This window comes from Streptomyces sp. NPDC055189 (genome assembly GCF_053606765.1).
On sequence record NZ_JBSGSG010000004.1, the window covers coordinates 1 to 54,650 of the forward strand.

A 54,650-nucleotide genomic window follows, 5' to 3' on the forward strand; every position below is an offset into this window, starting at 1 on the left:
CGAAGCCATGGAGGGCAGCCAGCATGAAAACCATCCCTGCCCCACCCGCGCAGACCCAGAGTCGCGAACTCACGGGACGCACTCAAGAAGGTAGGGCCGCAGGAGAGCCTGGCGTCGAGCGGCTGCGGCGTCGGTCGTGGAGAGGATTGCAGGAAAGTCGCACGCGACGAGGTGCTGAGGCGGGGAGCGGCGGGACTTTTCTGCGATCGGCGAGGAGGGCCAGGGGTGGGGCACCTACTCTGGCGAAGTTGCGTTCTGGCAGGCGGGGAGCGCGCGGGGTGTGCGGTGCGCCGTCTGGGAATCAGGTGTTGCCCCCGGCGCCGGTCGGCGTGGCCGGTGGCCCGGTCTCCTCGACCGGCTGCCGGACGAAGCGTCGGGGGACGGCCGCCGGGGGCAAGGCGCGCGGTTCCGTCGGCGATCGGCGATGGGGGCTGGTTTCGTCAAGCGGGTGCGGACTGGTTCGTCGGGGGTGGCCGGGGTGAATCGGCACTGGAACGGGTGCTGTGCCGGACCGGCGATGGTGTTGTTGCCGGGGCCGTCCGGTGGTCGCGAGTTTGGCGGTTGCGGGCCGGGAGTAAAGGGCGCTCCGCTGCGCTGCGCGTCGGCTGCGCCGATGGCCCTTCGGGCCACCCTTGACACCCGCCCCTCCACCGCGCGAGGGAAAGCGACCGGACGGCCCGGGGGCGGGACTCTCGACCAGGGCCGTGGGGTCGGTCGGTCGTCGTGTCGGGTGCGGACTGGTTCGTCGGGGGTGATCGGCGGAGGGTGAGGTGCGCGACTGGCTCGGGGGTCGGTGCCGGTCTCGTCAAGCGGCTGCCGACTCGCTCGTCGGGGGTGGCCGCCAGGGATGGGAGGGCGCGGTCGCTCCGGGGACGGGCGGTGGTCTCGGGCGGTTGTCTGCCGGGGTCTTCCGGGGGGAGTCCCCAGGTCGAGGCCTCGGTGGGGGCCTCGGTGGGACCCTGTTTCCTCGGGGTTGGCGTTGCGGCGGGTGGTGCGGTGGCGAGGTGGGTGGCTGTGCTGCGGGAGGGGCGGCGTGGGTGGTGGCGGGTGATGGCCCCGCACCCCCGCCACGCCGAAAGCGGGCATATCGGGCTGCGAGGGAGTGGATTGCAGGAAAGTCTCACGCGGGCCCCGCCTGGCCCGGCGTGTCGTGGGACTTTCTTGCAATCCGCCTCCGATGGTCGGGTCCGCTGCCGCCTTGGGGCCCGCAGGGCGGCAACGCCCCGGCCCTCACGCCGCGTTAGCCCCACACGCCACACGCCACACGTCAGCCCGCCCGCGCGACCCCTGCGCTGGCAAGCGGCCGACGGGCCGCCTCCCCGCGCCGCACGCGCCCGCTCCTCGCCCGCCGGTCACCCCAGACGATCCGGTCGGCAGTCGCTTGACGAGACCGGCACCCATTGCCGAAGCGATCGCGCACCTCACCCGCTCACGGCCGCCCCAAACGAACCAGTCCGCACCCGACATGACGACCCCGCGACCGGCCGGTCCTGGTCGAGAGTCCCGCCCCCCGGGCCGTCCGGTCGCTTTCCCTCGCGCGGTGGAGGGGCGGGGGTCAAGGGTGGAGCGCAGCGGAATCGGCGCAGCCGACGCGACGTAGGAGCGCCCTTGACGCCCGGTCCGGAACCGCCAATCTCGGGAGAACCGGACGGCACCGGCGCCCACACCATCGCCGGTCCAGCACAGCCCCGCCTTCGGCCCGTGGACCCCGGTCCGTCAGTTGGCCGTGCGGACGTTCGTGACAAATGCGGACCAGGCTTCGGCGCTGAGCAGCAGGGCGGGGCCCTCGGGGTTCTTGCTGTCCCTTACCGGGACGATGCCGGGGACTTCGTCGGCCACCTCGACGCAGTTGCCGCCCTCGCCGTTGCTGTAGCTGCTCTTGCGCCAGCTTGCGTTGCTCAGGTCGTACTCGTGCATCGTCTGTAGTCCTTAGCCGCCGATTCGACCAGGGCGAGGGACGCCTCCGGCGACAGCGCGGCGACCCTGAGTAGATCGTATGCGCGTCGTGCCCTTGCCACCACTGCTGGTTCATCGATGAGAGTTCCCGAAAAGGACGTCTCTGTATAGGCGGTTGGGGGTGCGTCCTCGAACTCCATGAGCCTCAGATCCCCGGCCATGGAGGCGTGCGCTCCCGCGTCGTAGGGGAGCACTGCCATCACCACCTGTCGCTCGCGCATCAACGAGGCGACATGGTCGAGCTGTTGTGCCATGACAGACGGCCCGCCCACCGGGATGTACAGCACGTTCTCGTGCAGCAGCGTCCAATACTCGGGCCTTGTAGCGTCGTTGAGGATGCGAGCCCGCTCTAGCCGGGCAGTCACCTTCTCCTCTACGTACGCGTCGGTCACGAAGGGATTGGCTGCGATTGTGACCGCGTGTGCGTACGCGGCGGTCTGCAGAAGTCCCGGAATCACCGTAGGCGCGAACTCGCAGATTCGTGTCGCCAGGGACTCAAGCTGTACGACCGACGCGAAGTAATCCGCGTACCGCCTGTCGTCGATCAGCTTTCGCCACATCCGCTCGAAAAAGCCCCCGGTTTGCAGGACCTCGTCCAGCCTCTGTGCAACATCCAGCTGCGGCTTACGAATAGCCTGTTCGAATTGGCCGATGTAGCCGCCGGAAACAAATACCTGTACCCCCAGTGCCGACTGGGTGAAACCGGCATCCTCCCGGCGGCGCTTCAGCTCTGCGCCGAAGAACTCCCACGCCGCCTGCCGTGAACCATTGGCCATGGCCAACCACCCTCCGCTGCGCCGCAGTTGTAGGGCGCAGACTCCTGCCGAGTGTAGGACGGACCCGTCACCATCGAGACACGAAGCGTGAAATCCGATGGGAAAGGGGAGCCACGTCATGACTGAAAGCAGGAGGCACTCGGCGCTATGCGTCGAAGAAGCGGAGGACACCGTGAAGGAATTGCGTTCCGCACTCGCGAGGGCCGGAATTATTCTTCCGTCATTGCGGATCGACCCCACATCCAGGGCCCGTGAAGCCCCTTGTCCGCGCATCGAATTGGGCGGATGTTCCGTTGATACGGCCGCACGCCTCGCCCTCGCCCTGCCACGTGGCGCCGGCGTCGAAGGCGAGGATCCGAAGTGGACCTGAACCGGGACCCGGGCCCGCCGGACCTGCCCGTCGGCGCCTACGCCGTGGACACCCGTACCGGACAGGTCGGCAGGGTCATGGGCTGCGAAGGGCCCTACGTCCAGCTCCGCCCCTTCGGCGGCGGGCGGGAGTGGGACTGTGCGCCGGACGCGCTCAGAACCGCCACCGATTCGGAGCGGCTCAGCGCCGCCACCGCCTACGTGAACGCACGGAGCCGGGGTGAAGTCCCGTGACGTGACTCGGGTGAAGTCCCCGTGACAGGGGTGAAGGTCCCGTGACGTAGGGTGCGGGCGCATGGCCATATGGAAGTGGAGCAAGCCGAAGGTCGAGTCGAAGTACCCGGCGCCGCTCACCATGCACCAGCTCTGGATGGTGTCGCTGAGCGCGCCGGTCAGCCGGGACAAGGACGCGTCCCGGACGACCCTGTATCCGTTCACGCGTATCGATGACCGCAAGGCCGGGAAGTGGCTGGCCGAGCAGTGGGAGATCACCGCGCCCGAGCAGCTGCTCGGGCGCCTGAGCGGGCTCGCGAGTACCGGCTATCGCGCCATGGCCCAGCGGAGGCTCGGTGTCGCACCGCTCGCCTGGGACATCGCGCTCTACGTGGACATCTCACGGCGCGGCTTCGCCTGCGGGATGCTGAGCGAGGCCGACACCTGGGCCCGGCTCAAGAACGTCGTGCCGACGGTCGCGGGGACGTACGCCTCCTGGCAGGAGTACGCCGACCACTACCTCCTGGGCAGGCAGGTCTGGCGGGAGAGCCTCAGCGGCACGGAGGAGCGGGATTTCCCCGCGCCCCGGGCCGTCTCCGACGCCCACCTCCGCGCCCTCCTCGACCCGGCGAACCGGACGAGCCCGTGGGCCCTGGCCCCCTGGGAAGCGATCAGCCGCCCCGACCAGGCCCGCCCCGCCCGCCGGCGTTAGTGCGTTAGTGCTGCTGCGGCTTCTGCGGAGTCGCCTCGCTCGGGCGCACGATGACGTACCCCTCGCCCCGCAGCATCAACTGCACCGCCTCCCCGGAACCGCCCCTGATCATCGAGCCGATGGACTGCGAGCGGTGCAGGGAGGTGTCCAGGTTCGCGGTCCAGCCGACGACCGCGTCCGTGTCGACGTACACCGGCTGCTGGGCCGAGACGGGGATCACCAGCGGGTTGCCGTCGCAGACCAGGCCGAGCCGGCCCGCACCTGTGAAGACGCTGTTGAAGAGGCCGCCGCCGGTGACGCCCGCGCCCTTCACCGTCTTTATCTCGTACGAGAGGGTCGCGTCGAAGCACAGGACGTTGCGGCCGTTGACGGTGAGGACGTCGCCCGGCTCGATGTCGACGATGAAGCAGTTCTGCGCCTCGTTCGCGAACCACGCCTCGCCTTGGCCGCGCACGGCCATGAGCGGCAGCCCCTCGCCGGTCATGGCGCGCTTGAGCATGCCGCCCACGCCCTGGCCCTTGCGCTCGAACTGCAGGTCGCCGCGGTAGGCGATCATCGCGCCCTGCCGTGCGTGCATCTCGCCGTTGACCGCGTACTTGATGGACTTGGCGTTTTGCAGGGTCATCCCGGGGGCGACGGCCTGCTGCGCCATGTGCTCCGTGGAGAACAGCTCACTCTTCATGCGCGCATTTTGTCAGGTCTGAGTCATGTGGCCAGAGGTTCGGGCCACTCCGGCGTGGCTGTCGGACCCTGGCCACGGCTGTCGGACCCGTACGCGAGAATGGGCCTCATGAGTCTGTTCCGTGATGACGGCATCGTGCTGCGCACCCAGAAGCTGGGTGAGGCGGACCGCATCATCACGCTGCTCACCCGCAGTCACGGACGGGTCCGCGCCGTCGCCCGTGGCGTGCGGCGCACGAAGTCCAAGTTCGGGGCGCGGCTCGAACCCTTCTCCCATGTCGACGTGCAGTTCTTCGCGCGCGGCAGCGAACTCATCGGCCGGGGGCTGCCGTTGTGTACGCAGAGTGAGACCATCGCTCCGTACGGTGGCGGGATCGTCACCGACTACGCGCGCTACACCGCGGGCACCGCCATGCTGGAGACGGCCGAGCGGTTCACCGATCATGAGGGTGAGCCCGCCGTGCAGCAGTATCTGCTGCTCGTGGGCGGCCTTCGGACCCTCGCCAACGGTGAGCACGAGCCGCATCTCATCCTGGACGCGTTTCTGCTCCGCTCCCTCGCCGTGAACGGGTACGCGCCCAGCTTCAGCTCCTGCGCAAAGTGCGGAATGCCGGGACCGAACCGGTTCTTCTCCGTGGCCGCGGGCGGCTCCGTCTGCGTCGACTGCCGGGTGCCCGGCAGCGTCGTACCCTCGTTGGAAGCCCTCGGCCTGCTCGGCGCGCTGCTCACCGGAGACTGGGAGACGGCGGACGCGTGCGAGGCGCGGCACGTCAGAGAGGGCAGTGGGCTTGTTTCGGCCTATCTGCACTGGCACTTGGAGCGCGGGCTCCGCTCATTGCGGTACGTAGAGAAAACCACGTAAGCACGTCACGTACACACGCCACGTACAAACGTACAGAGAACAGCTAGGTAGGAGAGAGCCCCCCATGGCACGACGCGGAATCCTCGGACGGTCCCGCCGTGAGTACAAGGTCCCCGAGCCGCACCCCTCGGGCGCCAGGCCGCCGAAGATCCCCGGCGAGCTGGTGCCGCAGCATGTGGCGTGCGTCATGGACGGCAACGGCCGCTGGGCCAAGGAGCGGGGGCTGCCGCGCACCGAGGGGCACAAGGTGGGCGAGGGCGTCGTCCTCGACGTGCTCAAGGGCTGCCTGGAGATGGGCGTCAAGAACCTCTCCCTGTACGCCTTCTCCACCGAGAACTGGAAGCGCTCGCCCGACGAGGTCCGCTTCCTGATGAACTTCAACCGCGACGTCATCCGGCGCCGGCGGGACGAAATGAACGAGCTGGGCATTCGCATCCGCTGGGTGGGACGCATGCCCAAGATGTGGAAGTCCGTCGTCCAGGAGCTCCAGATCGCCCAGGAGCAGACCGTCGACAACGACGCGATGACCCTGTACTTCTGCGTCAATTACGGGGGCCGTGCCGAGATCGCGGATGCCGCGCAGGCCATCGCGCGCGATGTCGCGGCGGGGCGGCTCGACCCGTCGAAGGTGAACGAGAAGACCTTCGCCAAGTACATGTACTACCCGGACATGCCGGACGTGGACCTGTTCCTGCGCCCCAGCGGCGAGCAGCGCACCTCCAACTACCTGATCTGGCAGTCCAGTTACGCCGAGATGGTCTTCCAGGACGTCCTGTGGCCCGACTTCGACCGGCGTGACCTCTGGCGCGCCTGCCTGGAGTACGCCGGGCGCGACCGCCGGTTCGGCGGGGCGATCCCGAACGAGGAAGAGATCGCCAACAGCTGAGGCAGAAGCACCTCAGACGCACCTCAGACGCAGTGAGGGCCCGCACCGAAGCCGGTGCGGGCCCTCACTGCGTTCAGGCTACTTCTGCGCACACTCCGCGCACGTGCCGAAGATCTCGACCGTGTGCGCCACGTTCACGTACCCGTGCTCGGAGGCGATCGCCTCGGCCCACTTCTCGACCGCCGGGCCCTCGACCTCGACCGCCTTGCCGCACACCCGGCAGACCAGGTGATGGTGGTGGTCGCCGGTGGAGCAGCGGCGGTAGACCGACTCGCCCTCGTCGGTGCGGAGCACATCGACCTCGCCTGCGTCGGCGAGGGACTGGAGCGTGCGGTAGACCGTGGTCAGGCCCACCGAATCGCCTTTGTGCTTGAGCATGTCGTGCAGGTCCTGCGCACTGCGGAACTCGTCCACCTCGCCCAGGGCCGCCGCCACCGCGGCGCGCTGCCGGGTGGATCGGCCTCGTACCGGGGGTCCCGCAGCTGTTGTCACAGGTGCCTCCTCAACTGATAACTCGCACGATCGCCCGCACATCTGTCATATCCCGTGGGGCCATTGTGCCAGCTCGCTCTCAGACGGTGACCTCGTCCGCCGGGCGCCGCGCGCCGGGAACGTCCGCGGCAACGTCCGCCGTGCAGGTCGCCTCCGCGGCGGTCACCGCCCGTGCCCTGCGCCTGGCCAGGGGAGTCGCGAGTGCCGTCAGGACGACGAAGACGCCGATCGCCATCAGGACGATGGTCGCTCCGGGCGGCACGTCCTGGTAGTACGAGGTGACCGTGCCGGAGAGGGTCACGGCGGTGCCGATGACCACCGACAGGACGAACGTCACCTTGAACGAGCGGGTGATCTGCTGGGCCGCCGCGACCGGCACCACCATGAGCGCGCTCACCAGGAGCAGCCCCACGACGCGCATCGCGACGGTCACCGTCACCGCCGCCGTGACCGCGATGAGCAGGTTGAGCGCGCGCACGGGAAGGCCCGTCACCCGTGCGAACTCCTCGTCCTGGCTCACCGCGAACAGCTGCTTGCGCAGGCCGATGGTGACCAGGACCACAAAGGCCGCGAGCAGGCAGATCGCAGTGACGTCGGAGTCCGAGACCGTCGAGAGCGAGCCGAAGAGGTACGAGGAGAGGTTCGCGTTCGAGCCGGTGTCCGAGAGGTTGATCAGCAGGACACCGCCCGCCATACCGCCGTAGAAGAGCATCGCGAGGGCGATGTCGCCGCGGGTCTTGCCGTACGCCCTGATCAGCTCCATGGTCACGGCGCCGACGATCGAGATCAGCGTCGCCATCCAGACGGGGCTGGAGTTCAGCAGGAAGCCGAGGCCGACGCCCGTCATGGCGATGTGGCCGATGCCGTCGCCCATCAGGGCCTGACGGCGCTGGACGAGGTAGATGCCGATGGCGGGGGCCGTGATGCCGACGAGGACGGCGGCGATCAGCGCCCGCTGCATGAATTCGGTCTGGAAGATTTCCATCATCATCAGGTCAGCAGTCCCGTGCGGATCGGCTCGTGTTCGTCGGCCGAGTGCGGATGTACGTGGTCGTGGCCGGGCAGCGCGTGCTGCCCCGTGGCCTTGGGCGGCGGGCCGTCATGGGTCACGCAGCCGTCGCGCAGGACGACCGCGCGGTCGATCAGCGGCTCGAGGGCGCCGAGCTCGTGCAGGACGAGCAGGACCGTCGTACCGGCCGCGACCTGCTCGCGCAGGGTCTGGGCGAGGATCTCCTGGCTCGCCAGGTCGACGCCCGCCATCGGCTCGTCCATGATCAGCAGCTCGGGCTCGGAGGCGAGCGCGCGGGCGATCAGCACGCGCTGGTGCTGGCCGCCGGACAGGGCGCTCACGGAGTCCTTGGCGCGGTCCGCGAGGCCGACGAGCCCGATGGCCCGGTCGACCGCCGCGCGGTCCGCCTTCGTCGTCCAGCCCAGCCTCGACAGCTTCGTACGCGAGAGGCGGCCCGACGAGACGACCTCGCGGATCGTCGCGGGGACGCCGCTCGCGGCCGTGGTGCGCTGCGGTACGTAGCCGATGCGGGCCCACTGGCGGAAGCGCTTCAGGGGGGTGCCGAAGAGGTTTATCTCGCCGCCGGTGAGCGGGACTTGGCCGATCACGGAGCGGACGGCGGTGGACTTGCCCGAGCCGTTCGCGCCGAGCAGGGCGACGACCTCACCGGGCTTGACGGTGAGGTCGATGCCGCGCAGCACGGGGCGCGCGCCGAGGGTGGCCGTGGCCGCCCGCACGGATATGACGGGCGGGGCGGTCCCCGCTTGGTCCGTTGCTTCCGTGGCTTCCATGGCGTGCGCCTCCGATGCTGCTTGCCGTACGTTCACTTCGCGCCGAGAGCCTTCTGCAGCGCGGCGAGGTTGGACTCCATGACCCCGATGTAGTCATCGCCCTTGGACTTGTCCGTAATTCCCTCCAGGGGATCGAGGACGTCCGTCTTGAGGCCCGCGTCGTTCGCGAGGGTCTTGGCGGTCTTGTCGCTGGCCAGGGTCTCGAAGAACACCGTGGAGACCTTGTCCTCCTTGGCGATGTCCTGGAGCTCCTTGATGCGGGCGGGGCTCGGGTCCGACTCGGGGTCGACGCCGGCGATGCTCTCCTGCTCAAGGCCGTAGCGCTCGGCGAGGTAGCCGAAGGCGGAGTGCGTGGTGATGAAGGTCTTGGACTTGGTGTCCTTCAGGCCGTTCTCGAACTTCGTGTTCAGGCCATCCAGCTTCTTGACCAGGGCCTTCGTGTTCTTCTTGTACGCCGCCGCGTGGTCGGGGTCGGCCTTCTCAAGGGCCTTGCCGACGCCCTCGGCGACCTCGGCGTACTTCACCGGGTCGAGCCAGATGTGCGGGTCGGCACCGGCTTCGCTCTCGTGGTCGTGCTCTTCCTCTTCGGCGTGCTCGTCCTCGGAGTGCTCCTCGCCGCCGTGGTCGTGGCCGACCCCGGAGCCGTGCTTCTCCAGCTTGGTGAGGGTCGCGGCATCCACGGTGTTCTTCACGCCGGACTGGCCGATGGCGTCGTCGACGGCGGGCTGGATGCCCTTGAGGTAGAGGATGAAGTCCGATTCGCCGAGGTAGGCGGTCTGCTTCGGGCTGAGCTCCAGGTCGTGCGGCTCGACGCCCGGCTTGGTCAGGGTGTCCACGGAGACGTGGTCGCCGCCGATCTCCTGCGCCAGGTACTGCATGGGGTAGAACGACGCCGTCACGTTCAGCTTGCCGTCGCCGTTCTTGTCCGCGGCGCTGGAGGAGGAGCAGGCGGACAGGGCCGTGAGGCCGAGAACCGTGGCGGAGGCGACGGCGGCGGTGGGTATGAGGCGACGTACGTTCATGACACTCATTTTCAACAAATCTGGAAACGATTGTCAACTACGCGTCCTGGCGACCGCTGACCCGGAACCGATTTGATTACGGGGGTAAGGCCGCCGGTAACCTGAGTCATTCGCTTCGCCCACCGTCGTAATGAAGAGAGCACCGTGGCCGCCGACAAGATCGACAGCATCGTCAGCCTGAGCAAGCGCCGTGGCTTTGTTTACCCGTGCAGTGAGATCTATGGCGGCCAGCGTGCCGCCTGGGATTACGGGCCGCTCGGCGTCGAGCTCAAGGAGAACCTCAAGCGCCAGTGGTGGCGTTACATGGTCACTTCGCGTGAGGACGTCGTCGGTATCGACTCGTCGGTGATCCTGGCCACGGAGGTCTGGCAGGCCTCGGGTCACGTCGCCACGTTCTCCGACCCGTTGACCGAGTGCCTCTCCTGTCACAAGCGCCACCGCGCCGACCACCTGGAAGAGGCGTACGAGGCCAAGCACGGCCGTCCGCCGGAGAGCCTCGCCGACGTCAACTGCCCGAACTGCGGCACCAAGGGCCAGTTCACCGAGCCCAAGCAGTTCTCCGGCATGCTCTCCACGCACCTCGGCCCGACGCAGGACAGCGGCTCCGTCGCCTACCTGCGCCCCGAGACCGCGCAGGGCATCTTCACCAACTTCGGCCAGGTCCAGCAGACTTCGCGCAAGAAGCCGCCCTTCGGCATCGCGCAGATGGGCAAGTCCTTCCGCAACGAGATCACGCCCGGCAACTTCATCTTCCGGACCCGCGAGTTCGAGCAGATGGAGATGGAGTTCTTCGTCAAGCCGGGCGAGGACGAGAAGTGGCAGGAGTACTGGATGGAGCAGCGCTGGAACTGGTACACCGGCCTGGGCCTGCGCGAGGAGAACATGCGCTGGTTCGAGCACCCGAAGGAGAAGCTCTCCCACTACTCGAAGCGCACCGCTGACATCGAGTACCGCTTCCGCTTCGGCGGCAGCGAGTGGGGCGAGCTGGAGGGCGTCGCCAACCGCACGGACTACGACCTCTCCGCGCACTCCAAGGCTTCCGGCCAGGACCTCTCCTACTTCGACCAGGAGGCCCAGGAGCGCTGGACTCCGTACGTCATCGAGCCCGCGGCGGGCGTCGGCCGCACCATGCTGGCCTTCCTCCTCGACTCCTACATCGAGGACGAGGCGCCCAACGCCAAGGGCAAGCTGGAGAAGCGCACGGTCATGCGCTTCGACCACCGCATCGCCCCGGTGAAGGTCGCGGTCCTGCCGCTCTCCCGCAACCCGGAGCTGTCCCCGAAGGCCAAGGGCCTGGCGACCGCCCTGCGCCAGAACTGGAACATCGACTTCGACGACGCGGGCGCCATCGGCCGCCGCTACCGCCGCCAGGACGAGATCGGCACGCCGTACTGCGTGACGGTCGACTTCGACACCCTGGACGACAACGCGGTCACGGTGCGCGAGCGTGACTCGATGAAGCAGGAGCGCGTCTCCCTCGACCAGATCGAGGGCTACCTCGCCTCGCGTCTGGTGGGTTGCTGACGCCGACCCCCGCAGGGGCACTCACTGAGTGAAGGTTGAAAGAAGCCCCCGGATCCGCCTACGGATCCGGGGGCTTCTGCTGCACACTGTTCGCCATGCCTTCGATGACCACGAGCAAGGTCAGCAGATGGGACCAGCACGGGCGCGAGCATGTCGTGCACGTGCAGAAGTCGGGCGTCCAGCGGCAGTTGCGCTGCGACACCTGCGGCTGGGCGAAACGGGCCCAGTTCCTGCCGTGGCTCAAGGCGGAGGAACATCTCGCCGAGGAGCATCAGGCGACGGTGGATCCTTCGGTGCCGTGACCTCGCGGACGCGGGGCGGCGGCCACCCCCGGTGTCAGCCGAACCGCTTCACGAACTTCCGCTGCCACGGGGTCTCCACCGCCCGCGGCGCGTAGTGCTCCCGCACGTACGTGACCGCCTCGGGGCCCGGCACCCCGTCCAGGATCGCGATGCACGCGAGGGCCGTCCCCGTACGTCCCTGGCCGCCGCCGCACGCGACCTCGACCCGCTCCGTCTCCGACCGCTCCCATGCCTCGCGCAGGGCGGCGGCCGTCGCCGTGCGGTCGGCGGGCAGGCGGAAGTCGGGCCAGCGCAGCCAGCGGGACTCCCAGGCGACGGAGGGCGGCTCCTTGCCGAGGAGGTAGAGGGCGAAGTCTGGTTGTGCGCCCTCCGGGAGCGGGTGGCGCAGACCCCGGCCGCGGACGAGCCGGCCCGAGGGGAGTCGTAGTACGCCTGTTGCCGTGGGGTCCCAAGTCGCGGTCATGGGACGAGAGTAGTGTCCGCCGGCGGGCAGGGCTCGCCCGTGCACCAGGACGTGGCGGTCGTCGTGAGGATGTCGTCCAGCCTGTCCCTCGTGCCCGTCAGACTCCGGATCTGCGCGTCGATGCGGCTCCGCTCGGCCGCGAGGCGGTGCAGCAGCTCCGTGGTCACCTCGCCCGTCTCCACGCAGGGGAGCAGCTCCACGATCGTCCGGCTGGGCAGGCCCGCGGCGTACAGCTGCTGGATGAGCTGTACGCGGTCCACCGCGCTCGACGCGTAGTGCCGTTGCCCGCTCGCGCTGCGTTCCGACGCGAGCAGGTGCTGTTCCTCGTAGTAGCGCAGCGCCCGCACGCTCACGCCCGCCTTGGTGGCGAGTTCCCCGATGCGCATGAGCCCTCCCGGCTGCCGGTATTTGTCTCCGACGTCACTTGCCTCTGACGTCGACGTCAGGTTTTAGCGTAGCTCGCGAGCGGCCATCACCGGCCCTCGTACGTACCTGCCGTACCTGCCAGGAGGCACCCCATGAAGATTTCCGGCTCCACCGCTCTCGTCACCGGCGCCAACCGCGGCATGGGCCGCCACTTCGCCACGCAGCTTCTGGAGAGGGGCGCGGCCAAGGTCTACGCGACCGCGCGCACCCCCGAGAGCGTGGACATCCCGGGCGTGGAGGTGCTGCGGCTCGACATCACCGACCCGGAGTCCGTCGCCGCCGCGGCCCGGGTGGCACAGGACGTCACGCTCCTCATCAACAACGCCGGGACCCTGACCGGGCAGAACCTCGTGGCCGGGGATCTCGATCTGATCCGCCTGGAGATGGAGACGAACTTCTTCGGCCCGCTGAACATGGTCCGCGCGTTCGCCCCCGTCCTGGCCGGAAATGGCGGCGGGGCCGTCCTCAACGTCCTCTCGGCGCTCTCCTGGACCTCGTACGACGGCAGCAACGCCTACGCCACCGCCAAGGCGGCGGCCTGGAGCCTCACCAACTGCGTCCGGCTCGAACTCATCGGCCGGGGAACCTCGGTGACGGGCCTGGTGGTCGGGAGCACCGACACCGACATGATGGCCGGGTGGGACATCGAGAAGAACGATCCCGCCGATGTCGTACGGGCCGGACTCGACGGGGTCGAGGCCCGCGCGTTCGAGGTCCTCGCCGACGAGGCGAGCGTGCAGCTCAAGGCCGCGCTGAGCGCTGATCCGAGTGTGCTGTATCCGCAGGCGGTCCTTGCGGGCTAGTTTCCAGGCGCTCGGCCGTCCGCCGTGCCGTCTCCCTCGCCCAGCTGCCGCTGGTCAGCGCGCCGAGGAGCAGGACCGCGAGGCCGCACCCCGCGATGATCCACCAGGCGGGGCGGCTCGCTCCGGTGAAGGTGGCCGCGTACGACGAGGAGCCCACCCCGGAGGCCAGGACCGCGCCGATGACCGCGACGCCGAGGGTCTGGCCGATCTGGCGGCTGGTGGAGGCGACGGCGGCGGCGACGCCCGCCTGGGAGCGGGGCATGCCGGAGACGGCGGTGTTGGTGATGGGGGCGTTCACGAAGCCGAAGCCGAGGCCGAAGAGGACGTAGCCGAGGAAGAGCGTCGCGTTCTCGGTCTCCGCGTCGAAGGCGGCGAACAGGACCCCCGAGACCGTCATCGAGACCCCCGCGATCAGGAGCGGGAGTCGCGGGCCGCGGCTGCCGACCAGGCGGCCCGAGAGCGGGGCGCAGATCAGCGTCATCGCGGCCATCGGCAGCATCCACACGCCCGCGTGCAGGGCGTTGAGGCCGCGCACGTTCTGCAGGTAGAGCGTGGAGAGGAACAGAAAACCACCGAGCGCGGCGAAGGCGCAGACCGCGATCACCGTGGCGCCGCTGAACGGTGCCGAGCGGAAGAAGCGCAGGTCGATGAGGGGGTCGCGGCGGCGCGGCTCGTAGACGAGCAGTCCGGCGAGGGCAAGCAGCGCGACTCCCGCGAAGGCGATGATCAGCGGCGACGTCCAGCCCGCCGTCGGGGCCTCGATGATCGCGTACGTCAGGGCGCCGAGCAGCACGATGACCAGGAGCTGGCCGACGGGGTCGGGGCGGCGCGGCTTGGGGGCGCGGGACTCGGGGACGTACCGGATGGTGAGGAGCAGGGCCGCGAGGCCGACCGGCAGGTTGATCCAGAAGATGGAGCGCCAGCCGACGGAGTCCACGAGGAGGCCGCCCACGATCGGCCCCGCGGCCATGGAAATGCCGACGACCCCGCCCCAGACCCCGATGGCGCGGGCCCGCTCGCGGGGATCGGTGAAGGTGTTCGTGATGATCGACATCGCGACCGGGTTGAGCATGGAGCCGCCGACGGCCTGCGCCATGCGGAAGGCCACGAGGGACTCCAGATTGGGCGCGAGGGAGCATGCGACGGAGGCGACCGTGAAGATCACGAGCCCCACCTTGAAGATCTTCTGCCGCCCGACCCGGTCGGCCGTCGACCCGGCGAGCATGAGGAGCGCGGCGAGTACGAGGGTGTAGGCGTCGATCGTCCACTGCATCCCCGAGATGCTGGTGTCGAACTCCCGCGCCATGGTCGGCAGGGCGACGTTCAGGACGGTGTTGTCGAGACTGACGATGAGCAGGCTCATGCAGCAGATGGCGAGGACGAGCATGCGTCGGCGGTGCGTCAGCTCTTGCGGGGGCATGTGTTCGACGGTATCCCGACGGGACGGGGGGCGCGTCCGTGGGCCGGGGCCTGCCCTCACGCGTGCGATGCCTGCTCACAGGCGGCCACGGAAGAGCCGTACCGGCTGGTAACGGCCGGGGGTCCGGGCGGCCGCGCGGGCAGTCCCGCGAATGAGGGACAATAAGAGGTCTGCCCCCAGCACCGAACAGCTCGCCCCGGAGGAACCCGCGCCATGGAGCCCCAGCTTCAGATCGGCCCGCACGCCGTGCGGCCGCCCGTCGTGCTCGCACCCATGGCGGGCATCACGAACGCGCCGTTCCGGACGCTGTGCCGTGAGTTCAGCGGGGGCAAGGGCCTCTTCGTCAGCGAGATGATCACCACGCGCGCCCTGGTCGAGCGCAACGAGAAGACCATGCAGCTGATCCACTTCGACGAGACCGAGAAGCCCCGGTCCATCCAGCTGTACGGCGTCGACCCCGCCACCGTCGGCAAGGCGGTCCGCATGATCGCCGAGGAGAATCTCGCCGACCACATCGACCTGAACTTCGGCTGCCCCGTCCCCAAGGTCACCCGCAAGGGCGGCGGCTCCGCGCTCCCGTACAAGCGGCCTCTCCTGCGCGCGATCCTCCGTGAGGCCGTCGCGGGCGCCGGGGACCTGCCCGTCACCATGAAGATGCGCAAGGGCATCAACGACGAGCACATCACCTTCCTCGACGCGGGCCGTATCGCCGTCGAGGAGGGCGTCACGGCGATCGCCCTGCACGGCCGCACCGCCGCCCAGCACTACGGCGGCACCGCCGACTGGGACGCCATCGCCCGCCTCAAGGAGCACGTCCCCGAGATCCCCGTCCTCGGCAACGGCGACATCTGGTCCGCCGCCGACGCCCAGCGGATGATGAAGGAGACCGGCTGCGACGGAGTCGTCGTCGGCCGTGGCTGCCTCGGCCGCCCCTGGCTCTTCGGCGACCTGGTGGCCGCCTTCGAGGGCACGGGCGCCCCCAAGGCCCCGGACCTGCGCGAGGTCTCGAAGGTCATGATCCGCCACGCGACCCTGCTCGGCGAGTGGATCGGCGACGAGGCGCGCGGGGTCATCGACTTCCGCAAGCACGTGGCCTGGTATCTGAAGGGCTTCGCCGTCGGCTCGGAGATGCGCAAGCGCCTCGCGATCACCTCGTCCCTGGCCGAACTCGAAGACGGGCTCGGCGAGTTGGACCTCGACCAGCCGTGGCCGACGGGCGCGGACGGCCCGCGCGGCCGTACGTCGGGCAACAACCGCGTGGTCCTGCCGGACGGCTGGCTGAAGGACCCCTACGACTGCGCGGGCATCAGCGAGGACGCGGAGCTGGACACCTCCGGCGGTTGAGGGCTACTTCAGGGTCACCGTGACAGGGAGTTCCTTGATGCCGTTCACGAAGTTGGAGCGGACGCGGCGAATCTCTCCGGCCAAGCGGATGTCCGCCAACCTCGGCAGCAGCTCCTCGAACATGATCCGCATCTCCAGGCGGGCCAGGGAGTTGCCCAGGCAGAAGTGCGGGCTGCCCTTGCCGAAGGTGACGTGGTCGATGTTCTCGCGGGTGACGTCGAAGCGGTACGGGTCGGGGAAGACGTCCTCGTCACGGTTGCCGGAGGCGAACCACAGCACCACCTTGTCGCCCTCCCTGATCAGCTTGCCGCCGAGCTCCACGTCCCGGGTCGCCGTGCGCCGGAAGTGATAGACGGGCGAGGCCCAGCGCAGGCACTCCTCGACGCCGCCCGGGATGAGCGAGGGGTCGGCGGTGAGCCTGGCGCGCTCGGCCGGGTGATTGATCAGCGCGAGCATGGAGTGCGAAATGGCGTGCCGCGTCGTCTCGTTGCCCGCGACGACGAGCAGCAGGAAGTAGTTGTCGAAGTCGGTGTCGGAGAGCGGGATGCCGTCCTTGGGCGAGTTGTTGACCAGCGTGCTCACCAGATCCGTGCCGTCACCGCCGCGCCGTTTCGCCGCCAGCTTCCGCCCGTACTCGAAGACTTCGAGCGCGGCGGGGGAGCGGAAGGGCAGATCGCGGTACTGCTCGCTCTCCGCGCTCTCCAGGAGCACGTCGGCGTAATCGGGGTCGGTGTTGCCGATGATGCGGTTGCCCCAGTCGATGAGCTGCTGGGTGTCCTCCTCGGGGACGTCGAGCATCCGCGCGAGCACGTTGATGGGGAAGTCCGCCGAGACCTCCCGCACGAAGTCGAAGGTCCCCTTGGGCAGGGCGGCATCGAGGGTGCGGGCGGTGAGCCCGCGCAGGAACGTCTCGTACGTCGCCACCGCACGCGGCGTGAACTGTTTCTGCAGGATCAGCCGCATCGCGCGGTGCCGCATGCCGTCCGTCTCCAGGAGGGAGCGGCGCAGGGCGATCTGGTCCTCGTCGACCTCTTCGAGGTTGGTGAACCGCATCGAGGTGAAGGTCTCCGGGTCGCGGTCCACGCGCACGATGTCCTCGTGCCGGGTGATCGCCCAGAAGCCGGAGTTGGGCGCGGGCTCGGGCTGCCAGTGGACGGGGTCATCGCGGCGCAGCACGTCGAACATCCGCCAGGGCAGCGTGCCGTCGGTGAACTTGTCGTTGTCGGCGAGGTCGACGTCGGACAGGGCGAGGGGCTCGGACCCCGTGACCGTACTCATGGACGTACTCCTTCGGTTCTCGTTCTCGGGGAGTCGGACGAGGGGGTCAGATGAGGAAGGCGTACTCCGTGAACTCCCATTCGGTGACGTGGTGTTGGAAGCGTTCGATCTCGTTGCGCTTGTACGTGAGGAAGGCGTTCGTGAACTCCGCGCCCAGGAGCCCGGTCAGTGCCTCGTCGGCCTCCAGGGCGTCGAGCGCGGCGCCGAGCGTGCCGGGGAGGCCGGGCGCGGAGTCCTCCTGGTAGCCGTAGCCCTCCAGGGGTGCGGGCGGCTCCGGCTTGTCGCGGATGCCGAGGAGGAGGGCGGCCACGGCGCCCGCCACGGCGAGGTAGGGATTGGCGGACGCGTCCCCGAGCCGGAGTTCGAGCCGGGTCCCGGCGCCCCTCTCGGGCGGTATCCGGAGCATGGCGCTGCGGTTGTCGTGGCCCCAGTCGATCAGCCAGGGGGCGAGGGTGTCGGGGCCGAAGCGTTTGTACGAGTTGATGGTGGGGTTCAGCAGGGCGCTGAGCGCGGGTGCGTGGCGCAGGAGTCCGGCGATGGCGTGCCGGGCGGTGGCGGACAGGCCGTCGGGGGCTCCCGCGTCCTCGAAGACGTTGTGCCCGGCGGCGTCGACGAGGGAGACGTGCAGGTGGAAGCCGGAGCCGCCGAGGCCGTTGAACGGCTTGGCCATGAAGGTCGCGAGCCGCCCCTCGCGGCGGGCCGTCTCCTTGACGGCGGCCTTGAAGCGGAAGGCGCGGTCGGCGGCGTCCAGGGCCTCGGAGTGGTCGAGGTTGATCTCGAACTGCCCGCCGTCGAACTCGTGGTTGCCCGCGATGACGCCGATGCCGAGATCGCCCAGGGCGCGCAGGGTGCGCAGGAGGTGGCCGTCCGGGTCGCCGCGCCGGCCCGCGCTGTACACGTTGCCGGTGGCGCCGCCGTACACCGACCATCCGGATGGGGTGGCGGGGTCGGCGTCGCAGAGGAAGTACTCGAGTTCGGGGCCGACGACGGGAGTTACGGCGCCGTCGGCGTACTCCTCCGCGCTTTCGAGTACGCGCCGCAGCAGGGCGCGGGGTGACTCCGGGGCGGCTTCGCCGGTCGCGGGATCGACCGTGTCGCCCAGGCACCAGGCGACGCCCGGCTCCCAGGGCAGCGCCTGGAGTGTGGACAGATCGGGCCGTACGGAGACGTCCGGCAGGCCGGCGTCGAGGCCGCCCGTGACGGGGACGACGTCGCCCCCGGGGGTGGTGTGGTAGACGGCGCGGCAGAAGGAGAGGCCGTGCTCGCAGGCGCTGGGCAGGTGCCCTACGAGGATGTCGCGGCCTCGGTCGGCGCCGAGGAGGTCCGGGTAGACGACGCGGATCACGTCGGTGCCCTGTGCGCGCAGCGCTTCTACGGTTTCTGCTACTCGGGTGGCCTTGTTCCTCGGGGTTGCGCTTGCTTCACTCACCCGGATTCCAGCCTTTCTGCGGGGTGGATCGGGGTTATCGTTTGAGACCAAACGATAGGAATCCCCGCGGGTCTGCGCAAGCCCCTTCGCGGGGGTGCATGTCCGCCGGGGGTGTATCGGCGCCGCCCGCCGTGGGCCCCGTAGGAGCTTTCCCGCCCACCTGCCCGACTCGCCGGATCTACCCCTGACGCAGGAGCGGTGCCCCATGGCGCTCACACCGCCGGAGGCATATCGTACGGACCCAAACGAAAATCCTCGTCGTGCCCGAAGGAGCAAGTTCATGGCCGGAGTCCAAGGATTCTTCCCGCCCAAGACCGCGACGGGCCGCTCCTCGCTCATCCCGGCCCCGCCCTGGCACTACTCGGGAGACCTTCTCACCGTCGAGTACCGCACCGACCCGGCCAGGGTCCGCGAACTCCTCCCCGCGCCGCTCGACCTGGCCGCCGACGATCCCGGCGCCGTCGCCCTCATCTGGGCCGACTGGCAGTCCTGCGGGGACGACAGGGCGGAGCTGCTCGATCCCGTGCGGGCCCAGTACAAGGAGTGCTTCGCCGTCGTGAGGTGCGGCTACCGCGGGCGCACCTACTCCCGGTGCGTCTACATCTGGGTCGACAAGGACTTCGCCATCGCCCGCGGCAACCACCAGGGCTACCCGAAGAAGCTCGGCTCGATCCACCTCACCCGGCCGCACCCCTTCGGCCCCGCGCCCCGCATAGAGGCGGGCGCCGCCTTCGGGGCCACGCTCGCCGCCGCGGACCGGCGTATCGCCCAGGTGGTGGTCACCCTGCGCGAACCCTCCGAGACGAACGGCTTCGTCAACGCCCACCCCATGGCCCACCACCGCCAGCTCCCCGCCATAGAGGGCAAGGGTCTTGCGCTCGATGAGCTCATCGCGTCCGGCGCCGCTTCCTTCGAGGGCGGTCAGGCCTGGTCGGGCGAGGCCGAGTTGGACCTCTTCGACGCGCCCACGGAGGAACTGGCCGCGCTGACGATCGAGGAGCCGATCGGCGCGTACTACCGGCAGGTGGGGGTGGTCTGGAACGGCGGGACGCTGTTGGAGAGGGGACTGTGAGGGAACGGTCACTTCCCCGCCGCCGACCCGATCCCCGCATATGTCTGGGGGCGAGACCTCCGCAGCCACAACCCCCACAAGACCCCAGCCGCAGCGGCTACGAGGATCAGGGAAGGCAGGATCCACCGCAGCGGATTGCCGGACGAAACCCCCAGCTGGACGCTGAAGTTGGTCAGCGCGAGCCAGAAGATGACCGCGAGCGCGACACCCGACAGGAGCGGCGCGACGAGCCGGTTCCACAGGGGTTCGCTCGACTCGTTCAGCTCGCGTCGGCGCGCGAAGTAGGCGATGACCGACGCCGACGTGGCGAGCAGGAGCAGGATCACGCCGAGTGCGCCGAGGTTGGTCAGCCACGTGAAGACGTCCATCACCGGGTCGCGCCCCGCGAGCGCGAAGACGCCGATGACGACGACCGTGAGGGCGGTCTGGAGCAGCGAGCCCCGGTGCGGCGAACCGTGGCGCGGGTGGATCACCCCGAGTCCGCGTGGCAGTACACCCTCCCGGCCAAGTGAACGGACGTACCGGGCAACGGCGTTGTGGAAGGAGAGCAGCGCGGCGAGCAGGCTGGTGATGAGGAAGAGTTGCGCGAAGTCGGCGAAGGCGGGGCCCAGGCCGCTGGTCCGGTCGCTGAGGAAGAACAGCATCTCCGGCCCCTGCTCGGCCGCGACCTTCGTGGCCTGCCCGGTGCCCGCACCGCTGATCATCGCCCACGCGGTAGCCGCGTAGAAGACGCCGATGAGCCCGACGGCGATGTAGGTGGCGCGCGCCACCGTACGGCGCGGATCCCGGCACTCCTCGCTGTAGAGCGCCGCCGACTCGAAGCCCATGTACGCGGCGAACACGCAGCACAGCGCGACCCCGAGCGCCCCGTCGGTGGCGGCGCCCCAGGTGAGAGGGGCGGTGGAGATGCCCTGCGGGGCGTCGGCGAACTGGCCGATGTCGAAGACGAGCACGGTGCCGAACTCGAACACGAGCAGTACGGCGAGCACCTTCACGCCCAGGTCCACGCGCCGGTATCCGAGCGCCCCCACGACGGCCGTGCACGCGAGGACGAGCGCCCACCAGGGGATGTCGACGCCGGTCTTGGACTCGATGAACTGCGCAGTCGTCGCCCCGAAGAGCCCCGCGATGCCGATCTGCATGGCGTTGTACGCGAGCAGCGCGACGAAGGCCGCGCCGACACCGGCGCTGCGGCCGAGACCCTGCGCCGTGTACGCGTAGAACGCCCCGGCGCCCGTGATGCGCCGGCTCATCGCCGCGTACCCCGCGCTGAAGAGGGCGAGGACGACGCCGATGAGGAGGTAGAGGAGGGGTATGCCGAGGATGCCCGTGACGCCGAGGGACTGCGGTACGCCGCCCGCGGCCACGGTGAGCGGGGCCGATGCGGCGACGACGAAGAAGACGATGCCCGTGACGCCGATGCGGCGCTCGGGCGCTGAGGTGGAGGAGAGGGGCGGCGCGGGCGTGGGCGTGCCGTGGTGATCGATGGTCATACCGGGACTCCGGGGAGGGGAGAGCATGGGAGCGCGTTTCCTCAGGAAACGCGTTATCGTTTGAGCCCGTACGAATTCGAGTGGCGCTGATGGTACGGACGCGTCTGCGCCCCGGCAAGAGGTCTTGGCAGACTGTGGCCGTCGGCCGGAGCCGCGGCGGACGCGCGAGGTACAGGAACGAGGAGAGACGGACGTGACGGGCTACCGCACCATCCGCGAGACCGAGAAGGCGGTCCGGGCCAAGCTCGGCGGCACCCCCGTCGAGTACGAGCAGATGGCCGCCGTATCGAACATCTACCGCGCGGCGTCGGCCGTCCGGCAGCACTTCGAGAACTCCGTGCTGCGGGGTGCCGAGCTGACGTGGACGTCGTTCGTGGTGCTTTACGTGGTCTGGATCTGGGGGGAGATGGAGACGCGGTACGTCGCCGAGGAGGCGGGCATCTCCAAGGGCACGCTGACCGGGGTCGCCCGCACGCTGGCGGGGCGCGGGCTCCTCGAACGCCGGGGACATCCCGACGACGGGCGGCTCGCGCTGCTGCGGCTCACGGGGGAGGGGGAGCGGCTGATGGAGAAGGTGTTCCCCGCCTTCAACGCGGAGGAGGCGTTCGTCGCCGACGGTCTGACGGACGAGGAGTGCAGGACCCTGGCGGATCTGCTGCGGAAGATCGTCGTGCAGACGGAGGAGAAGGGGGACGAGCGGAGGCTGGAACTCCTTGACGGGGCTGAGCCGGCTCCTCGCCGGAGTGGCAGGCGGGCCAAGGAGTAGGTCCCGTCCCGTGCCACGGAAGCCCGGTCAGCTGGGTCAGTCCGGTCAGCCCTCGCCGTCGGCGTCGTAGCGGGCCAGTACGGGACGACGTGGCGGGTTCCCCGTGCTCGTGGAGTTGTTGAAGATCGCTACGCCCGCCGCGAGGACGGTCCGGGTGCCGGGGATCAGTCGCGTCGTGGCGATGTCGAACGGCTGCTTGAAGTCGTACTTCCGCTTCGGCTTCGGCACTTCGGACGGCTCGGGCAGCCGGCCCGGGTCCCGCAGTTTGTGCACCTTCCCGCCCTTGGTACGGCGTGTCCGCGAGTCCAGGAGCAGCCCACCGGTTCCGTCGGGGACGGTCATGGCGGTCATGAAGGCCCGTCCGAGATCGGGAGCGCGCACTTTCCTCCATGCGGTGCCGTCACCGGTCAGCAGGATGCTCTCGTCGTCGGGCTCCTCGTCCACCTCGCCGTGGTTGAAGTCGTGGCGGCCGAGCGCCCAGAGACGGTCGCTCGCGGGGTCGTGGACGATGGTGTCGAGTGAGGCGGACGCCTCGGGCGGCACGGGGTCGGGGAAGCGGAACGAGGGGGTGTCGGACTGCTGCCAGGCGCCGTCCGCCCACCGGGCGGTGGCGGGCTGCGGGTAGCACTCCCCCTGACCGCACTCGGTGTCCACCGAACCGGCCACCCATACACGGGGGGTGCCGTCCTCGGCGGGCGCGGCGGCGAGAGCGGCGGCGCGGAAGGGGAGCGGGGGAACGTCCCAGCGTTTCCCGTCCCAGTGCACGACCTTGCCGTAGGAGCTGACCCACAGGTGCGCCCCCGAGGCCACGCACCAGGCGCCTTGCGTCTCCCCGCCCGACCATCGGCTGTCCCTGGTGTCCGGGGGATCGGGCAGCCGCTGCCACGACCCGCCTTTCCGGTGGAACACCGCGAGTTGTCCGCCCTGCCCCGTGTCCTGCCCTGTGTCCTGTCCCGTGTCCTGCCCTGTGCGCTGTGCGAGCCATATCTCGCCGGGCGCGCCCGCGGCCAGTGCCCAGGAGGATCCCCGTCCGCCCGCGATCAGTGCGTCGGGCGGTGCGGGCTCGCTCCATCGCTTCCCGTCCCAGTGCTCGAGGAACGGGGTGGAGGATTGCGTCTCCCGCGCCCCCAGCAGCCATACGTCGTCCCGCGACGTGACGGCGAGTGCGAGGTAGGAGGCGCTGTGCTCGGGCGAGAGATGCGTATAGCGCCAAGCCCCGCCCGTCGATCTGGCCGAAGCGGTGTCGGCGGCGGGCGGGGACTCGCCGAGCCGGGCCGCGTCGGTGGTGGACGGGCTCGGCGAAGGCTGTTTCTTCCCCTTCTCACCCGACTTCCCACCCGACTTGTCGTCCTTGGCGCAGCCGGTCAGCGCTGAGACCCCGGCGACAGCGGCGACAGCGGCCACGCCGATGAGCGTGCGCCGGGTGGGCAGGGAAGCGTTCATGCGCAACGACTGTAGTACCGGACCCACCGGCCCCACCGGCCCCACCGGCCAACAGGGTTCCCGCGGGACAGAAGATCTACTTGCGAACTTGGGGGCGGGGCGGGACCGGGGAGAGAGACGCCGCTCGAACCAGCGCCCCGAACAACCCCTGCTGGGCCGGATCCGACGCAGCCGTGTCCTCCGGGTGCCACTGGATGGCCGCGAACCACCCTGACCCATCGCGGAGTTCAAGCGCCTCCACCGTCCCGTCAGCCGCCCACGCCGTGGCCACGAGCCCCCGCCCGGTCACGTCCACGCACTGGTGGTGGAAGCAGGAGACGGACACCGGCTCCGCACCGCCCAGCGCCCGCGCCACCACCGAGCCGGACGCCACCCGCACGGGATGCACCACATGCCGATGCGCCCCCACCCCCGCCCCCGCTCCCTGTACCGCCCCCTCTGCCCCGGCCATGTCCTGCCGGAGCGTCCCGCCCAGCGCGACATTCACCACCTGCAGCCCCCGGCACACCGCCAGCAGAGGCAGGCCGCAGTTCAGCGCACACCGCGCGAGGGCGAGGTCGAACGCGTCCTGGGCGTCATCCACGTCGTACACGGCCCCGTGCACCTCGACGCCGCCCTCCGCGTACCGCCACGGCGCCAAGTCCCCGCCCCCCGGCAGCAGCAGCCCGTCGCAGCGGGCGAGCCGTGCCGCCGCTTCCCCCGGCGGGCCGGGCAGCATCATGAACGGCTCCCCGCCCGCGCGGAACACCGCCTCCGCCAACGCCCGCGCCGTCACCACGGCCTCGTACCGAAGTGCCGACGTCGAGGCCGCGAACCGTTGCGGCAGGCCGATCAGGGGACGTGGCCTCACAGCTGGATCCACGTCGTCTTCAGCTCCGTGTACTTCTCCACCGCGTGCACCGACTTGTCCCGCCCGTTCCCCGACTGCTTGTAGCCGCCGAACGGCACCGTCACGTCCCCCTCCTCGTAGCAGTTGACCCAGACCGTGCCCGCCCGCAGGCGCCGGGCCACCGTGTGCGCGGTCGACAGGTCCGAGGTCCACAGGCCTGCCGCGAGCCCGTACTCCGTGTCGTTGGCGAGCGCGACCGCCTCGTCGAGGGAGCCGAAGGTGAGGACGGAGAGGACCGGGCCGAAGATCTCCTCGCGGGCGAGCGGCATGTCCGGGGTGACCTGGTCGAAGACGGTCGGCGCGAAGTAGCTGCCGCCGGGCACGACTTCGCGCCGTACACCTCCTGCCCGCAGTCGCGCGCCGCCCTCCGCTCCCCGTCGTACGTGCTCCTGGACGGAGTCCGCCCGGGCCGCGCCCGCGAGCGCGCCCATCTCCGTGGCGGGGTCCAGCGGGTCGCCCACCCGCAGGGTGCCGGCCCGTTCCGCGACCGCCGCCGTCACCTCCTCCGCCACCGACTCGTGGACGAGGAGCCGCGAGGGCGCCGTGCACATCTCGCCCTGGTTGAAGAAGATGCCCCAGGCGGCGGTGGCTGCCGCCGCCGCGAGGTCGGGGGCGTCGGGCAGGATGACGTTGGGGGATTTGCCGCCCAGCTCCAGCCAGACGCGCTTGAGGTTGGAGTCGGCCGCGTAGCGGAGGAACTGGCGGCCCACCCCCGTGGAGCCCGTGAAGGCGAGTACGTCCACGTCCGGGTGGCGGCCCAGCGCGCGGCCCGTGGTCGGGCCGTCACCCGCGACGACGTTCAGGGCGCCGGGCGGCAGCCCCGCCTCGTCGGCGATCCGGCCGAGCAACAGGGCTGACAGGGGAGTGAGTTCAGAGGGTTTCAGGACCACCGTGCAGCCTGCCGCGAGCGCCGGGGCGACCTTCCAGGCCGCCAGTGTCAGCGGGAAGTTCCACGGGACCACCGCGCCGACCACGCCGGACGGCTCGCGCGTGACGAGGGCGAGCGCCTCGGGGTCGGTGTGCGGGGCGGTGTCGGTCAGCTTGTCGGCGAGCTGGCCGTACCAGCGGAAGGTGTTGGCCAGGGCGCGCAGCTCGATGGCGTACGACTCGGTGATCGGTTTGCCGTTCTCCAGGGTGACCGTGAGGGCGAGGGCGGAGCGGTGCTCTTCGACGAGAGCGGCGATCCGCAGCAGGGTCCGGCCCCGGTCGGCGGGGGAGAGGCGCGGCCAGGGGCCCGTGTCGAAGGCGCGGCGGGCGGCGGCGACCGCCAGGTCCACCTCCTTCTCGCCCGCGTCCGCGACCCGGGCGAGCGTGCGGCCGTCGCGCGGAGAGACGACGGGGAACGTGCTCCCCGAGCGGTCCGCGTCGGCGCCTGCGATGCGGTGCCGGGTGGGGAACGTGAGCGCTTCGGCCCGGTCTGTCCAGTCCTGGTGGCTGCTGGTGGCCAGGGTGTCGTCCGGCATGGAGGCCTCCCGAGGTACTTCGTTTGAGTTCAAACGGTAGCTGAACCGGGCGGTCCGATCGAGGGGTTGACCCCGCCGTCCCGGCGCTCCTAATGTTGTTTGGGTTCAAACGAACTGGAGGAAGTCATGGCTCCCCCCGCTCCCGCGCCCCCGGCGAATCCCCCCGATTCCCCGCCTCCCTCGGACTCCCCGCCTCCCTCGGATTCAGGGCCTCCCTGGCACACGGCGATCGTCGCCGGAGTCCCCGTCGACACCCGGCACTGGATCGGCGGAGAGCGCGTCGCCTCCGTCTCGGCCTCCGGGGTCGCGTCCCCCTCAGCCTCCGGGGCAGCGTCCAGCTCTGCCTCCGGGGCAGCGTCCGCCTCAGCCTCTGGGGCCGCCTCCGCCCCCGCCACCTTCACCGACCGCTCGCCCGTCGACGGCACCCCGCTCGCCGAGATCGCCCGCGGTGGCGCCGCGGAAGCCCGGGCAGCCGTGGCCGCCGCCCGCGAGGCCTTCCCCTCCTGGGCCGCCACCCCGCCCGCCGAGCGCGCCCGGCTGCTGCATGCCGTGGCCGACGGAGTCGAGGCCCGCACCGAGGAACTCGCCGCCGTCGAGACCGCCGACAACGGCGCACTCCTGCGCTCCCACCGCCGCGGCGTCATGCCCCGCGTCGCCCACAACCTCCGCTACTTCGCCGACCGCCTCCTCGCCCTCTCCCACGACGACTTCGAGACCAGGGGCCACACGAACCACGTGAGCTGGGACCCGGCGGGCCCTGCCGTACTCATCACGCCGTGGAACGCACCGCTGATGCTGGCCAGTTGGAAGATCGCGCCCGCGCTCGCCGCGGGGAGCACCGTCGTACTCAAGCCCGCCGAGTGGACGCCGCTGACCGCCTCGCTCTTCGCGGACATCGCACACGAGGCGGGGCTGCCGACCGGGGTCTTCAATGTGGTGCAGGGGTACGGAGCCGAGGTGGGCGAGCCCCTTGTCTCAGACCCCGACGTGCGCCGGATCAGCTTCACGGGGTCCGTGCCCACCGCCCGGCGGATCGCCGCGGCCTCGGCCGCGCACCTCGTGCCGTGCAGCTTCGAGCTCGGCGGCAAATCCCCGCTGCTCGTCTTCGCCGACGCGGACCCCGAGCTCGCTGCCGACCTCGCCGTCGAGCAGTTCGACAACGCGGGGCAGGTCTGCCTGGCCGCCACCCGCATCCTGGTCGAGGAGTCCGTAAGGGATGCGTTCCTCGGTCACTTTCTTGACCGGGTTACGAAGTTGACCCAGGGAGATCCGCGCGACGAGGTCACCGACGTCGGGCCCAACATCCACCCCCGGCACGTCGAGCGCGTCGACGGATTCGTGCGGCGCGCCCTGGACGCGGGCGCGAAAGCCGTCACCGGCGGCGGACGCAACACCGCCCTCGGCGGCAACTACTACCTCCCCACGCTCCTCACCGACGTCGCGCAGGACTCCGAGATCGTGCAGGAAGAGGTCTTCGGGCCCGTCCTCACTCTCCAGACCTTCCCCGACGGCGACGAGGACGAGGCCGTACGCCTCGCCAACGGCACCCGCTTCGGCCTCGCCGCCACCCTTGCCACCGGCGACCGCGAACGCGCCGACCGGATCAGCGCGCGGCTCGTCGCCGGCACGGTCTGGGTCAACTGCTTCTTCGTACGCGACCTTTCCGCACCCTTCGGCGGCTCCCGTGATTCCGGGATCGGGCGCGAGGGCGGCGACTGGTCCTTCGACTTCTACTGCGACCTGAAGAACACCGTGACCGCTCCGAAGGGATGGGCCCGCCATGGGTGAGATCGTCGGGGCGGGGCTCCTCGCCCACGTGCCCACCATCGTGCTGCCCGAAGAGACCCGCAAAGAGCTCAACGAAGGCCGCGAGATCAGCCTCGTCCCCGGACTGCGGCGGCTGCGCGAAGAGGTCTTCGAGAGCATCGACCACGACACCGTCGTCGTCCTCGACTCGCACTGGGCCACCACGGTCGAGTTCGTCGTCTCCTCGCACGCGCGCCGCGCCGGACTCTTCACCTCGGAGGAGCTGCCGCGCGGCATGTGCAGGATGCCGTACGACTATCCGGGAGACCCCGAACTGGCGGACTCCATCGTGGAGTTCGCCGACCGGCACGAGACCTGGATCACCCCGATCGACGACCCGTTCCTGCCGGTCCACTACGCCACGATCAACCTCTGGAAGTACCTGGGCGAGGGCCTCCCGGACAAGAAGTGGCTCTCGATCGGCGTCTGCCAGACCGGCGACACCGAGGACCACCTGCGGCTCGGCCGCGCACTCGCCGACGGGATCGCCGCGCTGCCCGACCGCAAGGTCCTGCTCATCGCGTCCGGCGCGCTCTCGCACACCTTCTGGCCGCTGCGGCAGCTGCGCGCCCACGAGTCGAGCGAGCCGTCCCACATCCGCACGCCCGAGGCGCGGGCCGCCGACGAGCGGCGCATCGCCTGGCTCGAAGCCGGCGACCACGCGGAAGTCCTGCGCACCATGCCGGAGTTCCTCACCCACAAGCCCGAGGCACGCTTCGGCCACTACCTGATGATGATCGGTGCTCTCGGAGAAGAGCAGTGCTCCGCACCCGGGCGCGCCTTCAGCGACTACGAGAACTCGGTCGGCACCGGCCAGATGCACCTGTGGTTCGACCGCCCCGCCGAGGGCTGGACGGGCACGCCCGCCGAACATGCCGCTCACGCCGAGAGTGAGGCCACCCTCGTATGACGAATACCGTCGAATACCGCCGCATCCTCCTCGAAGGCGCCGTGGCCCGGGTCGTGCGGGAGGGGGACGAGCTGGTCGCGGCCGACGGCCGCCGCGTGAAGGCGTCGGAGGCGCACCACCTGCCTCCCGTGGTCCCCTCCAAGGTGGTCGCCGTCCACCTCAACCACCGCAGCAGGGTCGAGGAGTTCGGCGTAAGCCTGCCGCCCGCGCCCACCTACTTCCACAAGCCCGTATCGGCGCTGAACGCGCACGGCGGCGCGGTCGTCCGCCCCGAGGGCTGCAAGTACCTCAACTATGAGGGCGAGATCGGCATCGTCATCGGCCGCACCTGCCGCAACGTCGCCCCCGCCGACGCGGGCGCGTACATCGCGGGCTACACCGTCGCCAACGACTACGGACTGCACGACTTCCGCGACACCGACGCCGGTTCGATGCTCCGGGTCAAGGGCTCCGACACGCTCTGCCCGCTGGGTCCGGGCCTCGTCACCGGGTGGGACTTCCACTCCAAGTACCTGCGGACCTACGTCAACGGCGAGCTCGTACAGGACGGCTCGACGGACGAGATGCGGTGGGACATGCACTACCTCGTCGCCGACATCGCCCGCACGATCACGCTGGAGCCGGGCGACGTGCTCCTGTCCGGCACCCCCGCGGGCTCCCGGCCCGTCCGGCCGGGAGATGTCGTCGAGGTCGAGGCCGAGGGACTCGGCCGCCTCACGAACCGCATCGTCACCGGCCCCACGGCCATCCGCACCGACGTCGGCGCGCAGCCCACGGAGTCCGAGGAGGTCGTCTCGACGGCCTTCGGGGGCGACTGGGAGTTCCGCGGCCAGCGGCCTCCCCGCCGCTGAACCCCCCACTGCTGAAGGAGTTCACATGCTCAAGGTGACCGTCGACCTGGACGTCTGCCAGGACCACGGACAGTGCGTCTTCGCCGCACCGGACGTCTTCAAGCTCGACGAGGACGGGCATCTCGCGTACGCCGAAACGCCCGACGAAGCCCTGCGCGCCGATGTCGAGGACGCCGCCGACGTCTGCCCGCTCCAGGCCATCCGGATCGAGGGCTGACCCGCCGTGGCCTCACCAGGGACGGCCGGATCGGCGGGAATCGCCGTCGTCGGCGCGTCGCTCGGCGGCTTGCGCGCGGCCGAGCAACTGCGCGCGGCGGGGTGGCAAGGGACGATCACGGTGTACGGGGACGAGCCCCATCTCCCGTACAACCGGCCCCCGCTGTCCAAGGAGGTTCTCGCGGGCGAGGCCCCCGCCGCCGTCACGGCGCTGCGCCGGCGCCCCAGCGTCGACGACGTGGAATGGCGGCTCGGCAGGGCGGTCGAGTCCGCCGACCTGGCCGCGCGCACGCTCACCCTGGCCGACGGTTCGGTCCACGGGTACGAGGGCCTGGTGGCCGCTACAGGGGTGCGGCCACGCAGGCTTCCCCTGGCCGGGGTGGCCGGGGGCCCGCCGCGGCACGTCGTACGGACGCTTGAGGACTCGGCGGCGCTGCGTACCGAACTTGCCGAGGGCGTACGGGTCCTTGTGATCGGCTCGGGGTTCATCGGCTGCGAGGTGGCCGCCACGGCCCGCAAGGCGGGCTGCGAGGTGACGGTCGTCGCACCGGAGGCCGAGCCGATGATGCTCGCGGTGGGGGCCGAGCCCGGCCGGGTGCTGCGACGGCGGCACGAGGCGCGGGGGGTGCGGTTCCGGATGGGGCGGCTCGTCGCCGAGCTGACGGCCGGGGGTGCGGTGCTCGACGACGGCAGCGCGTGCGCGGCCGACGTCGTCATCGAGGCGGTCGGTTCGCTGCCGAACGTGGAGTGGCTGGGGGTGTCGCAGAGGGCCGCGGGCCAGGATGCCGGGGGCCTCGACCTGACGGACGGCATCCTCTGCGACGCGCATCTGCGGATCGGGGGGCTCGCGCACGCGGTGGCCGTGGGGGACGTGGCGCGCTTCCCGAACCCCCGCTACGGGACGCTCGCGCGGCGGGTCGAGCACTGGTCGATGCCTTCGGACTGCGCGCGGCATGCGGCGCGGGTGCTGGTGGCGGGGCTCGGGGACGGGACCGGGACCGGGGTCGGGGTCGGGGTCGGGGCCGGCGGTAGTGGGGACGGGGGGCACAGCCTGGCGCCGTTCGCGCCGCTGCCGTCCTTCTGGAGCGATCAGTTCGATGTGCGGGTGCAGTCGTTCGGGCTGCCGGGGGTGGGGGAGGAGGTCCGGCTGCTTGCGGGGGAGCCCGATGCGGGGGACGGGAAGGGCGAGGCGGATGTGGTCTACGGCTACTACCGGGAGGACCGGATGGTCGGGGTGGTCGCCCTGGGTGGAACCAGGGCGGCGGCCCTGGCGGGGCGCTATCGGGGGGAGCTGATGGCGCTGCCCGAGGAGGCCGGGAAAACGGCGGTGTTCTGATGGTCGCCGCAGATCTGGCCGGAACACCGTCCCTCCGTCGGAGCACGCGAAAGACCCTGCCGACGACCCCTGTCCCGCTGTACCGCTCAGGTGGAGGTCGCAGCCCCGCATCCGTCTCGAACCGCGTCCGGATGCTGACATCCGGCCGCTTCAAACGGCGTGATTCTCGCCACCCCTGATAGGGCTTGCGCTCAGATGAGCGGATCAAGAGCGACTGCACTTCTCCAAGGGGTGGCACTCAGTGCCACTGCTCGATCATTCATGACGTGAACTCACATCTGAGAATCTCACGCTCATCTGAGCGAATCGCAGGTTCTACGGGGGTGGACCCTTCAAGAGTTGAACGAATAATCTCCGGACCGGCTACCGCTCAGTTACTTTCGATCTACTGGCGGACGGGTGGTTACAGCCGTATGACGCGCAAGTGGACGTACCCAGGTGCCTTCGATCTGGGTATGTTCCTCGCCGTCAGGGCAGCCACCGAGTCCTCGAGGAGTCGAGACCCGTGTCGGAAAACAAAGATTCCCACGTAGCGCAGAACGACGCGAGCAATGCGAACGACGCGAGCGACGCGGCCGTGAAGTTCGTTTATGACTTCACCGAGGGCAACAGGGGCCTCAAGGACCTTCTCGGCGGCAAGGGCGCGAACCTCGCCGAGATGACCAACCTCGGGCTGCCCGTCCCTCCGGGCTTCACGATCACCACTGAGGCCTGCAAGACCTACCTCGCCAGCGGCGAGGAGCCGGCCGAGCTGCGCGACGAGGTCAGTGCGCACCTCGACGCCCTCGAGAAGAAGATGGGCAAGAAGCTCGGTCAGGCCAATGACCCGCTGCTCGTCTCGGTCCGCTCGGGCGCCAAGTTCTCGATGCCCGGCATGATGGACACCGTCCTGAACATCGGGCTCTCCGACAAGTCGGTGACGGGCCTGGCCAAGCAGTCCGGCGACGACCGCTTCGCGTGGGATTCCTACCGCCGCCTCATCCAGATGTTCGGCAAGACCGTCATGGACGTCGACGGCGAGCTCTTCGAGGACGCCCTCGAAGCGGCGAAGGCCGCCAAGAAGGTCAAGGTCGACACCGACCTGGAGGCCGGCGACCTGAAGAAGCTGGTCACGAAGTTCAAGAAGATCGTCAAGACCGAGGCCGGGCGCGACTTCCCGCAGGACCCGCGCGAGCAGATGGACCTCGCGATCCGCTCGGTCTTCGAGTCGTGGAACACCGACCGCGCCAAGCTCTACCGCCGCCAGGAGCGCATCCCCGGCGACCTGGGCACGGCCGTCAACATCTGCTCCATGGTCTTCGGCAACCTCGGCCCGGACTCCGGCACGGGCGTCGCGTTCACCCGCGACCCGGCCAGCGGCCACCAGGGCGTCTACGGCGACTACCTGACGAACGCGCAGGGCGAGGACGTGGTGGCGGGCATCCGCAACACCGTCGCGCTCGCCGATCTGGAGCAGATCGACAAGAAGTCGTACGACCAGCTCATGCAGATCATGGAGACCCTCGAAACGCACTACAAGGACCTGTGCGACATCGAGTTCACCATCGAGCGCGGCCAGCTGTGGATGCTGCAGACCCGCGTCGGCAAGCGCACCGCCGGTGCCGCCTTCCGCATCGCGACGCAGCTCGTCGACCAGGGCCTGATCGACGAGGCCGAGGCGCTCCAGCGCGTCAACGGCGCCCAGCTCGCGCAGCTGATGTTCCCGCGCTTCGACGAGGACGCCAAGGTCGAGCAGCTGGGCCGCGGTATCGCCGCGTCACCCGGTGCCGCGGTCGGCAAGGCGGTCTTCGACTCGTACACCGCCATCAAGTGGTCGCGTTCGGGCGAGAAGGTCATCCTGATCCGCCGTGAGACCAACCCCGACGACCTCGACGGCATGATCGCGGCCGAGGGCATCCTCACCTCGCGCGGCGGCAAGACCTCGCACGCCGCCGTCGTCGCCCGCGGCATGGGCAAGACGTGCGTCTGCGGCGCCGAGGAGATCGAGGTCGACACCAAGCGGCGGCGCCTGACCGCGGCCGGCGGTGTGGTCGTCGAGGAGGGCGACGTCGTCTCCATCGACGGCTCGACGGGCAAGGTCTACCTGGGCGAGGTGCCCGTGGTCCCCTCGCCGGTCGTCGAGTACTTCGAGGGCCGGATGCACGCGGGTGCCGACGACGCCGACGAGCTGGTCGGCGCCGTGCACCGGATCATGGCGTACGCGGACCGGGTGCGCCGTCTGCGTGTCCGCGCCAACGCGGACAACGCCGAGGACGCGCTGCGGGCCCGCCGCTTCGGCGCCCAGGGCATCGGCCTGTGCCGCACCGAGCACATGTTCCTCGGTGAGCGCCGCGAAATGGTCGAGCGACTGATCCTCGCCGACGCGGACGAGGAGCGCGAGAAGGCCCTGGAGGAGCTCCTGCCGCTCCAGAAGCGCGACTTCGTGGAGCTCTTCGAGGCGATGGACGGCCTGCCGGTCACCGTCCGCCTCCTGGACCCGCCGCTGCACGAGTTCCTCCCGGACATCACGGAGCTCTCGGTCCGTGTCGCCCTCGCGGAATCCCGCAAGGACAACAACGAGAACGACCTGCGCCTGCTCCAGGCCGTGCACCGCCTGCACGAGCAGAACCCGATGCTGGGCCTGCGCGGCGTACGCCTGGGCCTGGTGATCCCCGGCCTGTTCACCATGCAGGTACGGGCTATCGCCGAGGCCGCGGCCGAGCGCAAGACTGCCAAGGGCGACCCGCGTGCGGAAATCATGATTCCGCTCGTCGGCACGGTCCAGGAGCTGGAGATCGTCCGCGAGGAGGCCGAGCAGGTCATCGCGGAGGTCGAGGAGACGACCGGCGTGGCGCTGAAGCTGGCGCTCGGCACCATGATCGAGCTGCCGCGTGCCGCGCTCACGGCGGACCAGATCGCGGAGGCCGCCGAGTTCTTCTCCTTCGGCACGAACGACCTCACGCAGACGGTCTGGGGCTTCTCGCGCGACGATGTGGAGGCTTCGTTCTTCACCGCGTACCTGGAGAAGGGCATCTTCGGTGTCTCCCCGTTCGAGACCATCGACAAGGACGGCGTGGGCAAGCTGGTGAAGGACGCGGTCAAGGCCGGCCGCGCCACCCGCCCCGACCTGAAGCTCGGCGTCTGCGGCGAGCACGGCGGCGACCCGGAGTCGGTGCACTTCTTCCACGAGGTGGGCCTGGACTACGTTTCCTGCTCCCCGTTCCGCATCCCGGTGGCCCGCCTGGAGGCGGGGCGCGCCGCCTCGGAGTCGGCGGGCAGCGACCACCGGTAGATCTCCGGGGCCGACGCCGTGTCCCCGACCCTCACCGATGCGGCGTCGGCTCCGGTTCACCAGGAAGGGGCAGCTCCCTGTGCGGGGGAGCTGCCCCTTCGGGCGTTCGCTGGGGAGCCGGCTGAGGTTGCGATGCGCGTGGGCACTTCACCCCATGCGGCTCATCCGGGTGTGTAGTCCCAGAAGCAGTAGGCGCACGCGCCACGTCCTTCTCCGGTGGCCTCGGCCAGCACGACACGACGCCGAGGGTGAGTCTCCATGCCCATATCCATTGCGTACTCCTGCCCTTCCTCCAGGGCCTTGCAGGCCGGAGAGCGATGGAAGACCGCGCCCCCGGCCGTGATGTAGACGAACTTGACGAGGCCCTCGGGGACAGAAGCACAGTCCACGCACTGCTGGACAACTAAGTCGTGCATGCATCGCTGGTCCATGCCAGCAGGCTAGTCGGGCGGTCTGACAAGACCACCGAGCCCGCTCGCTTCCGGAGCGGATCCGGGGCACCGGACTCAGGCGTGCCGGTTGAGCACCAGCGCGTCGTACAGCGGTGAGTCGGTGAACGGCAGCACCGCGCCGAGGTACTCGTACCCCCACGCCTCATACAGGGCACGCACCTTGCTCGTACCACCCGTACTCCCGCTCACGGCGTGACGCCAGGACCGGGTCCGCCCCGCCGCAAGGCGAAAGCGCAGGGGGCCTGAATACTGGCGTCTCCTGCAGGTACGGATGAGGAGTACGGCAAGTGACCGGCGACAACCGTGTAGACCCGCCTCGCTTCGGCAGTGAACGCGAAACGCTGCGGGCCTTTCTCGACTACCACCGCGCCACGCTCGCCATGAAGTGCGAGGGGCTCGCCGACGAGGAGTTGCGGCAGCAGTCCATGCCGCCGTCCACGCTCTCGCTGCTGGGTCTGGTGCGGCACATGGCGGAGGTGGAGCGGGCCTGGTTCCGTCGCGTGTTCGACGACAATGACGCGCCCATGCTCTGGTCCGAAAAGGTTGACTTCCAGGCGGCTTACGACGCGAGCGACTCGACCAGGGGCGAGGCGTTCGCCGCCTGGGAGGCCGAGGTGGAGAACTCGCGGCGCATCGAGCGGGCGGCCGACTCCTTTGAGCGGACCGGGTACCAGCCGCGGTGGGGTAAGGACGTGTCGCTGCGGATGGTCATGGTGCATGTGCTCATGGAGTACGGCCGCCATAACGGGCATGCGGACTTTCTGCGCGAGGGCGTGGACGGGGCGGTGGGGGCCTGACCCCGCGGGCCGAAGCGTCAGTGGTACGTAAAGGAGCGCGGGCGAGGAGTATGCGCTCCGTCAACGCCGGTGACTTGGGCGGGAGTCCGGCTTACCGTGCCGGACATGGGACTTGGCGGGGATGGCTGCGGTGTCGTGGTTGACCGGCGTTGGCGGGCCGATGTGCGGGCCGCCTGCTTCTGTGCGCTGGCCCTCTTTGTGCTGGTCGATCTCGTCGATCTGGGCAACGGCACGTTGAACGCGCTCCGGGGCGTGCTGTGGGCGGGGCTTTCTGGGCTGTTCTATCTGGTCCTGCATCCGGTACGGGTCACTGCGGGGCCGGGGTGGCTCGTAGTGCGGGGGCTGTTGCGGCGTCGGCATGTGTGTACGGGGCTGTTGACCGCCGTGCGGTACAGCGAGGGGATCGCGGCGCGGCTCGTGCTGTGTGACTCGCTCGGGAATCGGGTGGAGGTCGATCCCCGGGTGCTCGCGGAGAACCCGTTGCTCCTGCACCGGCTGGATTCGGGCGCGCGGGACGCGCGGGCGTGCGGGCTGCTGCGGACCGGTTCCGAAGTGCTCGGGCGCCTCTCGGCCCGGCTTGACGGGGATGCGGCCAAGGGGGTTTTCGAGGTGTCCGGGTTGCGGTGACACGTCACGGCCGAGCCGGGCGGCTCCGGCTCCGGCTCGGCTCCCCCTGAACCTCAGCCCCGCAACGCTCCGTACTCCACCCCCGTCAGCCCCACCGACGCCGCCCAGAGCCGTTCGCTCGCCGTGTCGTTCAGGGTCCATTTGGCTCGCCATGACTTGCCCGGCGCCCCCTGCCAGCCCAGCACGCGCGGGCCCGTGAAGGAGTCCGGGCGGACGCCCCGTGCCGTGGCCGCGTACAGCGTCGGGAGTGCGCCCGCGGTCGCGGGCTGGGCCAGGACGCGGTTGCCCAGCCACATCACGCGTTCGGCGACCTTGCGGCCCTCCATCCTGGGCGCGGCGGCCTGGAGGTTCGTCTCCGCGTAACCGGGGTGGGCCGCGGCGGCCACGATGCCGGAGCCGCGGGCCGCCAGACGCCGGGCCAGTTCGTGGACGAAGAGGAGGTTCGCCGTCTTGGAGCGGCCGTAGGCGATCCAGCGGCGGTAGCTTCGCGCGCTGTTGAGGTCGCCCATGTCGATATTCGCCAGGACGTGGAACGCGCTGGACACGGTCACGATCCGCGCTCCCGGCGTCCGGAGAAGCCGCGGCAGCAGCAGTCCGGTGAGCGCGAAGTGGCCCAGGTGGTTGACACCGAACTGCGTCTCGAAGCCGTCCGCCGTCTGCCCGTACGGCAGCGCCATCACGCCCGCGTTGTTGACGAGGAGGTCGAGGCCCTCTCCCTCGCCGTCACGGTCGTACGCCGCCGCGAACTCCCGTACCGATCTCAGGTCCCCGAGGTCGAGGCGCCGGAACTCCGCCTCTGCGGACGGTACTTCGGACCGCAGTTGCTCCAGCGCCCGCGTCCCCCGCTCCACGCTTCGGCAGGCGAGGACCACGCGCGCGCCACGGCGTGCGAGTTCGCGTGCGGTGACGTAGCCGATGCCGCTGTTGGCGCCGGTGACCACGGCCGTGCGGCCGCTCTGGTCGGGTATGTCGCTCGCGTTCCAGCCCGTCATGACACAGCTCCCTCTGCCTGCCTTCCAAGTGGGCCCACGCCTCTTCCTACCCGAGAGTAGGGGGTGTGAGTCCGGGGCCGGGAGGACGGGAGTCAGGCTGCCGCGCCCCCGTCGATCACCAGGTCCGCCCCCACCACCGACGCCGATTCGTCGGATGCGAGGTAGAGGACGGCGGCGGCCACCTCCTCGGTCGACGACACGCGGCCCAGCGGCGTCGCCGTCTTCATGCGCTCCGCTCGCTCGGCCTCGCCCTCGCCCGGACGCAGCGACATGGTGGTGTCGGACGATCCGGGGCTCACCGCGTTGATCCGCACCCCTTCGCCGATGTACTCGACGGCGGCGCCCTTGGTCAGTGCGGAGACGGCAGCCTTGGTGACGCCGTAGCCGATGGTGCCCGGCAGGCTGGTGTGGGCGCCGAGGTTGGAGGAGATGTTGACGATCGCCCCGCCGCCGGGCTGCGTACGCATCTGCTTCACCTCGGCCTGGAGGGCGAGCAGCACGCCCGTGACGTTGATGTCGAGCATCGTCCGCCACTCCACCTCGGGCAGCTCCGCGACCGGCTGTCCCGCGCGCAGGACGCCCGCGTTGTTGACGGCCACGTCCAGGGAGCCGAACCGTTCGACGGTGGCGTCGACGAGCGCCGCGAGGTCGGCGGAGCGCGAGACGTCCGCGGTGACGGCGAGAGCCGTGCCGCCCGCGTCCTCGATGAGGCCGACCGTCTCCTTGAGCGGGCCCTCGCTCCGCCCGGCGACCACGACGTTCGCGCCCTCGGCGGCGAAGGCGAGCGCCATGGCACGGCCGAGGCCGGAGCCGCCGCCGGTGACGAGGGCCGTGCGGTTGGCGAAACGGGTACGCGTCGCCGGAGCCGATGCAGTCATGAGTGGACTCTTTTCTTGAACGTTTCTTGAACGATCGGTTCAGTATTAGGGCATGAAAAAGGAGGCCGAGGGTGCGTCGGAATGTCAGTCGAGCAGGCTCAGCGCCTGCTCCGTCGCGTCCCGCAGCCGCGCCCCGTCCTTCGATGCCTTGCCGACCACGCGAAGGCCCTGCATCAGGGTCAGCAGCATGCGGGCGAGGGCGAGCGGATCACGGTCCTGCGGGAGCTCGCCCTGCGCCTGTGCGCGGGCGAGCGCGGAGTGCAGCAGCGTCTCCATGTACTCCCAGCTGCGCTCCACGGAGCGGGCGGCCGACTCGTCGTGCGGGCCCAGTTCGGCGGCCGTATTGGTGATGAAACAGCCGTTCAGGCGGCCCTCGTCGGACGATGCCTCGCCGCCGAAACGGCGCACCACCGCACGGACGGCGGGGAGTGCGGGGCCCGGCTGCGAGAGCTCGGTGAGCAGGCGCGGGTTCTGGAGTCCGGCGTACCGCTCGAGCGCCTTCAGGTACAGCTCGTGCTTGTTGCCGAACGTCGCGTAGATGCTGGCGCGGCCGATGCCGAGCTCCTCGACGAGGTCCGCCATCGACGTCGCCTCGTAGCCGCGCCGCCAGAACAGCTCTAGGGCCGACTGGAGCGCGGCGTCCGGATCGAATTCCTTGGTCCTGGCCACGAGGTGAGAGTAAGCAATACTAGAACAGTCGGTCAAGTACTCTTCATTGGGTCGCCAGCCGGTTCGCCAGCCGGTTCGCCTGCCGGTCCGCCAGCCGGATCGCTAACCGCATCGCTCAAGCGAGGCGGACCGCATGCGTCTCCACCGTCACCGAGTCATCGTCCAGGCACCGCCCCGTCTCCAGGTCGAACCGCTGCTTCAGGAGCGGCGACGCGACGAACGGCCGGCCCGCCGCCGCGCCGAGCAGCCCGCGCGAGAGCACCGCCGCTCCCGTGAACGGGTCACGGTTGTCGATCGCGTACGCGCGCCCCTCGCGGTCGATGAAGAGCGCGGCCTGGCGGCCGTCGGGGAGCAGTGCGGCGATACCGCGTCCCGGCTGCAGGTGCGCGCGGTCGCAGACCTCGAACCAGTTGTCTTCCAGGCGGAGTTGAATGCTCATCAGGATGCAGCACCTTCCAGGTCGCGGGGGCGGGAGCCGATGGTGAGGAGAGGCAGGTCCGGCTTGATCTGGTCCCGTTCCGGGACGAAGCTCACGGTCGGGTCCGGGACGTCCGGCGCGTTCACGAAGGACACGAACCGCGACAGGCGCTCGGGGTCGTTGATGGTCTCGGACCATTCGTCGCGGTAGTGCGCGACGTGGTCGGCCATCAGGGCCTCCAGCTCGGAGCAGAGGCCGAGCGAGTCGTGGACGACCACGTCACGCACGTGATCGAGGCCGCCCTCGATCCGCTCCAGCCAGGTCGACGTGCGCTCCAGGCGGTCCGCCGTACGGATGTAGAACATCAGGAACCGGTCGATGAGGCGCACCAGTTCGGCGTCGGACAGGTCCTGGGCGAGCAGGTCCGCGTGGCGCGGGGTCGCGCCGCCGTTTCCGCCCACGTACAGGTTCCAGCCGCTCGACGTGGCGATCACACCGAAGTCCTTGGACTGGGCCTCCGCGCACTCGCGGGCGCAGCCGGAGACCGCCGACTTCAGCTTGTGCGGGGAGCGCAGGCCCCGGTAGCGCAGCTCCAGGTCGATCGCCATCCGGACCGAGTCCTGTACGCCGTAACGGCACCAGGTCTGTCCCACGCACGACTTCACCGTACGGAGAGACTTGCCGTACGCGTGACCCGACTCGAAGCCCGCGTCCACCAACCGCGTCCAGATCAGCGGCAGTTGTTCGACGCGCGCCCCGAACATGTCGATGCGCTGGCCACCCGTGATTTTGGTGTAGAGGCCGAAGTCCCGTGCCACCTCGCCGATCACGATCAGCTTGTCCGGGGTGATCTCGCCGCCGGGGATGCGCGGCACCACCGAATAGGAGCCGTTCTTCTGGAGGTTGGCGAGGAAGTGGTCGTTGGTGTCCTGGAGGGAGGCCTGCTCGCCCTCCAGGACGTAGCCGTCGGCGCCGATCGTCGGGGCGAGCGAGGCGATGATCGAACCGACCGTCGGCTTGCAGGTCTCGCAGCCCTCGGTGCCGCGCGCCGACTCACGCCCGTGCGTGTCCAGGAGCCGCCGGTAGGAGGTGATGCCCAGGGTGTGGACGATCTCGTACAGCTCCTGGCGGGTCTGGCCGAAGCAGCCGCACAGGCCCTTGTCGACCTCGACGCCCGACGCCTCCAGCTCGTCGTTGACCAGCTGGCCGAGCACCTTCACGCAACTGCCGCAACCCGTACCGGCCTTGGTGCACTTCTTGACCTCGGGCACGGTCGTGCAGCTGTGCTCGGTGACGGCGCCGCGGATCGTGCCCTTGGTGACGTTGTGGCAGGAGCAGATGACCGCGGAGTCCGGCAGCGAGGACGGGCCGAGCGCCACCGGGCCGCCCGCGCCCGCGGGAAGGACCAGCTGCTCCGGCGAGACCGGCGGCACGCTGCCGGTCAGCGGCCGCAGAACGCCGTACGCCTCCGCGTCGCCGACCAGGACACCGCCGAGCAGCTCGCCGCCCGGGCCGATGACCAGCTTCTTGTACGTTCCCGAGCGCGAGTCGGAGTAGACGACGTCCAGGCAGTCCGGGGTCGCGCCGTGCGCGTCGCCGAAGGAGGCGACGTCCACGCCGAGGAGCTTCAGCTTGGTGGAGAGGTCGGCGCCGGTGAAGCTCGACTCCTCCGTGGCGATCGAGGCGGCGACGGTCTCCGCCATCTCGTAGCCGGGCGCGACGAGGCCGTACACCCGGCCGTCCGACGCCAGGGCGCACTCGCCGATCGCGTACACGGCCGGGTCGCTGGTGCGGCACTGCTCGTCGACGGTGATGCCGCCGCGCTCGCCCACGGACAGGCCGCAGTCGCGGGCGAGTTGGTCGCGGGGCCGGACACCGGCGGAGAACACCACCAGATCGGTGGCGAGTTCTTGGCCGTCCGACAGTTTCATGCCGCTGACGGCGCCTTCGGTGGCGACGATCTCCTGGGTACCGACGCCCGTGTGCACGGTCAGGCCCATGCCGGTGATGGTGCGCAGGAGCGCCGCGCCGCCGCCCTCGTCCACCTGCACCGGCATCAGGCGCGGCGCGAACTCCACGACGTGCGTGTCGAGTCCGAGCCCGCGCAGCGCGCCGGCGGCCTCAAGGCCGAGCAGCCCGCCGCCCACGACGGCGCCGGTCGTGGCGTACGTCTTCGCGTACTCCTCGATGGCGAGCAGGTCCTCGATGGTGCGGTAGACGAAACAGCCGGTGGTGTCCTTGCCCGGCACCGGCGGCACGAAGGGGAAGGAGCCGGTCGCCAGGACCAGGGTGTCGTAGGCGAAGCTCTGCCCGGAGCGCGCGGTGACGGTCTTCGCCTCGCGGTCGACGGTCTCGGCCGGGTCGCCGACGTACAGCTCGATCCCGTGCCGCTCGATGAACTCCGGGTCGGTGAGGGAGAGGTCGTCGGGCGTGCGGCCCGCGAAGTACGAGGTGAGCTGGACGCGGTCGTACGCGGGACGCGGCTCCTCGCACAGGACGACCACGCGGTGCGTGGCGGTGAGGCCGCGTGCGGCGATGGCTTCGAGGAAGCGCTGGCCGACCATGCCGTGTCCGACCAGCACGATGGTGTTGTCGTGCGCGCTGTGGCGGGGGCGGGGGGTGTCCGTGGGCATCTCAGAGGCCTCCGTCGGTGGTGAGCAGGTGGAGCAGGGGGCTGCCGTCGTCGGGCAGCTGGTCGTCGGACTCCCAGGCGCGGGCGAGCGCGCCGACGGCGGTGAGCTCGCCGAGCAGTACGCCGCCGACGAGGCGGTCACCGCGCACGATGACCTTGCGGTACGTGCCGCGCGTCGCGTCCGCGAGCTGGACGACGTCGTCGTCGGGCCGGTGCTCGGGGTCGCCGAAGGCCGCCAGGTCCAGAGGAGCGGAGCCGGGGCGGCCGTTGTGCAGGGTGAGGCGGGTGAGGGCGCGGGTGCCGGAGTAGGGGCGCGCGTTCTGCGGGGAGAGCAGGGAGTCCGCGAGGGCGTCGGCCTGTTCCAGCGCGGGCGCGGCGAGGCAGCGGGCCTCGCCGGAGTGCTCGGCGCAGTCGCCGATGGCGCGGATGTGCGGGTCGGAGGTGCGCAGCTCGTCGTCCACGACGATGCCGCGGCGTACGTCGAGTCCGGCGGCCTGCGCGAGTCCCGTACGGGGGCGGACGCCGCAGGCGAGGACGGTGAGGTCGGTGCCGAGGACGTAGCCGTCGGCGAGCTCCACCGAGCGGATGACGCCGTCCGCCTGCCGCACGCCGCGCACGCGGCACTCGGTGTGGATCTCCACTCCGAGTTCGGTGAGATGCCGGTGGACCAGCGCGCTTGCGGCCGGGTCGAGCTGGCGCTCCATGAGGCGGTCGCCCTGCTGGGTGAGGACGACCTGGGCGCCGCGGGCCGCGAGCGCGCGGGCGGCCGATACGCCGAGGAGGCCGCCGCCGATGACTACTGCGCGGGTGCCCTCTCCGGGCCGTACGGCCTCGGACAGGGCGAGGCAGTCGTCCATCGTCCTGAAGGCGTGCACGCCCTTGGGGAGTTCGGTGGCGCCGGGCTCGAAGAGGCCGCGCAGGGGCGGGAGCACGGGGTTCGAGCCCGTCGCGAGTACGAGGGTGGTGTACGGGACGACGCTGCCGTCCGCGCAGTGCACGAGCCGGTCCGCGCGGTCCACGCGGACGGCGCGGGTGCGCAGGTGCTCGCCGGGGGCGGGGGGCAGCTCGATGACCTCCGGGCCGTAGCGGCCCGCGAGGACGTCGGCGAGGAGTACGCGGTTGTACGGTGCGTGCGGCTCGTCGCCGATGAGGACGGGGCCGGGGTTGTCGCCGCTGCCGGCGCCGCCTGCGCCGAGCCGCTGGGCCAGGCGGACGCCCGCCAGGCCGCTGCCGATGACCACCACGCGGGGCGGGGTCGCGGGGCTCGGGGTCGAAGAGGTCATGTACGGCAGCGTGCGGGGGCGGTGTTACCCGACCGCATCCTGACTGTTTCCCTCGGGCAACGCTGCCCTCAGCGGGCGCCGGGGCCGGATGTGAGGGGCGGCCGGGATCTTGGGGGGTGCCCCGCGTCCGGGCCTGGACGAACGAGCCTCTCCCTCCCACCCGCCCGATTGCCCCGCATCCAGCCCTTGGGGAACCTGCGGCTTAACCCGCCTTGAGGCGATCCTCAAGAGGGGCTTAAGGATCTGTTGTAAGCGTCTGACCAGCCAGTTTTGGAGGCGCCCCGCGCCTAGTCTGCGGCGGTGACCAGCGATGTAGCCGACTCCCGACTTGCCGCGTATCCCGCGCTGTCCGCGTATCTGCGGCAGACGGACGGGATGGAGGTTCCGCCGATGCCGGTGATGCCTCCCCGGATCCCGCGTACCCCGCGTACCCCGCGTACCCCGCGGGTCCGGACCGCCACCCCCGTCCCCCCGGTCCGCGTCACCCCCGCCGCCCTGCGGGGCGGGATCCTCGGCGTGGGTCTCGCCGTCATCGCCCTGTGGGCCGTGCAGGCCGAACCCTCGGCCCGGCTCGACGTGCTCTTCGCGACCGGCGCCCACCTCACCGGGCTGCTCGCGGGGTACGGAGTCCTCGTCATGCTCTTCCTGATGGCCCGCGTCCCCGCGGTCGAGCACGGCGTCGGCGCCGACCGGCTCGCCCGGCTGCACGCCCTCGGCGGTCGTTACGTACTGACCCTGTGCCTGGGCCACGCCCTGCTCGCCCTGTGCGCTTACGCCGCCCACGCCGACGCCGACCTCCTCAGCGCCGCCGTCGACCTGCTCGGCTATCCGGGGCTCGCCCTCGCCGCCGCCGGGACCGCGCTGCTCATGGCCGTCGGCGTCACGTCGGCGCGTGCTATGCGGCGCCGCGTCCCGCACGAGACGTGGCGGGCCGTGCATCTGCTGACCTACCTCGGTGTGGCGCTCGCCTTCGTGCACCAGCTCGCCGGTCCTGACGTGGCGGGCAGCATCCTGACCGTGTGGGTGTGGTCGATGCTGCACGCCACGGTGGCGGTGCTGCTCGTCTGGTACCGCGTCGTCGTGCCCGTGCGGCAGGCGCTCAAGCACAGCCTGCGCGTCATCGACGTACGCGACGAAGGGCCCGGTGTCGTGTCGGTCCTCGTGCAGGGCATCGGGCTCGACGAGCTGCGGGCCGAACCCGGCCAGTTCTTCCGCTGGCGCTTCCTGCGGCGCAGGCTCTGGCGCACCGCGCTGCCGTTCTCGCTGTCCGCGCCCGTGCGCGACGACACCCTGCGGATCACGGTGAAGGCCATCGGCGATCACACCCGGCGGATGCGGCGCCTGAAGCCGGGGACGCGGGTGCTCGCCACGGGGCCCTTCGGGGCGCTGACCGCTCACCGGCGTACGCGGCGGAAAGTGCTGCTGCTCGCGGGCGGCGTCGGGATCACCCCGATGCGGGCGCTGTTCGAGACGCTGCCCGGCGGGCCCGGCGACATCACCCTGCTCTACCGGGCGGGCAGCGCCGAACAACTTGTGCTGCGCGACGAGCTGGAGAAGATCGCCCGGAGCCGGGAAGCGGGGCTGCACTATCTGCTCGGACGGTCCGACGCCGCCTTCGACCCGCTCGCCCCGCAGGCCCTGCGCAACCTGATCCCGGACCTCGCCGAGCACGACGTGTATCTGTGCGGGCCGCCCGGCATGACCGCCGCCGCCACCGCCGCGCTCGAACGGGCCGGGGTGCCGCAGGAACGCATCCACGCCGAGTGCTTCACCTTCTGAGAGGGCCGAGCTGACATGGGACGTCACCGCAGACCCGCAGCCCCGGCCAAGGGCCCCACGCTGCAGGCCCGCCGCAAGCTGGCGACGGGCCTCGCCGGAGCGAGCGCGCTGGTCGCCACGGTCCTCGCCCTGACGGTCGACCCGGCGGCGCCACCGGCGCCGGATCGCATCCCGGCCGGAGTTCCGGCACCTCAGGCGGCGCCGTAGGGGATGAGACGGGACATGACACCCCGGGGAGAAGGGAAGATCGGCTCCTCCATAGGGTCCAGACCATGCCCGACATATCTCTGACCACCGTCGTCGTCCTCTGCGTCGCCGCCCTCGCGGCCGGCTGGATCGACGCCGTGGTCGGCGGGGGCGGTCTTCTGCTGCTGCCCGCGCTGCTGCTCGGACTGCCGGGATCGACACCTGCCGCGCACGCGCTCGGGACGAACAAGGCCGTCGCCATCGTCGGGACGACCGGCGCCGCGGTGACGTACATCAGGAAGACGCGCGTCGACGTACGCACCGCCGTACGGATCGGGCTCGCGGCACTCGCCGGGTCCATGGGCGGTGCCTTCTTCGCCGCCGGTATGAGCACCGAGGTGCTCAAGCCCGTCATCATGGTCGTACTGCTCGCCGTCGGGGCCTTCGTCATCTTCAGGCCCGCCTTCGGCACCGCGCCCCCGGCCCGTCCCGCCTCGCCCAAGCGCATCCTCGCCGCCATCGGCCTCGCGGGCCTCGGCATCGGGTTCTACGACGGTCTCATCGGGCCCGGCACCGGCACCTTCCTCGTGCTCGCGCTGACCGCCGTGCTCCACCTCGACCTGGTGGCCGCGTCCGCCACCGCCAAGATCGTCAACTGCTGCACCAACGCGGGCGCCCTCGCGATGTTCGCCTGGCAGGGCGCGGTCCTGTGGCAACTGGCCGCCCTGATGGCCGTCTTCAACCTCGCGGGCGGCATGTTCGGCGCCCACACCGCGCTGAAGCGGGGCAGCGGCTTCGTCCGCGTCGTGCTGCTCACCACGGTGTTCGGGCTCGTGGCCAAGATGGCGTACGAGCAGTGGCTCGCCTAGGGCGGTTCTCGTGCCCGCCGTCTCGTGCCCGCCGTCTCGTGCCCGCCGTCTCGTGCCCGCTGTCAGGAGAGGCGTCAGCGCACGCTCGTCAGGTGCGCGAAGACCACCACATTGCCCCGGTAGCCGGTCTTGCGCGAGTAGCTGCCGCCGCACGTGATCACCCGCAGCTCGGGGCGGTCCGCAGCCCCGTACACCTTCTCGTCCGGGAACTCCTTCGCTTCGTAGACCTCGTTCGCGTCGACCGTGAACACCGCGACACTGCCGTCCCTGCGTTCGAGCTCGATGGTGCTGCCCTTGGTCAGGCCGCCCAGGTCGTAGAAGACGGAAGGTCCTTCGGCGTTGTCGACGTGCCCCGCCACGATGGCAGTGCCGCGCTCACCGGGCGTCGTCCCCGACTCGTACCAGCCCGCGAGGTTCGTCTTCTTCGGAGGCGGTACGTCGAGGCTGCCCTGCCGCGTCAGGCCGAGTCCCATGAGGGGCGCGTCGACCCGGATCGCCGGGATCCGGATGCGGTCGGGCGGGGACGGGGGGAGTGCCGCGGCGGCCGGGAACCTGTCGGAGCGGGGATGGGCCGACGCGGCCTGCGCCGCGGACGGCTGGGGCGGCGTACGGGACTCCGTGCCGTTGTGCAGCAGCCACGCCCCGGAGCACAGGGCCAGGACCGTGACCGCGCCTATGGCGGAATTGAGGCTCTTGCGGCCGAGGGGTCTGCCGGCGGAGCTCTTTCTTGCCGCGGATCTCAATCGACTCGTCCCCCTCGGGGTTCGGGGAGGCCGGTCCCCGCATCCCTCTCCGGGTCCACGAGGGACATGCGGACCCGGAGAGGGAGGGGGCTGGCGGTACCGGTGGACAGCGGAGGGTGTCCGTCAGATCCTGTCGCCTCTCGCCCGGCGGTGCAGGAGCCAGGTACCGCCCGCGGCGGCGACGGCAAGCGCCGCCACACCCGCCGCGGTCTGCACGGGATCGGGGCCAAGAGCGCCGCCGACCCCCGTCTTCACGTATCCCTTCGGAGCCACCGGCTGCTCCTCGCGGGCAGCCGCCGTGGAGGTGATGGTCACGACCAGGTCGCCCGCCACCTCCTTGCCGTCTGCGCCGGCGCCGGAGCACTTCGCGACGATCTCGTACGTGCCGGGCTGAGCCGACGGCGGCACCTTGAACTCACCGGCTGCCTTCTCCTTCTGCGTGCCCGACGCAAGCGTGAACGTGCCCGCGCCGACCGCGCTGGCATCGCCCGACGCGGCCCCCTCGCTGCCGCACGCGGTGGTGCTCACGGTGACCGTCGAGCCGGGCATGACGGTGCCGGGACGCACGTCGAGGCCTCCGCCGGCACCCTCGGCGGCGAACACGGCCGCGGCCGCGGGCGGGGCGAGAAGGCTCGCCGATGCGACGGCGAGCGCGGCAGTGGTCAGCAGGCGGGCTTTGCGCATCGTGCTTGCTCCTCCGAGAAGCCTTCAGAGGGCACGGCCCGCGGCACCTCCGAGTGCCGCTGCGTCGGTCGAACCCCGCTCTACCGAGGTAAGTGGCACTCGGCGGCGCACGCCTCCTGAAGGATCGTCAGAAATGCAGAGGCGGAGCGACTTCTGACACTTCGACGGAAACATTCCAGCAGGTCACCCGGCGTGTCGCCGGACAGGGCCCGAAGGGTGCCCGCGGCGCCTGTGAATGGGTGACCCGGAGCGTGGCGAGGGCCCGGTCCCGGAGCTGATTCCGCCTCAGAGAGTGTCCCAAGTGGTGTCGGCGTAGATCCCCGCCACCGTGTCCATCAGCTTCTCGTCGACCGCGAAATCCGTGGCGTCGATCCGCCGTACGGGGGCGATGCCCCGCGCGTTCGTGACGAAGACGGCCGTGTACGAGGAGAGGTCCGCGAGCGTGACCGGGGCCCCGCGCGTGGGAAGACCGGCGGCCGCGAGCCGCGGTTCGAGCAGCTGCATGGTGATGCCGGTCAGGCAGGGGGCGTCCGGCCAGACGACCTCCGAACCATCGAAGAAGGCGATGTTCGTGACGGCGCCCTCGCTGATCGTCCCGTCGGACCCGGTGAGCAGCGCGTCGTCGAAGCCCGCGCGCCGGGCGAGCTCCCCGTGGCGGGCCTGGCCGAAGCCGCCCAGGTGCTTGATGTGCGGAAAGGGCCGCTGATACGGGACGGACCGCAGCGCCTGCGCGTTCTCCGACATGCCGCCCGGCGGCCGTACGGTGACCGTCACGGACGGCTCGCCCTCCGGCGCGTGGACGTGGACGCGTACGGAAGCGTCGGTGATGTCGTCGCGGAGCACGTGCCGGATGAGCTCACGGACGTGCTCGCCGTCGAGCTCCCGGTCGAAGAGCTCGCGGGTGGCCTCGTCGAGCCGGGCCAGGTGCAGCCCGAGCCCGCGCGTCGCGCCGCCCCTGACCTGCATCGCGGTGAAGTGCCCCACGCCGCCGAGAGCGGGCCACAGCAGCCGGTCGGCGGTGGCGGCCCGGCCGTCGATCTCAAGGCGCAGCAGAGGCGCGGGAGTTGTCATGGGCTTCACCGTACGGCGTGGGGGAGGGGGCTCGGCGGGCGCGGGGGAGGGGCCTGCGGGTGGAAGGGGCCTGGTGAGGGGTGGAGTTCGGTCGAGGGGAAAAGGGGGCCGGGTGGGTGCGGTCCCGGAAGGCGGGGGCCGAACTCGTCGCAGGAGGCGCTTGACCTCAACCTAGGTTGAGCAACGAGGCTCCTCTCATGACCACGAACACGACTGCCGCTGATTCCCCGTCCACCGCCACGTCCGACACCACGTCCGGCGCCACATCTACCGCCACGTCCGGCGCCACGTCCGGCGCCACATCTACCGCCACGTCCGGCGCCACGCCTGCCGTGCCCGCCGCGCCCCTTCGCGTCGCCGTCATCATCGGAAGCAACCGCGAGGGCCGTTTCGGGCCGATCGTCGCCGACTGGCTGCTGTCCAGGATCGGCGAGCGCGCGGACTTCGAGGTGGACGTCGTCGACCTCGCCGACTCCCACCTGCCGACCGCGCTCTCCTACAACCCGTCGCCCGGGACCCTCGCCGAACTAGGCAAGGTCACCCCGAAGCTCGCCGCCGCCGACGCCTTCGTCGTCCTCACCCCCGAGTACAACCACTCCTACCCCGCGTCCCTCAAGAGCCTCATCGACTGGCACAACGCCGAATGGCAGGCCAAGCCCCTCGCCTTCGTCTCCTACGGAGGGCTCTCCGGCGGCCTGCGCGCGGTCGAGCACCTGCGTCCGGTCTTCGCCGAGCTGCACACCATGACGATTCGCGAAACCGTCTCCTTCCACAACGCGGGCGCGCTCTTCGCCGACGACGGCACCCACAAGGACCCGGCGGCCGCGAACGCCGCCGCCAAGTCGATGCTCGACCAGCTCCACTGGTGGGCGTGGGCGCTGCGCAGCGCCAAGGAGGTCCGCCCGTACGGAAGTTGAGCCCGGTCCTGAGGCGGCCTGTGGCGGCCCGACGACCCGCTCCTGTGGCGGTCAGACCTCCGGCAGGTGTACCGCCGCCACCGCGCCGCCGTCCCGCGCGTTGTGCAGCTCCACCCGCGCGCCGATGGCCTGCGCCTGCCCGAACGCGATCGTCAGGCCAAGGCCCGTGCCCTGACCGCGCTCGCGGGCGCCGGTCTGGAAGCGCCGCGGGCCGTCCTTCAGGAGGTGCTCGGGAAAACCGGGCCCCCGGTCGCTGACCGTGATCACGGGCCCGGTCACCCGTACGTCGACCGGGCCCGCGCCGTGCCTGCGGGCGTTGGCGACCAGGTTGGCGATGATCCGCTCCAGGCGGCGCGCGTCGGTGCGTACGAGCGTGTCGTCGTCCGGGCCGGACGCCGCCGCGAACCGCACCGGGCACCCCGACCGCTGCACGATCCCCTCGGCCAGCGTGCCCAGGCGGTGCGATGCCAGGTCGGGCCGCTCCATCTCCGCGTCGAGGCGCGCCACTTCGAGCAGATCCTCGGTGAGGGTGCACAGGGCCGTGACCCGGTCGCGCACGAGTTCCGTGGGGCGGCTCTGCGGCAGCAGCTCGGCCGCGGTGTGCAGACCGGTCAGCGGGGTGCGCAGTTCGTGGGCGACGTCCGCGGTGAAGCGCTGCTCGGCCTCAAGACGCTGCTGAAGGGACGCCGCCATCGTGTCGACGGCGGCGGCCAGTTCGGCCACCTCGTCCTTGCCCGGCCGGCTGCCCGGCGCCCTCGGATGGTCGATACGGGCGTCGAGCTGGCCCTGGCTGATGCGGCGGGCGGTGGCCGCGGCGGTGCGCAGCTCGCGGCTGAGGCGGCTGGCGAGTGCGGCACCGCCGAGCGCCGCGAGGATGACGACGACGGCGCCCGAGGCAAGGAGCTTCTCGTCGAACTCCGCCATCTCGGCGGCCTGTTCGGTCAGCGGCTCACGTACGGAGAGCACCTGGCCGCCGACCGGCCGCGCCGCCCACACCACGGGATCGGCGCCGCTCATGTCGAGATACGTGGTCCGCCGCCCGTCCAGGGCCGCCGCCCGCAGCGACGCGGGCAGGCCGGGGGCGTCGAGCTCCGCGTCCGTACCGGCGTCGTCCTCCGTGTCGACCTGCCCCGTCAGCTCGTACAGCTGGCGCACCCGTACCAACTGCGCGGTGGCCCCGGACCTGGCGCTCGCGGAGACCTGTTCGAGGCGCGCCTGGTGGACGAGGATCCCGATGGCGACGGCGACGACCGCGCAGCCGAGGGCGAGCAGCGCGGCGATCTTCCAGCGCAGGCCGAGGGCGTTGAGTGCGGCCCGGGCGCGCCGGGCGATGCCTTTCATCGCTGCCCGTCCTTGCCGTGCGAGGAGTCCGTGGCGTCGGAGGACTCCGGAGTGGGCGTGGGAGTGGGAGTGGGCGTGGGAGCCGGAGCCGGGGAGCCGTCGGTGCCGGGCGTCTTCTTGTAGTTCTTGATGTCGCTCACCGTGGACAGCCGTACGCCGTCCCAGTGGTAGCGCACGGCCTGCTCGCCGCCGTCGGAGCAGGGGCTGCGCACCAGCAGGTCCCGGCCGATCGTCGCGACGCTCACGCGCTTTCCCGCGGTGAGCAGGATCGGGTAGACGCGGCCTTCGTGCTCCCGGTAGACGGCGAGGACGCTCCGTCCGCTCTCCGTGTCGGCGGCCACGAGCAGCTCGGGCTGCCCGTCGCCGGTCAGGTCGGTCAGGAGCGGCGGCCGGAGCCCGGCCCGGCCGGGGCGGTCGATCTCGCCGCGGTCCGCGAGCGGCTTCATCCGCGGGTCGGCCCGCAGGATCTTGCGGAAGTCCTCCGTGCCGAGCCCGCCCTTGCCCAGCTTCGGCAGTCCCTCCAGGGGCTCCGGCGGCGGCTGGTGGGTGGCGGCGTCGGCGCCGGGCGTCTGGGACGACGTACCGGACCAGGCGGGCCAGAGCGCGTCGGGATGTGGCTGCACGGACACGGACGGCGCGGGCTCACCGGCGTCGAGCCCGTCCATGCTGCCGCAGCCCGCCAGCACGGCGGCGGCCGTGACGGTGAGGAGGGCGGCGCGGCGCAGCAGGCGGCGGTGGGGGCAGGTGAGGTTCATGTCCCTGTCGACGGTAGGAAGCGTCCATCACGGAAAACGGGATGTTGTGTAACAGATGGGGGTAAGCGGGGTGGAGACGCGGGGTTCGGGACCTTCGGCCTGGTCGGTGGCCCCTGCCGTCACGGCTTCGCCTCACGGCTTTCGCGTCACGGCTTTCGTGTCACGGCCTTCGCGTCACGGCTTTCGGCCCGGTGACAATCGGTGCATGACGTCGACGAACGAAGCCGGATCCGGATTCGGATCCGCACAGGCAGCGGTGCTCACCGTGCTGACCACGACCGATGACGCAGCGAAGGCGGAGGAACTCGCGAGCGGCGCGGTGGCGGCGCGCGTCGCCGCCTGCGCTCAGATAGCGGGGCCCGTCGTCTCCGTCTACCGGTGGGAGGGCGCCGTGGAGACCGCCAGGGAGTGGCAGGTGCTGTTCAAGACGACCGCCGCGCGGTACGACGCGCTGGAGTCCTGGCTCACCGGGGCCCACGACTACGACACCCCCGAGATCATCGCGACGCCCGTCGTGCGGGGGAGTGCGGCGTACCTGGAGTGGGTGGAGCAGGAGACGGCCGAGTGACCCCGCAGGGCGCCCGGCTGCCGTTCTTCGTGTACGGAACTCTGCGGCCGGGGGAGCCGAACCACGACGCCTTCCTGCGCGGCCGGACGGCGACGGAGGAGCCAGCCCGGCTCGCGGGGGCGATCCTCTACGAGGGGCCCGGCTACCCGTACCTGGTGGAGGGCGGCGAAGGCGGTCCGGTGCGCGGCGAGCTGATCACCGCGCTGCCCGCCGCCTACGAGCGGCTCCTCGCCGATCTCGACGTACTGGAGGTCTACGCACCGGGCGACCCCGGCAACCTGTACGAGCGCGTGCCGCGCGAGGTGGCCCTCCTGGACGGGGCGACGGCGCGCGCGTGGGTGTACGTGGCCGCGCCCCGGGTGGCGGCGCGGCTGCGGGCTTCGGGGGCGGTGATCGGGGGAGGGGACTGGGCGTCGTTCCGGGCGCGGCGGTGAAGGGGATCCCCGCAGCTCAGGCGGCTACTCAGGCGGCTACTCAGGAGGCAGCTCGGGCGGCTCCGTACTCGATCCGGTGAACTCCGCTGCCCGGCTGGGCGACGCGCCGGAATCGCATGATCACTGAGGGTGATTCCTGTGGCAGTCTCCCTGTGCGCGCACCGGTCGGTGCGCGAGTCGGTGCGTGAGCACCACGTCCTCAAGCAGGAGTTGCCCCATGAGCCTTCGCCGCTCGCTGCCGGCCCTCGTCGGCGCCGTAGCCCTCACCCTCGGCCTCCCCGTGGCGGCCGCCGCGTCCGCTCACGCCCCGGCCGCCGTCATGAACCCCTGCGGGTTCTACGAGACCGGCAGCGACGCCTTCTACAACCACTGCACCGGCGACGGCTCGAACGTCGTCATCAAGGTGGAGGTCGCGTGGGGCCCCGACTACGAGCGCTGTGTGGGCCCGGGCAAGAGCTGGCTCGGAGCGGCGGACAAGATCCAGGGCGCGCACTACCTCGGCCGCACCTGCTGATTCCCGTACGCGTATGACCTCGGGCCGGGGTGGTCAGCACCCCGGCCCGCCGTTACGACCGCTCGAGCCGCACCGCGCACACCTTGAACTCCGGCATCCGTGACACGGGGTCAAGTGCCGGATTGGTGAGGGAGTTGGCCCGGCCCTCGCCCGGCCAGTGGAACGGCATGAAGACCGTGTCGGAGCGGATCGCGCTCGTGATCCGCGCCGGGGCGACGGCCCGCCCCCGGCGCGAGACGACGGTCACCGGCTCGCCGTCCCCGACCTCAAGGCGCGCGGCAAGGCGTGGATGCAGCTCCACGAACGGGCCGGGAGCGGCGGAGTTGAGCTCGTCGACGCGGCGCGTCTGGGCCCCCGACTGGTACTGCGCAAGGACCCGTCCGGTGGTCAGGAGCACGGGATACTCCGCGTCCGGCTCCTCGGCGGCGTCCCGGTGCGCCACCGGCACGAAGCGCGCCCGCCCGTCCTCGGTGGCGAACCGATCGAGGAAGAGCCGGGGGGTCCCACGATGCACGGCATCCGCCACGCCCCGGTCCGTCTCGTCCCGCTCGCCCCCCTCGTCCGCGGGGCACGGCCAGAAGACGCCCTCCCCGTTCCCCTCCGTCAGGCGCGCGTACGAGATCCCCGAGTAGTCCGCCGGGCCGCCCTCGCTCGCCCGGCGCAGCTCCTCGAAGACCTCCTCCGGGTCCGTCGGGAAGCCCTTCTCGTGGCCGAGGCGGGCGGCGAGGCCGTGGAGTACGTCCAGATCGCTGCGTACGCCGGCAGGCGCACTCACCGCCCGGCGGCGCAGCAGCACCCGCCCCTCCAGGTTCGTCACCGTCCCCGTCTCCTCGGCCCACTGCGTCACCGGCAGGACGACGTCCGCCAGCCGCGCGGTCTCGGAGAGCACGACGTCGGCGACCGCGAGGAAGTCGAGCGAGCGCAGCCGCTCCTCCACGTGCGCGGCGCGCGGCGCCGAGACGACCGGGTTGGACCCCATCAGGAGCAGGGCCTTGATGTCACCGCCGAGCGCGTCGAGCAGTTCGTACGCGGACCGGCCCGGGCCGGGGAGGGAGTCCGGGTCGACGCCCCACACCCCCGCCACGTGCGCCCGCGCCGCCGGATCCGTCAGCTTGCGGTAGCCGGGCAGCTGGTCGGCCTTCTGGCCGTGTTCCCGTCCGCCCTGGCCGTTGCCCTGCCCGGTCAGGCAGCCGTACCCGGCAAGGGGGCGGCCCGCGTTGCCCGTGGCGAGGCAGAGGTTGATCCACGCGCCGACCGTGTCCGTGCCCTTGGACTGCTGCTCGGGCCCGCGCGCGGTGAGCACCATCGCGGCTTCGGCGTCGCAGAACATCCGCACCGCGTCCCGGAGTTCGGGCACGGAGACGCCGCTGATCCGCTCCACGTGCTCCGGCCAGTGCGCCATCGCCGCCGCCCGCGCCTCGCCCCAGCCGCTCGTGCGCTCCTCGATGAACGCCTCGTCCGTCCGCCCCTCGGCCACCACCAGGTGCAGCAGACCGAGCGCGAGGGCGAGGTCCGTGCCGGGGCGCGGCGCCAGATGGAGGTCGGCCTGTTCGGCGGTGCGGGTCCTGCGCGGGTCGACGACGATCAGCTTCCCGCCGTTCGCCTTCAGTTCCGTCAGATACCGCAGCGCGGGCGGCATCGTCTCGGCGAGGTTCGAGCCCACGAGGATCACACAGCCGGTGCGCGGAATGTCCTCCAGCGGGAACGGCAGGCCGCGGTCGAGCCCGAAGGCCCGCTGGCCCGCCGCTGCCGCCGACGACATGCAGA

The 54,650-nt window shown here is 70.8% G+C and carries 55 protein-coding genes (1 of these 55 running past the window's edge); 25 read left to right on the forward strand and 30 right to left on the reverse strand.

Annotated elements, in window-relative coordinates:
* Positions 1-1,716: 1,716 nt before the first annotated feature.
* Both ACWFR3_RS04330 and ACWFR3_RS04335 read right to left on the reverse strand, forming a co-directional pair.
* Positions 1,717-1,917: a DUF397 domain-containing protein gene (locus tag ACWFR3_RS04330; protein ID WP_453733023.1), complete on the reverse strand. Its 201-nt coding sequence runs from the start codon at positions 1,915-1,917 to the stop codon at positions 1,717-1,719.
* Complete coding sequence (locus tag ACWFR3_RS04335) at positions 1,899-2,732, reverse strand: helix-turn-helix domain-containing protein (protein ID WP_453733024.1); 834 nt, start codon at positions 2,730-2,732, stop codon at positions 1,899-1,901. The genes ACWFR3_RS04330 and ACWFR3_RS04335 overlap by 19 nt, the downstream gene beginning before the upstream one ends.
* 366 nt (positions 2,733-3,098) lie before the next feature.
* On the opposite strand from ACWFR3_RS04335, the gene ACWFR3_RS04340 reads away from it, so the two are divergent.
* Together ACWFR3_RS04340 and ACWFR3_RS04345 are read left to right on the forward strand one after the other, a co-directional pair.
* The gene (locus ACWFR3_RS04340; protein WP_453733218.1) at positions 3,099-3,335 is read left to right on the forward strand and encodes a hypothetical protein; all 237 of its coding nucleotides are present in this window, start codon (positions 3,099-3,101) and stop codon (positions 3,333-3,335) included.
* Between the two features lie 61 nt (positions 3,336-3,396).
* Positions 3,397-4,026: a DUF1266 domain-containing protein gene (locus ACWFR3_RS04345; RefSeq protein WP_453733025.1), complete on the forward strand. Its 630-nt coding sequence runs from the start codon at positions 3,397-3,399 to the stop codon at positions 4,024-4,026.
* Between the two features lie 4 nt (positions 4,027-4,030).
* Here ACWFR3_RS04345 and ACWFR3_RS04350 read toward each other — a convergent pair whose 3' ends face one another.
* Entirely contained in the window at positions 4,031-4,708 is a 678-nt protein-coding gene (locus ACWFR3_RS04350; protein ID WP_453733026.1) for an AIM24 family protein, read from the reverse strand.
* Between the two features lie 108 nt (positions 4,709-4,816).
* Here ACWFR3_RS04350 and recO point away from each other — a divergent pair, with 108 nt between their 5' ends.
* Together recO and ACWFR3_RS04360 are read left to right on the forward strand one after the other, a co-directional pair.
* On the forward strand, positions 4,817-5,569 hold the full coding sequence (recO, locus tag ACWFR3_RS04355) for a DNA repair protein RecO (RefSeq protein ID WP_453733027.1): 753 nt from the start codon (positions 4,817-4,819) through the stop codon (positions 5,567-5,569).
* 64 nt (positions 5,570-5,633) lie between these two features.
* Positions 5,634-6,455 (forward strand): isoprenyl transferase, encoded by an 822-nt coding sequence (locus ACWFR3_RS04360; RefSeq protein WP_190081028.1) that lies wholly within the window; start codon positions 5,634-5,636, stop codon positions 6,453-6,455.
* A gap of 78 nt (positions 6,456-6,533) precedes the next feature.
* Here ACWFR3_RS04360 and ACWFR3_RS04365 read toward each other — a convergent pair whose 3' ends face one another.
* Genes ACWFR3_RS04365 through ACWFR3_RS04380 form a run of 4 tightly spaced genes read right to left on the reverse strand, consistent with a single transcriptional unit; the run spans position 6,534 to position 9,769 of the window.
* Positions 6,534-6,989 (reverse strand): Fur family transcriptional regulator, encoded by a 456-nt coding sequence (locus ACWFR3_RS04365; protein ID WP_365857958.1) that lies wholly within the window; start codon positions 6,987-6,989, stop codon positions 6,534-6,536.
* A 37-nt stretch (positions 6,990-7,026) separates the two neighbouring features.
* Entirely contained in the window at positions 7,027-7,932 is a 906-nt protein-coding gene (locus ACWFR3_RS04370; protein WP_453733219.1) for a metal ABC transporter permease, read from the reverse strand.
* 5 nt (positions 7,933-7,937) lie between these two features.
* Positions 7,938-8,747, reverse strand: coding sequence for a metal ABC transporter ATP-binding protein (locus ACWFR3_RS04375; protein ID WP_453733028.1), 810 nt, complete (start codon positions 8,745-8,747; stop codon positions 7,938-7,940).
* Between the two features lie 32 nt (positions 8,748-8,779).
* Entirely contained in the window at positions 8,780-9,769 is a 990-nt protein-coding gene (locus ACWFR3_RS04380) for a metal ABC transporter substrate-binding protein (protein WP_453733029.1), read from the reverse strand.
* Positions 9,770-9,913: 144 nt separating this feature from the next.
* Here ACWFR3_RS04380 and ACWFR3_RS04385 point away from each other — a divergent pair, with 144 nt between their 5' ends.
* Entirely contained in the window at positions 9,914-11,293 is a 1,380-nt protein-coding gene (locus tag ACWFR3_RS04385) for a glycine--tRNA ligase (RefSeq protein WP_453733030.1), read from the forward strand.
* Positions 11,294-11,388: 95 nt separating this feature from the next.
* Positions 11,389-11,595, forward strand: a complete 207-nt coding sequence (locus tag ACWFR3_RS04390) for a hypothetical protein (protein WP_453733031.1) — start codon at positions 11,389-11,391, stop codon at positions 11,593-11,595.
* A gap of 34 nt (positions 11,596-11,629) precedes the next feature.
* On the opposite strand, the gene ACWFR3_RS04395 is transcribed toward ACWFR3_RS04390, so the two are convergent.
* Positions 11,630-12,058 carry a protein-tyrosine phosphatase family protein gene (locus ACWFR3_RS04395; RefSeq protein WP_453733032.1) on the reverse strand — a complete coding sequence of 143 codons (429 nt, stop codon included), beginning with the start codon at positions 12,056-12,058 and terminating at the stop codon, positions 11,630-11,632.
* Entirely contained in the window at positions 12,055-12,444 is a 390-nt protein-coding gene (locus tag ACWFR3_RS04400; protein ID WP_453733033.1) for a MerR family transcriptional regulator, read from the reverse strand. Before ACWFR3_RS04400 ends, ACWFR3_RS04395 begins: the two co-directional genes overlap by 4 nt.
* A gap of 132 nt (positions 12,445-12,576) precedes the next feature.
* On the opposite strand from ACWFR3_RS04400, the gene ACWFR3_RS04405 reads away from it, so the two are divergent.
* Positions 12,577-13,287: an SDR family oxidoreductase gene (locus ACWFR3_RS04405; RefSeq protein ID WP_453733034.1), complete on the forward strand. Its 711-nt coding sequence runs from the start codon at positions 12,577-12,579 to the stop codon at positions 13,285-13,287.
* Here ACWFR3_RS04405 and ACWFR3_RS04410 read toward each other — a convergent pair.
* Positions 13,226-14,707, reverse strand: a complete 1,482-nt coding sequence (locus ACWFR3_RS04410; RefSeq protein WP_453733035.1) for an MFS transporter — start codon at positions 14,705-14,707, stop codon at positions 13,226-13,228. The two genes, ACWFR3_RS04405 and ACWFR3_RS04410, sit on opposite strands and share 62 nt — an antisense overlap.
* 213 nt (positions 14,708-14,920) lie before the next feature.
* Here ACWFR3_RS04410 and dusB point away from each other — a divergent pair, with 213 nt between their 5' ends.
* Positions 14,921-16,051, forward strand: a complete 1,131-nt coding sequence (gene dusB / locus ACWFR3_RS04415) for a tRNA dihydrouridine synthase DusB (RefSeq protein WP_453733036.1) — start codon at positions 14,921-14,923, stop codon at positions 16,049-16,051.
* Positions 16,052-16,054: 3 nt separating this feature from the next.
* Here the strand turns inward: dusB and ACWFR3_RS04420 are convergent, their stop codons facing one another.
* Together ACWFR3_RS04420 and ACWFR3_RS04425 are read right to left on the reverse strand one after the other, a co-directional pair.
* Complete coding sequence (locus ACWFR3_RS04420) at positions 16,055-17,329, reverse strand: cytochrome P450 (RefSeq protein ID WP_453733037.1); 1,275 nt, start codon at positions 17,327-17,329, stop codon at positions 16,055-16,057.
* A gap of 46 nt (positions 17,330-17,375) precedes the next feature.
* On the reverse strand, positions 17,376-18,758 hold the full coding sequence (locus tag ACWFR3_RS04425) for a glutamine synthetase family protein (protein WP_453733038.1): 1,383 nt from the start codon (positions 18,756-18,758) through the stop codon (positions 17,376-17,378).
* A 280-nt stretch (positions 18,759-19,038) separates the two neighbouring features.
* Between ACWFR3_RS04425 and ACWFR3_RS04430 the strand changes: the two genes are divergently transcribed.
* On the forward strand, positions 19,039-19,830 hold the full coding sequence (locus tag ACWFR3_RS04430; RefSeq protein WP_453733039.1) for an acetoacetate decarboxylase family protein: 792 nt from the start codon (positions 19,039-19,041) through the stop codon (positions 19,828-19,830).
* Positions 19,831-19,838: 8 nt separating this feature from the next.
* Here ACWFR3_RS04430 and ACWFR3_RS04435 read toward each other — a convergent pair whose 3' ends face one another.
* Positions 19,839-21,323 (reverse strand): APC family permease, encoded by a 1,485-nt coding sequence (locus ACWFR3_RS04435; RefSeq protein WP_453733040.1) that lies wholly within the window; start codon positions 21,321-21,323, stop codon positions 19,839-19,841.
* Positions 21,324-21,516: 193 nt separating this feature from the next.
* On the opposite strand from ACWFR3_RS04435, the gene ACWFR3_RS04440 reads away from it, so the two are divergent.
* Positions 21,517-22,089, forward strand: a complete 573-nt coding sequence (locus ACWFR3_RS04440; RefSeq protein ID WP_453733041.1) for a MarR family winged helix-turn-helix transcriptional regulator — start codon at positions 21,517-21,519, stop codon at positions 22,087-22,089.
* A gap of 45 nt (positions 22,090-22,134) precedes the next feature.
* Here the strand turns inward: ACWFR3_RS04440 and ACWFR3_RS04445 are convergent, their stop codons facing one another.
* From ACWFR3_RS04445 to ACWFR3_RS04455, 3 genes are all read right to left on the reverse strand, one after another.
* A complete protein-coding gene (locus tag ACWFR3_RS04445) occupies positions 22,135-23,532 on the reverse strand; it encodes a hypothetical protein (RefSeq protein WP_453733042.1) in 1,398 nt (465 codons plus the stop codon).
* A gap of 76 nt (positions 23,533-23,608) precedes the next feature.
* On the reverse strand, positions 23,609-24,382 hold the full coding sequence (locus ACWFR3_RS04450) for a gamma-glutamyl-gamma-aminobutyrate hydrolase family protein (RefSeq protein WP_453733043.1): 774 nt from the start codon (positions 24,380-24,382) through the stop codon (positions 23,609-23,611).
* Positions 24,379-25,884: an aldehyde dehydrogenase gene (locus ACWFR3_RS04455; protein WP_453733044.1), complete on the reverse strand. Its 1,506-nt coding sequence runs from the start codon at positions 25,882-25,884 to the stop codon at positions 24,379-24,381. The genes ACWFR3_RS04450 and ACWFR3_RS04455 overlap by 4 nt, the downstream gene beginning before the upstream one ends.
* Before the next feature lie 126 nt (positions 25,885-26,010).
* On the opposite strand from ACWFR3_RS04455, the gene ACWFR3_RS04460 reads away from it, so the two are divergent.
* From ACWFR3_RS04460 to ppdK, 6 genes are all read left to right on the forward strand, one after another.
* Positions 26,011-27,672: an aldehyde dehydrogenase gene (locus tag ACWFR3_RS04460; RefSeq protein WP_453733045.1), complete on the forward strand. Its 1,662-nt coding sequence runs from the start codon at positions 26,011-26,013 to the stop codon at positions 27,670-27,672.
* Positions 27,665-28,600, forward strand: coding sequence for a 3,4-dihydroxyphenylacetate 2,3-dioxygenase (locus ACWFR3_RS04465; protein WP_453733046.1), 936 nt, complete (start codon positions 27,665-27,667; stop codon positions 28,598-28,600). The genes ACWFR3_RS04460 and ACWFR3_RS04465 overlap by 8 nt, the downstream gene beginning before the upstream one ends.
* Entirely contained in the window at positions 28,597-29,451 is an 855-nt protein-coding gene (locus tag ACWFR3_RS04470) for a fumarylacetoacetate hydrolase family protein (protein ID WP_453733047.1), read from the forward strand. The genes ACWFR3_RS04465 and ACWFR3_RS04470 overlap by 4 nt, the downstream gene beginning before the upstream one ends.
* A 25-nt stretch (positions 29,452-29,476) precedes the next feature.
* Positions 29,477-29,668, forward strand: a complete 192-nt coding sequence (locus ACWFR3_RS04475; RefSeq protein ID WP_453733048.1) for a ferredoxin — start codon at positions 29,477-29,479, stop codon at positions 29,666-29,668.
* Positions 29,669-29,674: 6 nt separating this feature from the next.
* Complete coding sequence (locus tag ACWFR3_RS04480) at positions 29,675-31,003, forward strand: NAD(P)/FAD-dependent oxidoreductase (protein WP_453733049.1); 1,329 nt, start codon at positions 29,675-29,677, stop codon at positions 31,001-31,003.
* A gap of 505 nt (positions 31,004-31,508) precedes the next feature.
* Complete coding sequence (gene ppdK, locus ACWFR3_RS04485) at positions 31,509-34,274, forward strand: pyruvate, phosphate dikinase (RefSeq protein WP_453733050.1); 2,766 nt, start codon at positions 31,509-31,511, stop codon at positions 34,272-34,274.
* Positions 34,275-34,435: 161 nt separating this feature from the next.
* Here ppdK and ACWFR3_RS04490 read toward each other — a convergent pair whose 3' ends face one another.
* Entirely contained in the window at positions 34,436-34,690 is a 255-nt protein-coding gene (locus ACWFR3_RS04490) for a hypothetical protein (protein ID WP_453733051.1), read from the reverse strand.
* A gap of 90 nt (positions 34,691-34,780) precedes the next feature.
* Positions 34,781-34,915 carry a hypothetical protein gene (locus ACWFR3_RS04495; RefSeq protein WP_453733052.1) on the reverse strand — a complete coding sequence of 45 codons (135 nt, stop codon included), beginning with the start codon at positions 34,913-34,915 and terminating at the stop codon, positions 34,781-34,783.
* Positions 34,916-35,013: 98 nt separating this feature from the next.
* Here ACWFR3_RS04495 and ACWFR3_RS04500 point away from each other — a divergent pair, with 98 nt between their 5' ends.
* Positions 35,014-35,523 (forward strand): DinB family protein, encoded by a 510-nt coding sequence (locus ACWFR3_RS04500; RefSeq protein ID WP_453733053.1) that lies wholly within the window; start codon positions 35,014-35,016, stop codon positions 35,521-35,523.
* A 105-nt stretch (positions 35,524-35,628) separates the two neighbouring features.
* The gene (locus ACWFR3_RS04505) at positions 35,629-36,150 is read left to right on the forward strand and encodes a hypothetical protein (protein WP_453733054.1); all 522 of its coding nucleotides are present in this window, start codon (positions 35,629-35,631) and stop codon (positions 36,148-36,150) included.
* A 53-nt stretch (positions 36,151-36,203) separates the two neighbouring features.
* On the opposite strand, the gene ACWFR3_RS04510 is transcribed toward ACWFR3_RS04505, so the two are convergent.
* The 6 genes from ACWFR3_RS04510 to ACWFR3_RS04535 form a co-directional block, all read right to left on the reverse strand.
* On the reverse strand, positions 36,204-37,142 hold the full coding sequence (locus ACWFR3_RS04510; RefSeq protein ID WP_453733055.1) for an oxidoreductase: 939 nt from the start codon (positions 37,140-37,142) through the stop codon (positions 36,204-36,206).
* A gap of 92 nt (positions 37,143-37,234) precedes the next feature.
* The gene (locus tag ACWFR3_RS04515) at positions 37,235-38,020 is read right to left on the reverse strand and encodes an SDR family NAD(P)-dependent oxidoreductase (RefSeq protein ID WP_453733056.1); all 786 of its coding nucleotides are present in this window, start codon (positions 38,018-38,020) and stop codon (positions 37,235-37,237) included.
* A gap of 84 nt (positions 38,021-38,104) precedes the next feature.
* Complete coding sequence (locus ACWFR3_RS04520; RefSeq protein WP_453733057.1) at positions 38,105-38,689, reverse strand: TetR/AcrR family transcriptional regulator; 585 nt, start codon at positions 38,687-38,689, stop codon at positions 38,105-38,107.
* A 115-nt stretch (positions 38,690-38,804) separates the two neighbouring features.
* Positions 38,805-39,128, reverse strand: coding sequence for a nitrite reductase small subunit NirD (gene nirD / locus ACWFR3_RS04525; RefSeq protein ID WP_453733058.1), 324 nt, complete (start codon positions 39,126-39,128; stop codon positions 38,805-38,807).
* Positions 39,128-41,740 (reverse strand): nitrite reductase large subunit NirB, encoded by a 2,613-nt coding sequence (gene nirB, locus ACWFR3_RS04530; RefSeq protein ID WP_453733059.1) that lies wholly within the window; start codon positions 41,738-41,740, stop codon positions 39,128-39,130. Before nirB ends, nirD begins: the two co-directional genes overlap by 1 nt.
* Before the next feature lies 1 nt (position 41,741).
* Positions 41,742-43,022 (reverse strand): NAD(P)/FAD-dependent oxidoreductase, encoded by a 1,281-nt coding sequence (locus ACWFR3_RS04535; RefSeq protein WP_453733060.1) that lies wholly within the window; start codon positions 43,020-43,022, stop codon positions 41,742-41,744.
* 300 nt (positions 43,023-43,322) lie between these two features.
* Between ACWFR3_RS04535 and ACWFR3_RS04540 the strand changes: the two genes are divergently transcribed.
* The 3 genes from ACWFR3_RS04540 (at position 43,323) to ACWFR3_RS04550 (ending at position 45,856) form a co-directional block, all read left to right on the forward strand.
* Positions 43,323-44,801 (forward strand): ferredoxin reductase family protein, encoded by a 1,479-nt coding sequence (locus ACWFR3_RS04540; protein WP_453733061.1) that lies wholly within the window; start codon positions 43,323-43,325, stop codon positions 44,799-44,801.
* A 15-nt stretch (positions 44,802-44,816) separates the two neighbouring features.
* Complete coding sequence (locus tag ACWFR3_RS04545) at positions 44,817-45,008, forward strand: hypothetical protein (protein WP_453733062.1); 192 nt, start codon at positions 44,817-44,819, stop codon at positions 45,006-45,008.
* Positions 45,009-45,073: 65 nt separating this feature from the next.
* Positions 45,074-45,856 carry a sulfite exporter TauE/SafE family protein gene (locus tag ACWFR3_RS04550; RefSeq protein WP_453733063.1) on the forward strand — a complete coding sequence of 261 codons (783 nt, stop codon included), beginning with the start codon at positions 45,074-45,076 and terminating at the stop codon, positions 45,854-45,856.
* Between the two features lie 74 nt (positions 45,857-45,930).
* Here ACWFR3_RS04550 and ACWFR3_RS04555 read toward each other — a convergent pair whose 3' ends face one another.
* From ACWFR3_RS04555 to ACWFR3_RS04565, 3 genes are all read right to left on the reverse strand, one after another.
* Positions 45,931-46,599, reverse strand: coding sequence for a class F sortase (locus tag ACWFR3_RS04555; protein ID WP_453733064.1), 669 nt, complete (start codon positions 46,597-46,599; stop codon positions 45,931-45,933).
* Positions 46,600-46,722: 123 nt separating this feature from the next.
* A complete protein-coding gene (locus ACWFR3_RS04560) occupies positions 46,723-47,283 on the reverse strand; it encodes a hypothetical protein (protein ID WP_453733065.1) in 561 nt (186 codons plus the stop codon).
* A gap of 285 nt (positions 47,284-47,568) precedes the next feature.
* Positions 47,569-48,354: an aminotransferase class IV gene (locus ACWFR3_RS04565; protein WP_453733066.1), complete on the reverse strand. Its 786-nt coding sequence runs from the start codon at positions 48,352-48,354 to the stop codon at positions 47,569-47,571.
* A 197-nt stretch (positions 48,355-48,551) separates the two neighbouring features.
* Here ACWFR3_RS04565 and ACWFR3_RS04570 point away from each other — a divergent pair, with 197 nt between their 5' ends.
* Positions 48,552-49,271 (forward strand): NADPH-dependent FMN reductase, encoded by a 720-nt coding sequence (locus ACWFR3_RS04570; protein ID WP_453733067.1) that lies wholly within the window; start codon positions 48,552-48,554, stop codon positions 49,269-49,271.
* Between the two features lie 51 nt (positions 49,272-49,322).
* On the opposite strand, the gene ACWFR3_RS04575 is transcribed toward ACWFR3_RS04570, so the two are convergent.
* Together ACWFR3_RS04575 and ACWFR3_RS04580 are read right to left on the reverse strand one after the other, a co-directional pair.
* Entirely contained in the window at positions 49,323-50,612 is a 1,290-nt protein-coding gene (locus ACWFR3_RS04575; RefSeq protein ID WP_453733068.1) for an ATP-binding protein, read from the reverse strand.
* Positions 50,609-51,367, reverse strand: a complete 759-nt coding sequence (locus ACWFR3_RS04580; RefSeq protein ID WP_453733069.1) for a hypothetical protein — start codon at positions 51,365-51,367, stop codon at positions 50,609-50,611. The genes ACWFR3_RS04575 and ACWFR3_RS04580 overlap by 4 nt, the downstream gene beginning before the upstream one ends.
* A 205-nt stretch (positions 51,368-51,572) precedes the next feature.
* On the opposite strand from ACWFR3_RS04580, the gene cutA reads away from it, so the two are divergent.
* From cutA to ACWFR3_RS04595, 3 genes are all read left to right on the forward strand, one after another.
* On the forward strand, positions 51,573-51,935 hold the full coding sequence (gene cutA / locus ACWFR3_RS04585; RefSeq protein WP_453733070.1) for a divalent-cation tolerance protein CutA: 363 nt from the start codon (positions 51,573-51,575) through the stop codon (positions 51,933-51,935).
* Entirely contained in the window at positions 51,932-52,369 is a 438-nt protein-coding gene (locus ACWFR3_RS04590; protein WP_453733071.1) for a gamma-glutamylcyclotransferase family protein, read from the forward strand. Before cutA ends, ACWFR3_RS04590 begins: the two co-directional genes overlap by 4 nt.
* A gap of 217 nt (positions 52,370-52,586) precedes the next feature.
* A complete protein-coding gene (locus ACWFR3_RS04595; protein ID WP_453733072.1) occupies positions 52,587-52,883 on the forward strand; it encodes a DUF6355 family natural product biosynthesis protein in 297 nt (98 codons plus the stop codon).
* Positions 52,884-52,935: 52 nt separating this feature from the next.
* Here ACWFR3_RS04595 and ACWFR3_RS04600 read toward each other — a convergent pair whose 3' ends face one another.
* Positions 52,936-54,650 carry the 3' portion of a molybdopterin oxidoreductase family protein gene (locus ACWFR3_RS04600; RefSeq protein WP_453733073.1) on the reverse strand. The gene runs 406 nt beyond the window's last position, so only the last 1,715 of its 2,121 coding nucleotides appear in the window; its start codon lies off the right edge, out of view; it ends in the stop codon at positions 52,936-52,938.

Excerpts from the sequence above, each read along its gene's own strand:
- ACWFR3_RS04380 (WP_453733029.1), bottom strand. The coding sequence starts at position 9,769 with ATGAACGTACGTCGCCTCATACCCACCGCCGCCGTCGCCTCCGCCACG.
- ACWFR3_RS04330 (WP_453733023.1), bottom strand. The coding sequence starts at position 1,917 with ATGCACGAGTACGACCTGAGCAACGCAAGCTGGCGCAAGAGCAGCTAC.
- ACWFR3_RS04420 (WP_453733037.1), bottom strand. The coding sequence starts at position 17,329 with ATGAGTACGGTCACGGGGTCCGAGCCCCTCGCCCTGTCCGACGTCGAC.
- ACWFR3_RS04470 (WP_453733047.1), top strand. The coding sequence starts at position 28,597 with ATGACGAATACCGTCGAATACCGCCGCATCCTCCTCGAAGGCGCCGTG.
- ACWFR3_RS04335 (WP_453733024.1), bottom strand. The coding sequence starts at position 2,732 with ATGGCCAATGGTTCACGGCAGGCGGCGTGGGAGTTCTTCGGCGCAGAG.
- ACWFR3_RS04465 (WP_453733046.1), top strand. The coding sequence starts at position 27,665 with ATGGGTGAGATCGTCGGGGCGGGGCTCCTCGCCCACGTGCCCACCATC.
- ACWFR3_RS04375 (WP_453733028.1), bottom strand. The coding sequence starts at position 8,747 with ATGGAAGCCACGGAAGCAACGGACCAAGCGGGGACCGCCCCGCCCGTC.
- ACWFR3_RS04545 (WP_453733062.1), top strand. The coding sequence starts at position 44,817 with ATGGGACGTCACCGCAGACCCGCAGCCCCGGCCAAGGGCCCCACGCTG.
- ACWFR3_RS04490 (WP_453733051.1), bottom strand. The coding sequence starts at position 34,690 with ATGCACGACTTAGTTGTCCAGCAGTGCGTGGACTGTGCTTCTGTCCCC.
- ACWFR3_RS04570 (WP_453733067.1), top strand. The coding sequence starts at position 48,552 with ATGACCACGAACACGACTGCCGCTGATTCCCCGTCCACCGCCACGTCC.
- ACWFR3_RS04560 (WP_453733065.1), bottom strand. The coding sequence starts at position 47,283 with ATGCGCAAAGCCCGCCTGCTGACCACTGCCGCGCTCGCCGTCGCATCG.
- ACWFR3_RS04410 (WP_453733035.1), bottom strand. The coding sequence starts at position 14,707 with ATGCCCCCGCAAGAGCTGACGCACCGCCGACGCATGCTCGTCCTCGCC.
- ACWFR3_RS04575 (WP_453733068.1), bottom strand. The coding sequence starts at position 50,612 with ATGAAAGGCATCGCCCGGCGCGCCCGGGCCGCACTCAACGCCCTCGGC.
- nirD (WP_453733058.1), bottom strand. The coding sequence starts at position 39,128 with ATGAGCATTCAACTCCGCCTGGAAGACAACTGGTTCGAGGTCTGCGAC.
- ACWFR3_RS04395 (WP_453733032.1), bottom strand. The coding sequence starts at position 12,058 with ATGACCGCGACTTGGGACCCCACGGCAACAGGCGTACTACGACTCCCC.
- ACWFR3_RS04390 (WP_453733031.1), top strand. The coding sequence starts at position 11,389 with ATGCCTTCGATGACCACGAGCAAGGTCAGCAGATGGGACCAGCACGGG.
- cutA (WP_453733070.1), top strand. The coding sequence starts at position 51,573 with ATGACGTCGACGAACGAAGCCGGATCCGGATTCGGATCCGCACAGGCA.
- ACWFR3_RS04510 (WP_453733055.1), bottom strand. The coding sequence starts at position 37,142 with ATGACGGGCTGGAACGCGAGCGACATACCCGACCAGAGCGGCCGCACG.
- ACWFR3_RS04565 (WP_453733066.1), bottom strand. The coding sequence starts at position 48,354 with ATGACAACTCCCGCGCCTCTGCTGCGCCTTGAGATCGACGGCCGGGCC.
- nirB (WP_453733059.1), bottom strand. The coding sequence starts at position 41,740 with ATGCCCACGGACACCCCCCGCCCCCGCCACAGCGCGCACGACAACACC.
- ACWFR3_RS04550 (WP_453733063.1), top strand. The coding sequence starts at position 45,074 with ATGCCCGACATATCTCTGACCACCGTCGTCGTCCTCTGCGTCGCCGCC.
- ACWFR3_RS04535 (WP_453733060.1), bottom strand. The coding sequence starts at position 43,022 with ATGACCTCTTCGACCCCGAGCCCCGCGACCCCGCCCCGCGTGGTGGTC.
- ACWFR3_RS04505 (WP_453733054.1), top strand. The coding sequence starts at position 35,629 with ATGGGACTTGGCGGGGATGGCTGCGGTGTCGTGGTTGACCGGCGTTGG.
- ACWFR3_RS04580 (WP_453733069.1), bottom strand. The coding sequence starts at position 51,367 with ATGAACCTCACCTGCCCCCACCGCCGCCTGCTGCGCCGCGCCGCCCTC.
- ACWFR3_RS04370 (WP_453733219.1), bottom strand. The coding sequence starts at position 7,932 with ATGGAAATCTTCCAGACCGAATTCATGCAGCGGGCGCTGATCGCCGCC.
- ACWFR3_RS04460 (WP_453733045.1), top strand. The coding sequence starts at position 26,011 with ATGGCTCCCCCCGCTCCCGCGCCCCCGGCGAATCCCCCCGATTCCCCG.
- ACWFR3_RS04430 (WP_453733039.1), top strand. The coding sequence starts at position 19,039 with ATGGCCGGAGTCCAAGGATTCTTCCCGCCCAAGACCGCGACGGGCCGC.
- dusB (WP_453733036.1), top strand. The coding sequence starts at position 14,921 with ATGGAGCCCCAGCTTCAGATCGGCCCGCACGCCGTGCGGCCGCCCGTC.
- recO (WP_453733027.1), top strand. The coding sequence starts at position 4,817 with ATGAGTCTGTTCCGTGATGACGGCATCGTGCTGCGCACCCAGAAGCTG.
- ACWFR3_RS04595 (WP_453733072.1), top strand. The coding sequence starts at position 52,587 with ATGAGCCTTCGCCGCTCGCTGCCGGCCCTCGTCGGCGCCGTAGCCCTC.
- ACWFR3_RS04445 (WP_453733042.1), bottom strand. The coding sequence starts at position 23,532 with ATGAACGCTTCCCTGCCCACCCGGCGCACGCTCATCGGCGTGGCCGCT.
- ACWFR3_RS04350 (WP_453733026.1), bottom strand. The coding sequence starts at position 4,708 with ATGAAGAGTGAGCTGTTCTCCACGGAGCACATGGCGCAGCAGGCCGTC.
- ACWFR3_RS04405 (WP_453733034.1), top strand. The coding sequence starts at position 12,577 with ATGAAGATTTCCGGCTCCACCGCTCTCGTCACCGGCGCCAACCGCGGC.
- ACWFR3_RS04455 (WP_453733044.1), bottom strand. The coding sequence starts at position 25,884 with ATGCCGGACGACACCCTGGCCACCAGCAGCCACCAGGACTGGACAGAC.
- ACWFR3_RS04365 (WP_365857958.1), bottom strand. The coding sequence starts at position 6,989 with ATGTGCGGGCGATCGTGCGAGTTATCAGTTGAGGAGGCACCTGTGACA.
- ACWFR3_RS04475 (WP_453733048.1), top strand. The coding sequence starts at position 29,477 with ATGCTCAAGGTGACCGTCGACCTGGACGTCTGCCAGGACCACGGACAG.
- ACWFR3_RS04435 (WP_453733040.1), bottom strand. The coding sequence starts at position 21,323 with ATGACCATCGATCACCACGGCACGCCCACGCCCGCGCCGCCCCTCTCC.
- ACWFR3_RS04400 (WP_453733033.1), bottom strand. The coding sequence starts at position 12,444 with ATGCGCATCGGGGAACTCGCCACCAAGGCGGGCGTGAGCGTGCGGGCG.
- ACWFR3_RS04345 (WP_453733025.1), top strand. The coding sequence starts at position 3,397 with ATGGCCATATGGAAGTGGAGCAAGCCGAAGGTCGAGTCGAAGTACCCG.
- ACWFR3_RS04515 (WP_453733056.1), bottom strand. The coding sequence starts at position 38,020 with ATGACTGCATCGGCTCCGGCGACGCGTACCCGTTTCGCCAACCGCACG.
- ACWFR3_RS04360 (WP_190081028.1), top strand. The coding sequence starts at position 5,634 with ATGGCACGACGCGGAATCCTCGGACGGTCCCGCCGTGAGTACAAGGTC.